The following is a 55,293-nucleotide window of genomic DNA, read 5'->3' as shown; positions in this document are numbered from 1 at the left end:
CGGCCCTCCTGCTGATCCCGGCGGGTATCGCGGGCGGCATGGTCTGCTCTGCCCTTACGAACACCTGCGGCATGGTGGCCGATCTCGACGCCGCGCTCGCCGCTCTGCGTAACCGCTGACCGGTGCGGTCCGGGACCCTGTGGAGACTCCGTGGGTGCCCCGGCGTCAGTTCGCTCTCGCCGGGTCTGCGGCTTGCCGGCGCAAGTCCTCCATGTCGACGGCCCGGATCCTGCCGATGAGCTCCTCCAGCGCCTGCGGCGGCAGCGCGCCCGGTTGCGAGTACAGGACGGTCCGGTCGCGGATGGCCATGAGTGTGGGGATGGACGAGATCTGGAAGGCCCCGGCGAGTTCGGGCTGTGCCTCGGTGTCGACCTTGCCGAAGACCAGGTCGGGGTGGCGCGCGGCCGCCTTCTCGTAGACGGGGCCGAACATCCGGCACGGTCCGCACCAGGCGGCCCAGAAGTCGATCAGCACGATTTCCGAACCGGTGACGGTTTCCTCGAAGTTGTCCTTGGTCAGTTCAACGGTCGGCATGGTGTCCGGCCTCCTCTCGTATACCCGGTGGGGTATTCAGCTCAACCGGTGCCGGTCCGGTTTTGTTCCAGGCAGACGGGCGGCAGCGGGAACCAGCGCATCCGCTCGAAGTCGGCCGGCAGCCCGGTAGCGCCGTCGTCGAGGAGGCTGGAACGAGCGGCGAGCACCTCGCGGGCGCGGTCGAGTTGGCCGGCCAGTGCCTCCTCGCCCAGCCGGCGACGGCGGACCGCCGATGCGGTCAGTCGTCCGTCGGCGGTGAGGCGCACGTCGGCGAGCCGCAGCGGGGGAGCGGCCGGGCCGGTGTGGTGGCGCCACAGGCCGGTGTGCGGGTCGAAGCGGTAGTCGGGCAGGAGCCGGTGGCCGTGCGTGGCGATCAGGTCGACGGCGTCGATGAGGTAGTCGCGGACAGTGTCGCTGATGAAGTAGTTGAAGTTGACGCGCGTCCAGCCGGGTTTGATGCCGTCGCAGCCGTGGACGACCTCGTCGAGCAGGGCGTGGGAGGTGGCCGCGTCGATGGCGAGCAGGCGGTGGCCGTACGGTCCGGCGCACGAGCAGCCGCCGCGGGCCTGGATGCCGAGCAGGTCGTTGAGCAGGGCGACGACGTAGTTGTGGTGCAGGTAGGAGCGTTCGCCGCGGCGGATGCGGAAGGAGACGATGGACAGGCGGCGGGCGTGGTGGTTGCCGAGGACCTCGATGCCGGGGTTGCGGTCCCAGTTCGCAAGAGCCTGCCGCCAGTGGCGCTCCTCGGCGGCCTGGATCGTGTCGGTGCCGACGGCCTGTTTGAGAGCGAAGACCAGCCCGGCGCGGATGGACTCGACGATCGCCGGGGTGCCGCCCTCCTCGCGGGCGACGGGGTCGTCGAGGTAGCGGTGGCCGAGCGGGTCGACGAAGGCGACGGTGCCGCCGCCGGGCGCGGTGGGCACCCGGTTGCGCACGAGTTCACGGCGTACGACGAGCACGCCCGGGGTCTGCGGGCCGCCGGCGAACTTGTGCGGTGACAGGAAGACCGCGTCCTTCCGGTCGCCCGCGCCGGGCCCGCTCTCCGCCACCCGGATCGGGACGTACGGGGCGGCCGCCGCGTAGTCCCAGAAGGAGAGAGCGCCGTGCGCGTGCAGCAGCCGGGATACGCGGTCGGCGTCGGTGAGGATGCCGGTGACGTTGGAGGCGGCCGAGAAGCTGCCGATGCGCAGCGGCCGGTCGGCGTACCGCCGTAGTTCCGCTTCGAGCCGGCCCAGGTCGATGTGGCCGTCCGGATCCTCGTCGATGACCACGACGTCGGCGATCGACTCACGCCAGGGCAGTTCGTTGGAGTGGTGCTCGTACGGGCCGACGAACACGACCGGACGCCGTGCCTCCGGTAGCCGGCCGGGGCGGCGCAGACCAAGGATCCCCACCAGCTTGTTGACCGCGGCGGTGGCACCGGAGCCGCAGAAGATCACCAGATCGTCCTCGGTGCCTCCCACCGCGTCGTGGATGATCCGGCGGGCGTCCTCGCGCAGCCGGGTCGTCTGCAGACCGGTGCTGGAGCTCTCCGTGTGCGTGTTGCCGTAGCGCGGCAGCACCTGCTCGCGGACGAAGTCCTCGATGAAGTCCAGTGAGCGGCCCGAGGCGGTGTAGTCCGCGTAGACGATCCGCTTCGGGCCGTACGGGCCGTCCAGCACCTCGTCGTCCCCGATGAGCCCGCCCCGGATGCGCTCCAGCAGCGCCGACACGGCCGGCGCCCAGGAGGTGCTCATGGCGCCAGCTCGATCTCGATGTCGGGCGGCTGCTGGAGGGTGTTGTGCACCGTGCAGTGCGAGGCCACGGCCAGCAGGGCCGCCCGGCGCTGCTCCGGGAGCCCAGGCGGCGGCACGACCACGATGCGCAGCGAGGCGACGCGGGCGGGGCGGTCGGTGGACATGGTGAACTCCGTACGGACCCGCAGCCCCGCCTGGCTGAGGCCGTGCCGGTGGAGGAACCGGCCCGCGTAGAAGGCGACGCAGGTGGCCAGGGAGGCGGCGAAGAGTTCGGTGGGGGTGGGCGCGGTGTCCGTGCCACCCGCCTCGGTCGGCTGGTCGACCTGGAGGCGGTGGCCGCGGATGTACACGGTGTAGGCGTCGCGATCGACGTGGGTGACCTCGAAACGGTTCACGTCCGTGGACTGCGGCCGGTTCGTGCGGGGGGTCTGCTGCGTGCTGGCGTTCATGGCCGGGCCCTTCTCGCTGGTGCGAACTGCTGCCGGATTCCAGTCGACCGCGGACGTCGTGTCGGATCGAGAGGCCGACGGGGTGCGGCAGGGGCTGTTCGGCACTCGTGCAGCCTGCCGCGGCGATATACCCTGCTGGGTATTTTATCTGTGGGTTTACGCCAGGCAAGCCGACCGTCGGGAGCGGAGTGGCTGGGCGAAGACATACCCCGGTGGGTACTCGGATAGGGACCAGTGGCCCATGCCCTGCCCTCATCTGCCGCACGACAGTGGGGGACATGGGCAAACACATCGTGATTCTCGGCAGCGGAACCGCCGGCACCATGGCGGCCAACCGCCTGCAGCGCATGTACGACGAACGGGATTTCCGGATCACGGTCGTCGACCAGGACGGTGACCACGTCTACCAGCCCGGACTGCTGTTCGTGCCGTTCGGGCTGGCCCAGCCGCACCACCTCGTCCGCTCCCGCCCGCAGCAGCTGAACACCGCCGTCGATTACAAGCAGGCCCGGATCGAGCGAGTCGACCTGAACGAGCGGACGGTGCACCTCGCCGGCGGCATCCGACTGTCCTACGACGTCCTTGTGGTCGCCACCGGAGCCCGGTTGCTGCCCGAGGAGACCGAGGGACTGACCGGTCCCGGCTGGGGCGAGAACGTTTTCACCTTCTACGACCTTCCCGGCGCGGTCAGTCTGCACGATGCGCTGGAGCGATTCGACGGCGGCCGCGTCGTGATCGACGTGGCGGACCTGCCGCTCAAGTGCCCTGTGGCGCCCCTGGAGTTCGCCTTCCTCGCCGACTGGTACTTCCAGCGGCGCGGCATCCGCGACAAGGTCCAACTGGCCTACGCCACCCCGCTCGACGCCGCCTTCACCAAGCCGGTCGCCGCGAAGGCGCTGGGCGGCCTGCTGGAGCAGAAGGGCATCGATCTGGTCACCGAGTTCACACTCGGTGAGGTCGACGGCGCCGGCGGCCGGTTGGTGTCGTACGACGGGCGGGAGGTGCCGTTCGACCTGGCAGTGGTGGTGCCGCTGCACGGCGGAGCGGAGTACGTCGGACGCTCCGAGGGCCTCGGTGACGAGCTGGACTTCGTGCCCGTCGACCCGCACACCCTCCAACACCCCGACCATCCCGAGGTGTTCGCCATCGGTGACGCGGCCGGTCTGCCGGCGTCGAAGGCCGGCTCGGTGGCCCACTTCGAGGGCGAGGTGCTGGTGCACAACATCGGCCGCCACCTCGCCGGGCAGCCGCTGGACGCCTCCTTCGACGGGCACGCCAACTGCTTCGTCGAGACCGGCTTCCACAAGGCCCTGCTGATCGACTTCAACTACGACACCGAGCCGCTGCCCGGACACTTCCCGGGCCCTGTCGGCCTGCCGCTGCTGAAGGAGTCCCACGCGGCCCACCTCGGCAAGCTGGCCTTCGAGTGGCTGTACTGGCACAGCCTGCTGCCCGGCCGGGAGCTGCCCGGCATCGGCTCGTCCATGCCCGAGCACGGCAAGCACCACATCCACGCCTGAACCAGAGGAGCAATCCCATGCCCACCGCCACTTACGGCGACACGACCGTCCCCGTCGACGACGAGGGCTTCTTCACCGACCCCGACCGGTGGAACGAGCCCATGGCCGAACAACTCGCCCGCGAGACCGGCATCGAGACGCTGACCGACCGGCACTGGACGGTCATCCGCTTCATGCGCGAGCAGTACGCCGCCAAGGGAACCGGTCCGACGGTGCGCGTCCTTGGCAAGACCTCCGGCGTCAGCGTCAAGGAGCTGTACCAGCTCTTCCCGAAGGGTCCGGCGAAGACCGCCGCGAAGATCGCCGGTATCCCCAAGCCCCGCGGCTGCATCTGACATCTCCGCCATCGAGGAGCGTTCTGCCATGGCCGACACCGCCACGATCGAGAAGGTCTCGATCATCGTTTCCAAGGGATCCCTGGAAGGGATCTACCCGGCCCTGATCATGGCCAACGGCGCCCGCGCCGAAGGCATCGAGGCCGACCTGTTCTTCACCTTCTTCGGCCTCGACGCCATCACGAAGAAGCACTGGGAGCACATCAAGCTGGCCACCGTGGGCAACCCGGGCCTGCACCTGCCGACCCTGCTGGGCGGCATGCCCGGTGTGCCGGACCTGATCACCCGGTACATGGAACGGAAGATGGAGAAGCTCGACATCCCGCCGATCCCCGAGTTCATCGAGATGATCGCCGACACCGGCGCGGGCATCTACGCCTGCAAGGCGTCGGTCGACCTGTTCGAGCTGGACAAGGACGACCTGGTGGAGCAGGTGCAGGGCATCATCACGGTCGGCGAGTTCTACGAGCACGCGGCCGGCGGCCAGATCATCTACACCTGAGATGACCGGCACGCTACGCGGCCTGCCGGACGGGGTACGACGGGTGTTGGCCGTGGTCGCCCATCCCGACGACGAGTCGTTCGGGCTGGGCGGCCTCCTGGCCCTGCTGTCCGGCGGAGGCGTGCCCGCGGCGGTGCTCTGCTTCACCCACGGCGAGGCGTCCACCCTGCACGGCAGGCCCGGCGACCTGCACACCGTCCGCGCGGACGAACTGGCCTGCGCCGCACGGGAACTGGGCGTCGAGCACGTGGAGCTTGGCGACCACCCGGATGGCGCTCTCGTCGACATCCCGTTGCCCAGGCTCGCCGCGGAGGTGGTTCGCCTGATCGGCGAGCAGCGCCCCAGCCACCTGCTCGTGTTCGACACGGGAGGTGTCACCGGGCATCGGGACCACCAGCAGGCCACAGACGCCGCACTGCTCGCCGCTCGCCGGACCGGTGTCGCAGTCCTGGGCTGGAGCCTGCCGCAGCAGGTGGCGGACCGGCTGAACGCGGAGTTCGGCACGTCCTTCACCGGTCGGGACCAGGCCGAGTGCCGTGTCGTCGAGCCGGTGCCGCGCGAGCGGCAAAGCCGTGCCATCGCCTGTCATGCCAGCCAGTCGTCCGACAACCCGGTGCTCTGGCGCCGTCTGGAACTCCTGGGCGACCGGGAGTATCTGCGGATCCTGCAGTGACCCGGACCGGTGGCGAAGTCAGAAGGAGGAGCCCTTCCGGGATGGGCCGGCGGGCTCGGTTCCGTGCTCGGCGAGGCCCGCTTGCAGAAGAAGAAGGCGGGCCAGGTCGCGTGCCTCGTCGGTGGTGAGCGACGCCCACACTCCCGGCTCGCCCCCCTGGTCCCGGCCCACGTCCAGGGTGACCCGGTTGATGGGCCGATCCGCAGCTGCGAGCCGCAGGCGTCGCACGGCGATCCTGCGCCCGCAGGCGGTCACGACGAAGCCGTCCACGCTCGTAGGGAGTCGGTCAGGTCCTGTCGTCGCCATCGTTCTCACACTCCTCCGCCGGGTCGGTGACGTCCCCGGCGGGCGTCTTCCGGGACTTGAATACCCAGCGGGGTATAAGTGGAAGCGTTGCGCAGGGCCGTATTGTTCCCGTGCTTGTACACGTGCGGCCCTTTCCCGCGATGCGAGTGTCGCGGTCGAACAGCTGGCGCAAGGGGCGAAGGCCGGTGCTCTTCAGCCACCCGGCGGACTCCACGCCGGAGTGCATCACTGAGTTCGTTGCCTTTGGCGAACTCGCCGACGAGTTCGCCGGCCGCAACATCGCCCTGCTCGCCAACTCCGTGGGCTCCGTCCACAGGCACTTCGCCTGGACCGTCGCGATCGAAGAAGAGTCGGGCGGGCGCATCCCGCTCCCGATGATCGCTGGCCTGGACACCCGCGTCTCGCGCGCCCGAACACCTCGGGCACCGCCGCCGTCGCGCCGTCTTCGTCGTCGACCCGGAGCAGACCGTACGGGCGGTGCTGTACTACCCGACGAACGCCGGACGGATGATTCCCGAGATCCTGCCGCTCGTCGACGCCCTGCAGACCTCCGACCGCGACGGCGTCTCCTGCCCCGCCAACTGGCACCCCGGCGAGGAAGTCGTCCTGGGCGCCCCGCGCACCCAGGCGGAACTGGATGCCCGGCTGGCCGACGGCAGCGTCAAGCTCACCGACTGGTATCTGGCGATGAGGCCCGGCACGCCGGCCTGACGGGTCTCGCTTCGCGGGACGGTGTCATCGCCGTACAGCGCGTACGAGGGCGTCGAGGGCCGTGTGGCTGCCGCCGTCGCCGTCGGTCACCGCCCGGGTGACCGTCTCGGCCCGCAGGATGTCGGCGTACGGCTGCCACAGGTCGGCGACCTTTTCGGCGGTGTACAGCACGCGTGGGTCCTGCGGGCCGCCGTGACCGTGTTCGGGATTGTCCGCGTCGTGGCCTACGAGCAGCAGGGTTCCGCCCTCGCGTACAGAAGTGGCGGCCCGGGGCAGTACCTCGGCCATGTCCGGCCACGGCAGGTGTAGATACGTGATGAGTACCAGGTCGTACGTTGCTTCCGGGGGCGCCCAGAGCGTGAGATCGGCGCGGACGGTACGCAGCCGCACACCCCGTTCCGCGGCCAGCCGCTCGGCCTTCTTCAGCGCTACGGCGGAGAAGTCGACGGCGTCCGCTTCCCAGCCTCGTTCCGCGAGCCAGACCGCGTTGCGCCCTTCTCCGGCGGCGAGGTCGATGGCCCGCCCGGTCGGCTTCAGGTTGGCCAACTCCTCCTCGACGAACCGGTTGGGCTCTGCCTTCCACACCAGTTCGCTGCCCCGGTACCGTTCGTCCCAGCCTTCTGCGTCCATCGTGTGCACCTCATCCCTCGGCGTGAGTGGAATCCTCGCCCGTACTGGTGTCGTCGTCACTGTTGCCGTCGTCCGGGTCCTCCGTGTCGTCCCCGGCTAGCAGATATGGGTAGGGGCAGCTGCTGGGGTCCGGGGCGATGCAGGCGTTACAGGGGCGGGATCGGTCGAGAACGCATTTCGGGGTCGGCCTCATGTCTTGCCGCCTCTGTCGCACCGGGTGTCGAAGCGGCCGGACAACTGCCGCGCGGCGCGTTTGAGGGCCAGAACGGGAACGCCTCTGCCGCCGCGCTCGCCAGCGCCTCGGGCGGGACGTCTGGGAATCGGCACATGAGCCGGGTCTGGACGTCCTGGCAAGCGCGCTGTTCTGCCGCTCGTATCGGTGGGCCGGCTGGTCGGGTGTCGGGGCAGCGGCTGCCTGGCTGGACGGCCCGGTCGGTGATGACGGGGAGGGAGGTCACCTTTACACCCCTGGGGTGTGGGATCCGGGGTCAGGCGAGGGTCAGGAACAGCTTTTCCAGCTCGGCCTCGCTCAGCGGCGGGGTGTGCCTTTCTGTCGATCGGTGAGGCACTGGCGAATGCCGCCCGCCACTATCTTGAAGCCGGCCCGGTCCAAGGACCGGGAGACCGCGGTCAGTTGTCCCTGGGCGCCGCAACCGGTTGAGCACCTCGGCCCAGGAGTCCGCTTCTGCGGACACGACGTTCACGACTTCTGTGTCGTCCACCGGACACCTCCAGGGGACAGGGTTCTTGGAGCTTGAGGTTGCGTTGCTACGTGTCGTGCGGTGACGCGGTGGTGCCATTGCTCCGCACGGTCTCAGCGTGGGCGGGGCGCGAGAGAGTCTGCCCCCTTCCGTCGTCCGACGGCGCCGAGGCGTCGCCTGCCCGCTCTTGGGTTCGTCGGTCGGAGCCACGCAACATGTGCCAGCTGAACACGACCCCCGCCGCCGCGGCCACGGACGCCCACGTCCAGGGGCTGGTCAGCAGGGTGTCACGCAGGTCGGAGCTGATCTGCTGGCCGAGGACGAACACGCCCATGACGGCGACGAACCAGCCGAAGGACTTGCGAAGTGTGTCCTGTGGGATGCGTCCGGCGAGGAGGCCGCCGAGCAGGCTGCCGACGACGGCGGTCGCCGTGACGAGGGCGGCGAACCCCCAGTCGATGTGCACGCTGGCGAGGTAACCGGCCAGGCCCGCGAAGGACTTCATGGAGATGACCAGCAGTGAGGTGCCGACGGCCACGGTCATGGGTAGTCCGCCCAGCAGGGCCAGGGCGGGCACGACCAGGAAGCCTCCACCCGCACCGACCAATCCGGTGACCAGGCCCACCACGATGCCCTCCAACAGGACGTGAACGACCGGGAGTTCGTGGTGGACCTTCTTCGGCTGCTGACTGCGTCCCCGGATCATGGCGACGGCGGTGGCGATCATCATGAGGGCGAACGCGAGCAGTAGGACGCCGCCGGGGATGAACTCGGCCAGTCGGCCGCCCGCGTAGGCGCCGGTCATGCCGGCCAGACCGAACAGCAGTCCCGTACGCCAGCGGACGCGTCCGGCACGGGCGTGTGAGACGACCCCGGCGGCGCTGGTGACGCCGACGACGAACAGTGAGGTGGCGATGGCCTCCTTGGTCTCCATTCCGGCCAGGTAGATCAGGATGGGCACGGTCAGGATGGACCCGCCGCCGCCCAGGACGCCGAGGCTGACCCCGATGAGCAGTGACGCGGCGATGATGACGGCGATCACGACGAATCCCGCAGGGCGGCGACGACGGTGTCGATGTCGGTGCGCGGGCCGCGGTTGTAGGGCAGCTTCGACAACAGCATGCCCATGGCGCAGGTGTTGGTGAGCGCGGCGACGGCCAGCCCGGCCCCGACCGCCGTGCCGATCAGGTGCAGCCCGGGCAGGAACAGGCCCGCGATGCCGCTCACCAGGACCAGGGCGCCGGCGACCAGGCGCACCTGGCGCTCCAGGTCCCAGCGTTCCGGGCCGCGGGTGAGCGGGCCTGAGGCGGACTCCCACGCCATGATGCCGCCGTCGAGGACGCGCAGGTTGGGCAGTCCGGCTTCGGCCAGGGTCTGTTCGGCCTGGGCGGCGCGGGCGCCGGAGCGGCAGATGAGTATGACGTCCTCGTCGAGGTGGTGGAGCAGCTCGGCGCGGTGCTCGCGCAGGGTGTCGAGGGGCACGTTGTAGGAGCCGGGGATGTGGGCGGTGCGGAACTCGCCGGGCGTGCGCACGTCCAGCAGGCGCGGGCCCTCCCCGTCGCGGGTCAGGTCGCGCAGAGCGGCGGGATCGAGTCGTGGTTTGTCGGCGTGGGTGGTCATCGGGGTTCCTTGCTGTCTGTGAAGCGTGCTCTTGATGGGGTGGGCGGCGGCCGATGCCTCGGGGCCGCCGCCCGGCGTGTGGTGGATCAGACGTCGGCCGATGCGGGCAGGGCGAGCCAGGCGCCGTAGCCGCCGAGCAGGTCGGAGACGTCGGTGCGGCCCTGGTGGCGCAGCAGGCTGGCGGCGATGGAGGAGCGGTGGCCGCCCGCGCAGTGGACGACCAGGGGCCGGTCAGCTGGGATCTCGTCGATGCGGCGGGCGAGTTCGGCCAGCGGGATGTGCAGGGAGCCCTCGACGAAGCCCTCTTCGCGCTCGGCGGTGTTGCGCACGTCCAGGACCAGCGGGGGTTCGTCGCCGTCGAGCAGGCGGCGCAGTTCGTCGGCCGTCAGGCGGCTCGCCTGTTCCATATCGCCGGCCAGCGCGGGGAAGGCGCCCTCGGGCTCGCGCAGGTAGCCGCCGACCTTGTCGAAGCCGATCCGGGCGAGCCGGGTGACGACCTCCTCCTCGCGGTCCTGCGGCGCGATGACGACGACGTCCTGCTCGGGGGCGACGACCATGCCGGCCTGCTCGGCGAAGCGGCCGTCCGCGGGCACGTTGACCGAGCCGCGCAGGTACCCCGGGGCGAAGTCCTGCGGTGAGCGGGCGTCGACCACGACCGCACCGGCCGTGCGCCGCTCCAGGAACTCCTCGACCGACAGCGGCCGGGGCGCGGCGGCGTCGAACAGGCCGTGTTCCTTGCGGTTGAGGATGGCGTCGTAGACGAAGTAGGCGGGCGCGGACGGCTGGCCCTCGGTCACCAGCTCCACGAACTTCTCCTCGCTCATCGGGCGGCAGGCGTAGTTGGTGGCGCGCTGCTCGCCGATAGTGGACTGGCGCTGGGTGGAGAGGTTCTTGCCACAGGCGGATCCGGCGCCGTGCGCGGGGAAGACGCGGACGGCATCGGGCAGGGCCATCAGCTTGTTCTGGATGGTGTCGTAGAGCATCCGGCCGAGTTCGTCGGCGGTCACGCCGATCGAGGCCAGCAGGTCGGGCCGGCCGACGTCACCGATGAAGAGCGCGTCACCGGTCAGCACGCCGTAGGGGACGATGTCGTCCGCGTGCTCGTGGACCAGGATGCTGATCGACTCCGGGGTGTGGCCGGGGGTTTCGAGGATCTGCAGCGTGACGTCGCCGAGGCTGATGCGTTCGCCGTCGGTCAGCTTGCGGATGGGGTACTCGGCCTCGGCGCGCTGCCCGTACCCGATCCAGGCGCCGGTGCGGGCGGCGAGCTCCAGGTGGCCGGCGAGGAAGTCGGCGTGGAAGTGGGTGTTGATGACGGCCTCGATGGTGAAACCGTGCTCGGCGGCGTCGGCGAGGTATTCGGACACGTCGCGGCGGGGGTCGACGACGACGGCCCTGCCGGTGGTCTCGTCGGCGATCATGTACGACGCCTGGGAGAGGCAGTCGAGGTAGTACTGGGCGAAGAACATTTTGGGGTGACCTCCGTGTCGGGAGAGCGAGATGGTTAATACCCCTGGGGGTATGTAAGAGGGTCTGGTCCGCCCTTGTTCGAGGGCGGGATGGTCGGCCCGAGTCGGGGGATGCCCGGGCCGACCGGTCAGAGGCGGCCGGTGAGCATGCCGTGCCAGTACACCGGTGGCAGCCCGTACCGCTTGAACAGCCACATCGTGCGCCGCTCCTTGAAGGGGTCGAGCAGCGGAAACGTGGGTGTGGGGCGCAAGTCGTAGTCGAACTCGGCGAGCAGCATCCGGTCGCGGGCGGTCACCAGCGGACAGGAGGTGTAGCCGTCGTATCGGCGTGACGGAGACCGGCCCTCCATCACGTCGAGCAGGTTGGCGGCCACGACCGGAGCCTGCTTGCGCACCGCGGCGCCGGTCTTGGAGGTGGGCAGGCTCGCCACGTCACCGAGGGCGAAGACGTTGTCGTAGGACGGGTGTTGGAGGGTGTGCTTGTCGGCGGCGATGAAGCCCTGGGCGCTCGCGGGGTCGGCGAGCGGGCTCGCCTTGACCCAGCCGGGTGCGCTCTGCGGCGGTACGGCGTGCAGGAAGTCGTAGGCGATGGTTTCCTTCGTGCCGTTCGCGTGGTCGGTGATGGTGACCTCGCGGCCGTCGCCGTCGACAGCGGTCATCTCGGAGCGCAGCCGCACCTCGATGCCGTACCGCGCGACCACCTTCTCCAGGACCTGCGACCAGGCGGGCACCTTGAACATCGACGGGTCGGGGATCACGAGGATGACGCGGATGTCGTCCAGGACCTTCCGCCTGCGCCAGTAGTGGGCGGCGAGGTAAGCGATCTTCTGCGGGGCGCCGCCGCATTTCAACGGGGTGGCCGGGTGGGTGAAGACGGCCGTGCCGGAGCGCATCTGCTTGATCAGCTTCCAGGTGCGCGGGGCGTACTCGGGCGCGTAGTTGCTGCTCACCCTGTCGTGTCCGACGGCCACGGCCAGACCCGGCACACCATCCCAGTCGAGTTGGAGACCGGGCGCCATGACCAGGTACTCGTAGGTGAGTTCGTCGCCGCCGGACAGGGTCACCGTGCGGGCCGCGGGGTCGACGGCCAGGGCGCGGCGGCGGATCCAGCGCACCCCGTCCGGTACCACCGAGCCCTCGGGGCGGCGAGAGGCGCGTAGGGGTGCCTGGCCGCCGCCGACCAGGGTCCACAGCGGCTGGTACCAGTGGGTGTCGGAGGGCTCGATCAGAGTGATGTCGGTGACGCCGGCGCGGCGCAGGCGGGCGGCGACGCTGATGCCGGCGCTGCCGCCGCCGATGACGGCGACACGGTGTCGGCCGACGATCGGTGCGTCGGAGGGGGAGGGGGTGGTGGCCAAGGCGGAGCTCCTTCCAGGCTGGCCGATGCGCGGATTGCGGGTGGTCTTGAGCGGTCGGTGACCGGTGGTGGTCGGTGGCCGCAGCGAAGGCGGAAGGCGGAGTGGCTCAGGCCGCGTGCTCGTGGCGTCCGGTTGTGATCGGGTGCCCGGTGCGGGCCCATGCGCCGGTGCCGCCGGTCACGGAGTAGGCGTCGATGCCACGGGAGTTCATCCAGTCGGCGGCGGTCCTGCTGCGGTTGCCGCTGGCGCAGATCACATACACCGGCCGGTTGGTAGGGAGTTCGTCGCATCGGACCGGCACGGAGCGCAGCGGCATCAGACGCGCGCCCGGCACATGCCCGGCCGCGTACTCGTCCGGCTCCCGTACGTCGATCACGAGCTCGCCGTCGGCCCAGGCCGCGGTGAACGCCTCCTGCGTTGTCTCACGAGCCACTTGATTGCCTCCTCAAATACCCCCAGGGGTGTCTTGTGGTCGAGGGTAGGACGGCTGAGGGAGGGGCGTCAAATACCCCTAGGGGTATTTGCCGGTCAGGTAAATCGCGACTCGGCGTCAGGGTCGGGAGTGAGCCGTGATCCCCGTGGCTCGGCCCTGGGCAGCCGGAGGGTCATCCGCGTCCCGCCGCCCGGTTCGGAGGCTGCGAAGACCGTTCCGCCATGGGCGGTGACCAGCTCTTTGACGACGGCGAGGCCGATGCCGCTGCCGCCTCCGGCGCGAGCGCGGGCCCCGCGCCACAGCCGCTCGAAGACGTACGGCAGCTCGTCGGCGGGGATGCCCGGACCGGTGTCGGCGACCTCGACCAGCGCTTCGGCGGGCGTGGCGGACGTGGTGACGGTGACGGTGTCGCCGGGACGGCAGTGGCGGGCGGCGTTGCTCAGCAGGTTGCCGAGGGCCTGGTGCAGCCGGTCCGCGTCCGCGTGGACCGGCAGGGGAGAGGGGCCGGGGGAGCTGCGCACGGTCAGCCCTGCCGTGCGCAGCTCGGCCTCGCGCTCGGCCACGGCGGCGCCGGCCAGGGCGGTCAGATCCACCTCGGCCAGGTGCAGGGACAGCCTGGCCGCCTCGGCTTCCGCCAGTTCTCCGAGGTCGTCGATGATGCGGCCCAGCCGCAGTGCCTGGTCGTGCAGGGAGGCCAGACGCCGAGCCGACGGGTCGGCATAACCGTCCCGCAGCTCCTCCAGGCCCGCCTGCAACGAGGCCAGGGGCGTACGCAGTTCGTGGGCGACGTCCGCGGCGATCCGGTGGCGGGCCTGCTCGGCGTGGCTGACGTCGTCGGCCATGGCGTCGAAGGCGCGGGCCAGTTCGCCGAGTTCGCCGGGTGCGTCGATGTTGGTCCGGGCGGTGCGGTCCCCGGTGGCGAGCGCGCGGGCGGTGGCCGCGACCCGGACCACGGGAGCGGTCAGGCGGCGGGTGACGAACCAGCTCACGGCCAGTGCCAGGGCGACCGCGCCGACGGCGGCCGCGGCCACCCAACCCCAGGCGACGGACAGGCCCGCCGAACCGGAGCCGGCCGAGAAGACCAGGGCCACGGAGCCGACGGTGCTGCCGTCGACCACCACGGGCGCGCTCGTCGAGGGCCCCGAGCCGATTCCCTGCCCGTGGCGCCCGCGACCCGAGCCGGACATGTCGTGGTCGTCCTCGGCCCCGGAGCCACCCGACGTCACCTCGCCGTCCGCGTTCCGCACCGTGAGCACCGCCCCGGCGCTGCCGGCCAGCGCCTGGGCCGCAGAGAGGTCGGCCGCCGACCAGCCGCCCGCGGCCCGGTAGGCGTCGGCGGCGGCCGCGGCCACCCGGGAGGCGGTGCGCTGACGGTCCGCCTGATGGGCGCTGCTGATCCCGCGGTCGGCACCGACGAGCGCCGCGGCCGTCAGCAGGGCCACGGACGCCAGTGCCACCACGGCGAACGCGGCGAAGAGCCGTCGCCCCAACGGGCCGAGCCCGCCGGGCAGTCGAGCGGGTGGGGTCGCCTCGCCATGGTGCGGTGCGGGAGTCTCACGGATCACGGGCCCACCCCAGCCGGTAGCCCACACCCAGCACGGTCACCACGACGTCGGGGCCGACGTCCCCGAGCTTGTGCCGCAGGTTCTTCACATGCGAGTCGATCGTCCGCTCGTATCCGGCGAACTCGTAGCCGCGCACCCGGTTGACCAACTCATAACGCGAGTACACCCGACCGGGCACCGACGCCAGCGCGGTCAGCAGACCCCATTCGGTGGGCGTCAGTTCCACCGCCGTGCCGTCCAGGACCGCCTCGTGCCGGGTCTCGTCGACGCGCAGCCGCCCTCCGCCGTACGACGAGACCTGCGCCGCATCCGTTGCCGAACCCCGGGCCCGCTGCAGGACCGCGCCCACCCGGAGCACCACCTCGGTGGGGCTGAACGGCTTGGTCACATAGTCGTCGGCGCCCAGCCGTAGCCCGTGGATGCGGTCCTCGACGGTGCTGCGGGCGGTGAGCACCACGACCGGCACCGCGCCCCGCTCGCGGGCCTCGCGCAGCACCTCGTCACCGTCGACGTCCGGCAGCCCCAGATCGAGCAGCGTCAGGTCGACCGCCCGCTCGCCCAGCAGCCGTACCGCCTCCGCGCCCGATGCGGTCGTCACCACCGCGTAGCCCGCCCGCTCCAGGTAGCGGCGCAGCAGCTCGCGGATCTCCTTCTCGTCCTCGACGACGAGCACCGTGACGGCCATGTCCCACACCTACGCGCCTCATGCACGTTCCGGCGAGGGCCGAACAGCCCCGACCCGCCCGGCCGATGTCTCCATCCCGTCTCCACACCCACAGCACGCCGACTGCAGGGCCCGGCGCGACGGTGACGGTGTGGGAACGGAGGACGTTCCCGGGGATTCCAGGAGGTTCGCCATGAAGCGCAATGTCAAGATCGCGACGGCTGCCGCCGCAGCCGCTCTCGCCGTCGGCGGCGTGCTGGCGGTGGGCCCGGTGACCGCGGACACCGGCGGTGCCGCACAGGTGGCCGGGCAGACCACGTCCCAGAGCATGCTGACGAACGACCGGCACCAGGCGCGCCACCACGGCGACGACGCTGCCGGCATGCGGCACGGCGGAACCTGCACCGGTGCCGCCCTTGCTCCGCAAGGCACCCTTACGGCCGCTCAGAAGGCCACGCTGGCGAGCATGGCCGAGGAGGAGAAGCTCGCACACGACCTCTACACGGCATTCGCCGAACGCTACGACGTGCGGATCTTCGAGCGCATCGCCGCAGCCGAGACCAACCACCTCTCCGCCGTCCGCACCCTGCTGGACCGCTACGACGTCACCGACCCGACCGCCGGGCAACCGGCCGGTGAGTTCGCCGATCCGGCCGTCCAGGCCATCTACGACCAGCTGCTCGGGCAGGGCGAGGGCAGCCTGGACGCGGCCCTGAAGGCCGGGCGCACGGTCGAGACCGACGACATCGACGCCCTGACCAAGGCGCTGTCCGGACTCACCGCCCCGGACGCGCGCCAGGTCTACGGCAACCTGCTCGCCGCCTCGGAGAGGCATCAGGAGGCGTTCGACCGCTGGATCGCCGATGAGTGAACCCAGACGATCCCGGTCTGTACGTGGCCGGGACCGTCTGGCGTTGGCTGGAGTGGGTCGGGCGCTTGCACGGCCTTCCCTGGGGCGGCGCAGCGCGAACGCGGTGATCGCTGCGCCGACTGTCACGATGCCGGCGCCGGCGGCGATCGGCAGGACCGGAGGCGGTGCTGCCGACGACGTTCTGCGCCTTGAGGTCGAAGGAGGCGTCAACGATGCGGCCGGTACGCCAGTTGTTCTCGATGAACCGGGTGATTCGAGGTCTGCTCGATGGCGATGTGGTCGACCGAGTTGACCTTGCTGTAGGGGGGAGGGGAGATGACCAGCCGACGGCCAAGACCCGCTGCAGTCACCATCACGAAACCTGGCTACCGCTGCCACAGCATCAACGAGGCGCACAAATCCGTCCGCCTCCTCCCGCCTGCGCGGGCCCGGCCCGTCACCTCCAGAGCACCACGACCATGTCTGAGGCCAGGCCTTCGCCCGGGCAATCGGCACGGCGTGCTGCACCCGCGACGGCGCCTTGGCGGGGAGGGCGCCGGTCGGCCCCTATAGCGGCCGTAAGGCCCCATGGCAGCGAGGGCTGGCCGGGGCGAACCTGGAAATGGAGGGCGATGACGTCTGGAAGTGGGAGCCATGGTGATGAGCAGGCTCGTGGTCGTGGGCGTGGACGGGTCGGCATCGAGTCTCGCCGCAGTGGATGCGGCGGCACGGGAGGCTCGGCTGCGCGAGGCGGGGCTGCGGGTGGTGCATGCGTTCGTCTGGCCCGCGACGCATGTGCCCTTGGGCCCGTCGCCTCTGGGCCCGCCCGAGGGCGGGATGCGGAACATGGTCGAACACCTGGTGGCCGAGGCGGTGGAGCGAGCTCGGGCGGCGGCACCGGAGGTCGATGTCAGTCATGTAGTGGTGACCGGTGAGCCACTGACAGTCTTGGAGGCGCAGTCGCGTGCCGCTGAGCTGGTGGTGGTCGGATCCCGGGGGATGGGCGGGTTCGTCGGGCTGCTGGTGGGGTCGACGGCGGTGCATCTGGTGGCGCACGCCCGGTGTCCGGTGCTGGTGGTGCGCGAGCAGCCGAGTGCCGCCGGACCGATCGTGCTGGGTGTGGACGGCTCGCCCGCCGGTGAGCAGGCGGTGGATTTCGCCTTCGTCGAGGCGGCGCTGCGCGAGACCGGTCTGGTGGCGCTGCATGCCTGGACGACGTGGAACGCGCCGCTGCCTCCCCCGCAGGAAGCGTCGACACCGTACGCGAATCCGCCGGGCGCGCTGGCCGAGGAGGAGGACCGTCTGCTGGCCGAGGCACTCGCCGGCCGCCAGGAGCGGTACCCGGACGTGGCAGTGGAACACAAGGCGGTGCACGGCATGACGCGGGAGGCGCTGATCGAAGCGAGCCGGTCCGCTCAGCTGGTGGTGGTCGGTGCGCGGGGGCGTGGCGGGTTCGCGGGGCTGGTGCTGGGGTCGGTCAGTCAGGCCCTGCTGCATCACGCGCACTGCCCGGTCGCGGTGGTGCGGGGAGAGAGTGCGCATCACTGACGGCTGCGCGACGCGTGCGGGGCTGAGGGCGGGTGGGGTGAAGCGGGTCAGGATGAGGCCGCACACAGCGAGGAGTATCACGTAGGTGGTGACCAGGGCCCCGAGGCGTCGGTGCGGGTCCGGGCCCGGGCGCCGCCCAGGGAGCGGCCGGCGAACGGGCTTTCGGGACGCACCTCGACCTGCCCGGCGCTCAGGCCGGGCACCTCGCGAGTCGGATCGGCGAACCGCTCCGCGATGCGCGGGGCGCCGCGGATCTCGGCGAGGGTATCGGCCTCCTGGCTGGTGAGTCGTAGGACCGGCCGCGCCTCGTCGGGGTCGTCACTGGGGTACACCACGACCTCGAAGTCGCCCGAGCGCTGGGCGACGACTCCGATCCGGTCGCCCTCGTGGTTGACGAACTCGTACCGCAGCCCCACGCCACGCGGTAGCACCTCGTTGACGTCCATGTGGATCTCCCCGTCAGCCATGAATCCGGCACCTGTGCGAACCCCGTACTGTCCGCCCGCCGAGCACAGATATTCGGCAGGTGCCGTCGGGTACTTGAGCATTGGCACCGCCGGTGTGCGGCCTGATCGGGATGGGTGATGACAGTGTCCTGACCGCTCGGGAGTAGCGGCAGGGCCGAGCGGTCCCTCAAGCGGCCTGATGGCCCCTGGCCGCACGGAGCGGCCCGAACCGATGCTGGAAGCTGAAAGCGGCCGCTCGCCGGTGGTGTTCCGGGACGGGAGTGAGCTATGAGTGATCCGGTGCTCGTAGGGGTGGACGGATCCGCCTCCAGCCTCGGCGGGGTCGATCTCGCGCCCCGTGAGGCACACCTTCGTGGGGCGCCACCGCGTATCGTGCACGCCTTCGGCCGCCCCTCGGCGCACCTGCTGTCCGGTGTGGCCCCGTGGCATCCGGCCGACCACGGCTTGGACGAAATGGTGCAAGGGGCACAGGCCCGCACCGAGGAACGGGCCCACGCGGTTGCGCCGGGCATCGGGATCACCCGGTCCGTGGTGGCCGGTGAGGCGCTTGAGGTGCTGGAGATCGAGTCACGCTCGGCGGCGCCGGCGGTGCTCGGCAGCCGGGGCCTTTTCGCTTTCGCCGGGCTGCTGTTCGGCTCGGCGGCGGTGCGTCTGGCTGCCCACGGCCAGTGTCCGCTGATGGTGGTGCGTGGCCGCCCCGGTTCGGCTGGTCCGGGGCGGCTGGCCGTGGATGGCTCCGCCCCGAGCGGGGGAGTCGGCGGCGGAGTTCGCGTTCACCGAGGCAGCAGGGCGCAAGGCGCCGCTGGTGGCCGTACACGTGTGGAACACGTGGTGCGAATGGGTCTACGAAGGCCCCTGCGACCCGCCGACCGCCGTGGTGGCCGTTGTCGACGTTCTCTGCGAGGCCGAGCAGCACCTGCTGGACGAAACGGTGGCCTCTTTGCAGGAGGTCTTTCCGCAGGTCGCGGTGGAGCGACGCTTGGTGCGTTCCCGGATCCGCCCGGCCCTGATCGACGCCGGCCGGGGGCCCAGCTGGTGGTGGTCGGTGCTCGGGGGCGGGGTGGTTTCACCGGTCTGCTGCTCGGCTTGGTCAGCCAGACCCTGCTGTACCACGCGCACTGCCCCGTCACCGTCGTCCGCGGCAAGGAGTGACCGTGCCTCAGCAGACCCCCACCACGGCCGGGCCTCACGCCCCGCCCGCGCAGACACCCCCGCAGTTGGTAGCGGATGCCTACGAGCGGGATGCCGCCGAGGTGGCGGACCTGCTCGGCGTGACCCCGGCCACGGGCCTGACCACTGCGGACGCCGAGCAGCGGGCCGGCGAGTGGGGGACCAACGAGCTGGCGGAACCGGCCCGCCGACCGCAGTGGCTGCGGCTGCTGGACCAGTTCCGCAGCTGGCTGATCGGCATCCTGATCGCCGCTGCCGTCGTCGCCGGAATCATCGGCGACATCAAGGACGCCCTCGTCATCGCCGTCGTCCTCCTCATCAACGCCACCATCGGCTACCTGCAAGAACGCCGCGCCGAGCACAGCCTGGAAGCGCTGCGCCAGATGCTGGTCTCCACCGCGCGCGTGCGCCGCGACGGCCAGGTGAAGGTGATCCCAGCCGGCACCCTCGTGCCCGGCGACATCGTCCTTCTGGAAGCCGGCGACCGTGTCCCGGCCGACGGGCGCCTGGTGATCGCCGCCTCGGTCGAGGCCGCAGAGGCCGCGCTGACCGGCGAGTCCCACCCCGTCGCCAAGACGACCACGCCCAGCACGGCCGACGGCGACGAGTCCGTACCCGTCGCCGAGCGCACCGGCATGCTCTTCATGAACACCGCGCTGACCCGCGGGCGCGCGGAGATGATCGTCACCGCCACCGGCATGGGCACCGAGGTCGGCGCGATCGCCGAGGCGCTGCGTACGGGCAGTGAACCGCCCAGTCCGCTGCAGGTCCAGATGGACAGCCTGGGCCGACGCCTGGCCCTGGTCAGCGGCATCGCGGTGGCCGCCTACGCGCTCGTGGCCCTGATCCGCGGCGAAGACCTGGCCGACCTCGTGCTACGCGCCGTGGCCCTGGCAGTCGCTGCCATCCCCGAGGGACTGCCCGCCGTACTCGCGCTCACCCTGGCCCTGGGCGTCTACCGCATGGCCCGGCGCGGTGCCATCGTCAAACGTCTGGCCTCCGTCGAGGCACTCGGCTCGGCGACCGTGGTGTGCAGTGACAAGACCGGCACCTTGACCCTGAACGAGATGACCGCCCGCGCCCTGTGGGCCGCGGGGCTCCGGCACGACGTGACCGGTGAGGGTTACGACATCGCCGGCACCGTGCACTCCGCCGACGGGAGGCACACCACGGAACTGCACGACGCGGCGCGGCCGTTCGCGCTGTGCAACGATGCCCGCCTCACCCCGGGCGGCGTCATCGGCGATCCCACCGAGGCGGCCCTGATCGTGCTCGCCGCCAAGACGGGCCTGGACGTGGAAGCCCTACGCACCCATGCACCACGCGTCGGCGAGGTGCCCTTCGACCCGGCCGCCAAGTACATGGCCACCTTCCACACAGACGCCGACGGCCGCACCCGTATTTACGCCAAAGGAGGCGTCGACGTCCTCCTGGACCGCTGCACCCACGTCCTGACCGAACACGGCCTCGCCCCGCTCACCGCGGAGCGCCGCCGTGAGGTCACCGACGCCGCCCGGCGGATGGCCGAACAGGGCCTGCGCGTCCTCGGAGCCGCCACCGCCGCCACCGACGAGCCGAACCCGCGAGAGGTGACGGGGCTGACCCTGACCGCGATCGCCGGGATCGCCGATCCGCCCCGCCCCCAGGCCCACGACGCCGTCGCCCTCGCCCAGGCCGCCGGCGTCACTGTCAAAATGGTCACCGGGGACCATGCCGACACCGCCGCCGCCATCGCCCGTGAACTCGGCATCACCGGCGACGTCGCCACCGGCACTGAACTGACCCGGATGAGCGAACAGGAGCTCGCGGACCGCATCGAGGACATCGGCGTCTTCGCCCGTGTCGCCCCCGAGCACAAGGTCACCATCGTCCACGCCCTGTCCGAGCGCGGCCACATCGTCGCGATGACCGGAGACGGCGTCAACGACGCCGCCGCCCTGCGCGCCGCCCACATCGGCGTCGCCATGGGCATTACCGGCACCGACGTCGCCAAAGAGGCCGCCGACATGGTGCTCACCGACGACGACTTCTCCACGATCGTCCGCGCGGTGCGCGAGGGCCGCTCCATCTACGACAACATCGTCACCTTCGTCCGCTTCCAGCTGTCCACCAACATCGGCGCCATCCTCACCCTGCTCGCGACCGTGCTGGCGGGACTCCCCGCGCCCATGTCCGCGGTCCAGCTGCTGTGGGTCAACATCATCATGGACGGGCCGCCCGCCATGGCCCTCGCCGTGGATCCCCCACGGGCCAACGTGATGCGCCGCCCGCCCCGCCCGCCCGGTGAGCGCATCCTGAACGTCCGCCGCCTGGCGGCCATCACCCGCTCCGGTGCCGTCATGGCCGTCGGCACTCTGGCCGTCTTCGCCGCCGCACGTCACCTCACTGATGCCGCGACGGCAGCCACCATGGCCTTCACCACCTTTGTCCTCTTCCAGCTCTTCAACGCCCTGACGGCCCGCAGCGAGGACGGTCCCGTCCTGGGCCGCCACCAGCTGCACAACCGCGTCCTGTGGATCTGCCTGGCCGCCGTCCTCACCCTCCAGGTCATCGCCGTGCAAGTGCCGTTCGCCCAGGGCGTCTTCGACACCGTCCCCCTCAGCCTCGCTCAGTGGGCGATCTGCTTGTCAACGGCCTCCACCGTGGTCCTGACCGAACACGCCTGGCGTGCCGCGCGGGCGGGATTCCCTCGCGCAGCCCACCAACGGCGTCCGCGTCGGAGGTGATCGGGGCAGGCCGGATTCCGCCGCCGGGCGAGGCCACGACGGGCGGGGCGACCGTTGCTCGGTGCGGCGAGGCCGAACCGCCGGCCGGTTTCGCCGGCCAGGCGGTCCTGGCCATGGAACTGGCCGACCTGCGCCGGGACGCGGAGCAGGTCGCGCTCTTGTAGGCCCCGAGCGGATCGCCCGCAACCAGCACGAGGCTGGCGTTCACCAACACGGTTGCGATCGCGGTGGCCGGATCCCTGGTGTGGGGCGCGGCCATGGGGATCCAGGAGTCCACCCTGCGCCACGGTCGCGGAGCTGGTGCCCAGTGGTCGGCGGGCGACCGCCTACGGGCTGTTGCCGGCGTTGTCGGCGTGGCGAGCCTGGTCAGCGGCGCACTGACCGGCGGCCTGTACGACTACTCGATCCCCGTGCTGATCACGGTCGTGGTCGCCATCCAGGTCCTCGCTCTGGTGCTGTTGGCCGTCATGCCGGCTAGTCGGCGCTGATCCCAGGAGCGCCTTGAGTTGGGGGCACGTTACCCGTCGGGCGGTGTGCCCCCAACCGCGCCCTTGCCGGTCCGGGCGCGCGGGTGGTCGCCCGGTGGGACCCGCGTCAAAAGGGGCTGCAGGCTGGAGCCGCGGGAGTCCGCCATCGGCGCGGTCCAGCCTGTCCGAGGGGCTCCGAAGGCACTGACGAAGCCGTGAGGGCAGGCACATGTGCCGGGGGATCGGAAGCAGGCGTTGCGGGCCCTGCGTACAGATGAGTGCCGGGGCGAGGCCCTGTAGGGCGATTCCACCTTCGCACCTCCGGGAAAGCATGCGTTCCTGACCAGGTCAGGAACCATCAGCCCAGGCAGGCGGTTCGGACCATAGCGGTCCCGGCGGGATCCATTGCCAGAAGCGAGTGAACAACTCCGCGGATCGGCGGTCAAGGTGGCAAGTTTCCTCAATCGCCGCTCCACGCCACGGCTTTACCCCGGGCGGCTGTCAGCGGCTCAGCCCGTACGGCAGGGAGGCATCGGCCGCGGCGATCTCGATGAGCCGGTTGTACTTGGCGACGCGTTCGCCGCGGGCCGGAGCGCCGGACTTGATCTGTCCGCAGGCGGCGCCGACGACGAGGTCGGCGATGAAGGCGTCCTCGGTTTCGCCGGAGCGGTGGGAGACCATCTGGGCGTAGCCGGCCTCGCGGCTGACCCGGATGGCCTCCAGGGTTTCGGTGACGGTGCCGATCTGGTTGACCTTGATCAGGGAGGCGTTGGCGACCTTCTTCTCGATCGCCTCGGCAATGATGGCCGGGTTGGTGACGAACAGGTCGTCGCCGACCAACTGGATGCGGCTGCCGAGGCGTTCGGTCAGCCGGGTCCAGCCGTCCCAGTCGTCCTCGCCCAGACCGTCCTCGATGGACCAGAGGGAGAAGCGGTCGCACATCTCCTCGTAGCGGTCGATGAGTTGGTCGCTGGTCAGAGCCTCGCCCAAGACGCGGTAGCGGCCGTCGGCGGCATCGCGGAACTCGCTGGCCGCCGGGTCGAGGGCGATGGCGACGCCGCCCCGGCCGGGTGTGTACCCGGCATCCGTGATCGCCTCGACGAGCAGGGCGAGGACGTCCTCGGGATGGGCGATGTCCGGGGCGAAGCCGCCCTCGTCGCCCAGCCCGGTCGGATGGCCCTCGTGGGCGAGGCGGGCCTTGAGCTTCGCGTAGACCTCGGCGCCGGCGCGTATCGCTTCGGGCAGGTCGGGGGCGCCGATGGGGGCGATCATGAACTCCTGGAAGTCCAGGTCGTTGACGGCGTGCGCGCCGCCGTTGACGACGTTGAAGTGCGGTACCGGCAGCAGTGGTTGGACCTCGCCGATGTCCGCCAGATACCGCCAGACCTCCTGCCCGGCCTGGGCGCGGGTGGCGGCCAGCGAGACGCCGATGATCGCGTTGGCGCCGAGCCGGGACTTGGTGTCCGTGCCATCCAGGTCGATCAGGGCCGCGTCGACCTCGGCGAAGGTGGAGAAGGCGCGGCCCGTGAGGGCGTCGGCGATCTCGCCGTTGACATGGGCGACGGCCTGGGTGACACCCTGGCCGCCGTAGCGGCTCTGGTCGCCGTCACGCAGTTCGACGGCCTCCCGGGTGCCGGTGGACGCACCCGAGGGCACGCCGGCGCGGACCCGGTGTCCGTCGGCGGTTTCCAGTGTGACGGCGAGGGTGGGCGGGCGCGGGAGTCGAGGATCTCGGTGGCGTGCAGGCGGGCGATGCGGAGCATGGGAGTTTCTCCTGCCGTTGGATCGAAGGGGGCAGTGCGGGCTGTCCGTGGCGCGTCGGCGGGAGGCGTCGATCTCCGCGTATGCCTGCGCGCGGCCCTCCCAGTGGGAGCCCTCGACGGACTTGCCGGGCTCCAGGTCCTTGTAGACCTCGAAGAAGTGGGTGATCTCCAGCCGGTCGAAGTCTGGGACGTCGCCGATGTCCTGCACGGTCGCCCAGCGCGGGTCGTGGGCGAGCACGCACAGGACCTTCTCGTCCGGGCCCCTCTCGTCCTCATTCACGAACATCCCGACGGCCCGGCACTCGATGGTGCAGCTGGAGAAGGTCGGGTCGCCGGTCAGGACGAGGGCGTTGAGCGGGTCGCCGTCGCGGCCGAGGATGTGGTCGATGTAGCCGTAGTCGGCGGGTACTGGGTGGAGGTGAACAGCATCCGGTCCAGGCGGATGCGGTGCAGTCCGTGGTCCACCTCGTACTTGTTGCGGGAACCCTGGAGGATCTCCACGATCACGTCGAACTCCACGACGGCCTCCTTGCCTCGTCGACGTCCTCGCATCGCGGGCCGACCTGGTCAACCCGGCTTTGCCTGGCCCCTGTTCGCCCCGATGGCGCGGCAGTACGGTCGGACAGCGCGCACGAGGAGGTGGGCGATGCGTCCTGCGGGCGGTGTTGTGGCACCATCGGCCCGCCTATGCCGAGCTCGTGCACCGTGCCCGTCACGAGGGCCTGGCCGGGGCGAGTGTCTTCCACGGCTTCACCGGTTTCGGCGCCGGCCGCAGGATCTACCGGGAGCGCCCTGCCCACTTGGCCGACAAGGGCCCGTGCGCGGTTGTACTCGTTGACGAGGAGGACCGGCTGCGGTGCTTCCTGCTGTGCGTGCGGGACGTGCTGGAGCACACCGAAGCGGTGGCCGTCCTGGACCGGGTCCGCGTTCATCAGCCCGGGGCGCAGGCGGTGGGTTAGCTCCGCTGTCCTCATGGCGCGCTCGTCTCCCCGGCCTGCGTTGCCTTGAGGGTGTCGCGCAGCCGTCGCAGATCGTCCGCCGGCCGCCCCAGGCCGTTCAGTTGAAGCCGGGCGGCCTCGGTACGGGCGTCCGGGTGCACGGCGAAGGCCAGGTTCACCGACTGGTGCACCATCCACTGGTCGTACGCCAGCAGCCGCCCCGCGTGCGCCTGCGCCTGTACGAGGTCGGGATCGGTAAGCGGCAGCTCCCGCAGCCGGGCCCGCAGATGGACGAGGGCCGAGCTTGCGGCGCCGCACTCGCGCGCAGCCCGCCCGGAGACAGGGCCCGGCTCACCGCACGCGGCCACGGCGGCGTCGGCTGGCTCCTGCGCTGTGACCGCCTCGTCCAGCACCATGAGGAGCGCACGTACCTGGGTCGGGCGCGGCGGACGGGCGGGAGCAGGGCGACGACGCAGGCGCGTAAAGAGGCGCATGATTCCCTGGCACGGACCGGTGCCGGGAAGCAGCACAGGCGGGGCGAACGCACGGGATACGAGCATGACTCCTCCTGGTCAGCACGGCTGGACCGGGGACCGCCAGCGGACGCCTCCGCGGTTGCGGTGAGCCCCATCACCGGCACACCACGAACAGAGGTGTGCTCTTCCAGCGTGCGCCTCCTGACATTCCAGGCCAGCCCGCCGACGCCCGCCCTGGGCCGGACGGGGCAGCCTGCTGGGACTATCAGCACCGAGCAGGGGGCGTGGCGGCTGGTCTTCTCCGCGGTGGAACCCAGCAAGCGGCCCCAGACCGAGGAGCGCCTGCTGTGCCCGACCAGGTCAGATCCGCCCGGTGCTGCTCGGCGGCGCGGACGATTCCCTGTGCCGGGTGTCCGGCCCGGGTTTCGCAGTGGGGCGCGGAGTGGCAGCGTGTCGGCACGCGATGGGGCCGGAAGACCGATTGACCGGGTCGACCAACTCGTACCTGAACGCCGTCACCTACCTGCAAGTGCCACCAGTCCTGGTTTCAGGACCGAGAGGCAGGTCCCGACGCGGGAGGAAGACGATCACTGTGGCAACCACCGTGCACACATCCCCGAAGACTGCCGTCCGGTGCCTGCGGGATGGGGAGGTGGCCGGTGGGGTCGGCGTCGTCGTGACGGGCATCTGGACGCCCGTGTCGAGGCCGATGGCGTACTGGACGAGAATGTGTGACGTGACACGGGATGACGGCCCCACCGCGGGACCGGGGACCGTAAACGCGCACCGAACGGGGCATGTGGTTTCGTGGCACGCGCGTGGTCGCGGGCGATGGGGCGTTCGGCCTCGGTGCACGGTCGAGGAATGGGCCACTCGGCCCTGGCACACGGCCGCCGCCGTCCTGTCTACTGGCGCCATCGGACCTGCCGGCGGCCCCGAATGCCGTCTTCTCGCGCGATCGCCGACTCGCGCTCCGGCAGGTCCGAGTGCACATGGCAGGTGCCCATGCCGCACGGCCGCTGTCGCCGGTGCCTGCCCGGTGGCATTCGATGATCACGTCCGGAGTCTCGCCGGTGAGGTGGGAGACCATCTGCGTGTGGTCGGCCTTCGGCAGATCCGCATGGCGTCGAGGGCTTCGGTGAACGGGGTCGTGCCGCAGTGGGCTGAACCCGTGCGCGGTGACGGGCTCAACTGTGGGCAGCTCGGCATCAAAGAACCGTAAAGATTGCCGGAACAGGGCAATGTCATTGTCGGTGCCCGGGTGTGACCATGCGTTCACCGGCAGGAGAACAGCAAGGGGAGGCGGTGAGCGCGGATGGCCTGGTTTCTCGGTCTCGGCATCGCAGGGATCGTGCTCCTTGTCCTCTCACTCGTCTTCGACGGAGTCCTTGAGGGGCTCTTCGACGGGGTCGGTGTGCTGGACGGTCTCTTCGACGGACTGCTTTCGCTTCCGGTCGTCGCCGGATTCGTGTCCATGCTCGGCTTCTCCGGTGCGATCGCCATGGGCACCACCGGACTGGGGGCGGTCGGTGCCACCGCGATCGGAGTGTCGGCCGGAGTAGTCGCCACGGGCTGGCTCGCGTACCGCCTCAGCCGCGCGCTGATGAGCGACCGGTCGGGCACCGCCCCACGCGACGACGACCTCATCGGCGCCTCGGGCTCCGTAGTGACCGCCATCCCGGCCGACGGCTACGGCGAGGTGCTGGTCCACCTGGCTGGGCAACCGGTGAAGCTCTCGGCCAAGAGCCCGGCCCCAGTGGCGCGCGGCGCGGAGATCTGGGTGGAGGAGACGCTGTCGCACACAGCGGTCTCCGTACGCCTGGTCGAACGCTGACCGGCCGCACCACCACTCACATCCGGCACCGAGCCAGCCGATTCCGCCGGTCCAACGGTGCCCTTTTCTTGTCCACATGACCCGTATCGATCTGCCGTCCCCTGGGAGGGCTGAGGGGAACCCAACCATGAGTTCAGTTGTCATCGCCGTGATAGGAGTCGTCGTACTCCTCGTCCTGCTCGCGCTGGTCGTCATCACGCGCTACAAGGTCGCCGGCCCGAGCGAGGCGTTCATCGTCACCGGACGGCGCGGCAAGAAGGCCACCGACCCGGAGACCGGCCGTGTCTTCACCGACAACAGCGGGCAGAAGGTCGTGGTCGGCGGTGGCGTGTTCGTCGTGCCGTTCGTGCAGCAGAAGTTCACCCTCGACCTGTCCTCGCGGCACATCCCTGTGGCGGTACGCGGCGCGGTTACCCTGCGCGGCGTGAAGGCCCATCTCGAAGGCGTCGCCATCGTCAAGGTCGGCGGCAGCGAGGACTCGATCCGCGCCGCCGCCCAGCGGTTCCTGATGCAGCAGGACGGCATCGTCGGCTTCACCCAGGAAGTTCTCTCCGGCGCACTGCGCGCCATCGTCGGCCGCATGTCCGTCGAGGACATCATCCGCGACCGCGCCGCGTTCGCCGGACAGGTCGCAGAGGAGGCCGAGGCCAGCCTGTCCGGGCAGGGCCTGGTCCTGGACGCCTTCCAGATCCAGGACATCACCACCGAGGGTTCCTACCTCGAAGACCTCGGCCGGCCCGAGGCCGCCCGCGCCAAGCAGGAGGCCGACATCGCCGAGGCCGTCGCCCGGCGCGCCGCCGAGCAGGCACGGCTGAAGGCCGAGGAGGAAATCGCCATCGCGCAGCGGACGTTCGCGCTGAAGCAGGCCGAGATCAAGGCCGAGACGGATGAGGCCTCGGCGCGTGCGGCGGCGGCCGGTCCGCTGGCCGAGGCCGCCCGCCGGCAGGAGGTTCTGAGTGAGCAGGAGAAGGTCGCCGAGCGCCAGGCCGCGCTGACCGACCGCGAGTTGGACACCAAGGTCCGCAAGCCCGCCGACGCCGCCCGCTACCAGGCCGAGCAGGAGGCAGAGGCCCGCCGTATCGCCTTGGTCAAGCAGGCCGAGGCGGACGCCCAGCGGTCGAGGCTGACCGGTGAGGGCGAGAAGGCGCACCGCGCCGCGGTCGCCGACGCGGTACGCATCGAGGGCGAGGCCGACGCCGCCGCGATCGGTGCCAAGGGTGCCGCCGAGGCCGAGGCGATGCGGAAGAAGGCCGACGCGTTCGCCCAGTACGGCGACGCGGCGGTACTGCAGATGCTCGTCGAGGTGCTGCCGCAGGTCGTCGCCAAGGCGTCCGAACCGCTCAGCGCCATCGACAAGATGACGGTGATCTCGACGGACGGCGCGAGCCAGCTGTCGCGCACCGTCGCGGACAACGTCGCCCAGGGTGTCGAACTCCTCAGCTCCACCACGGGAGTCGACCTCGCCGAACTGTTGAAGAGCATCACCGCCGGAAAGGGCGGAGCGCCCGTTCCGGCGACCACCGCGCCCGACGGCGCCGCTGCGGCCAACAGCCGGATCGAGATCGCCGGCTAACGCTGTACACACGCAGGTGGGCCCGGTCGGCCGTGTCGCCGACCGGGCCCATCTTGCGGGGGCACCTCCACCCGCAGAGTCGCGGGAAGGCAGATGGAGGGCCCGCCTCAGTGGTCGAGCACCGGACCCGCGGTGTCGAGTGCGGCTCCGACATGGTCGGCGAGGCTCACGGCCACAAGGCGTGCCTGCAATGACGGCGGTGCGGTGAGTTCGGCAGGAGCATGAACCGGCCGAGGTAGTGGGCGCCTGCCGAGGCACGTAGCTCGATCTCGTCCGGTGGCCAGCCGTCCCGGTCGAGGTCCCAACGCGCCCGGCCGACGGTCACCGAACCGTCCTGCTCCAGACGCGGCGGACGGCCGAGCAGTGTCCCGTACTCGAAACGGCATCCGCACAGCCCCAGCACCTCGACGAGCTGTCGGCGTACCTGGTCGACCACCATGTCCGGCGACCCTCCGGTCTGGACGAGGCGCGCCGTGTCGTGGATCCGCGTCAGATGTGCCGCATCCGTGACGGTGACCAGTTTCAACGTGCGTGCGTGAGCTGCCAGTTGGGAGTCGGCCACGCCAACGGCCAACAGCAGGACAGCCGTCGTGATGTCGTCGCTGTCCGAGATGGTGAACCGCTGGTAGAGGCGGGTCAGGAAGCTGTATCAGATTGCGGCTGCGCCGCGGGCGAACCACACCGCCGACGACAGCGAGGCGAGCACCCCTGCAACCCTGCTACCGAGGGCGGAGACCGCCACGATGACCACGACCAGGATCAGGGCCAGGTTCGCGGACGAGAGATGTGTACGGAAGGGTGCAAGAGCGAGCGCGACTACGAGAGGTGCGAGCAGACCTGCGGCCAGCGCGGTCCGGTCACGAAGCGAGCTCCTCATGGTCCACCTCGCTGGAATGCGGTCGGTCATCGGTGTCGGGAGGCTGCGGCGTAGCGGTCGACGGAGCCAGCGTCCCTCTGCGGTCCCCACGTGGCCATACCGGCGGGGCGCCCTTGATGCATTCCTGACACCAAAGGCCCCCAGGCAGTACCGGCGCACATGTTGGCCGACGCTGAGGGGGAGAGGAACTGCTCAGCCGGTCTTGCCTCCCCAAAGCGTGTCGATCTGTTCCCACTCCGTGGCCCACTGCCGCAGACGCCGCCGGTCGAGGCATCCGCGTACGAAGATCCGGCCGCAACCCACTACGGCTCCGCCCGCGCACGCCGCGACGAGCCCGCCCGTCATGCCGGCTTGGAGTAGTGCCTCGGTAGCAGCGGCTTGGTGGTCAGCCCGCCGTGTTCATCCGTCCAGACGGTGATCCGGGTTCCGGCCGGAGTGCCGGTCCGCTCTCTGGTCTGGTCCGTGTGAGTCGAGCCGTCTGGTGCCATCCAGCGGACCGTGGCCCATACCCGGTGGTTGCCCACCGGCCTCGCGGGCACCTCGCTCGCTGCGGCCTCGGCGACTACGGCCGAGACCTCCTGCCGCTCAGCCCGCTGCCGGGCGAGACTCCGTTCGACCGCACCCGCGGTCACCAGGCCCGCCAACAGACCGCCCGGGACACGGCCAGCACCCATGCCGCGAGCACGATCCAGGCTTCGATGACATCGATCCCAGTGTGCTACCCCGGGTCCGCCTGAGGGAGGGGCTGTCTATGAGGTGGCGTTGCCGGAAGATCGGTCCGGGAGTGCGGGGCACTCGATGCCGCCGGGAGGGTGAGGACCATCGTCAGTCCGCCGCCAGGAGTGTCCTCCGCGTTGAGGGTGCCGCCCATGGCCTCGGCGAAGCCGCGGGCGACCGCGAGCCCGAGCCCTACTCCCGCGCCGCGCGGGGCGTCACCATACCGCTGGAAGGGCGCGAAGATGCGGTCCTTGGCCCCGTCCGGGACGCCCGGGCCGCGGTCGACCACGCGCAGTTCCACACGGTCGGCGATGGCGCTGGCCGACACGAACACCGGCTCGTCGGCAGGGCTGTACTTCACCGCGTTCTCGACGATGTTGGCGACCGCCCGTTCCAGCAGGCCCTTGTCGATGGTCACCATGGGCAGGGTTTCGGGGATGTCCAGGGCGACGGTCGACTCGGGGTCCGGGATGCCGACCAGCGCCATGGGGACCACTTCGTCCAGGTCCACCTCGCGGATGAGCGGGCTGACCGTGCCGGTCTGCAGGCGGGACATGTCCAGGAGGTTGCCGACCAGGTGGTCGAGGCGGTCGGCGCCCTCCTCGATGCCCTCCAGCAGCTCCGCCTGGTCCTCCTGCGACCATTCCACATCGTCCGAGCGCAGGGAGGACACGGATGCCTTGATGCCGGCGAGCGGGGTGCGCAGGTCGTGGCTGACGGCGGCCAGCAGGGCGGTGCGGATGCGGTTGCCCTCGGCGAGCGCGCGGGCCTGGTCGGCCTGGGACTGGAGGCGTTGGCGGTCCAGAACGACGACGGCCTGGGCGGCGAACGCGGCCAGCACACGACGGTCCTCCGCGGGCAGGACCCGGCCGGACAGGGCCAGCGCCATGTGGTCGCCGACCGGCATGTCCACGTCCGCGTCCTCCGGGCGCTTCACGCTCGGCCGTGGGCCCACGCTGCCCGCGCAGGCCCACGGGTCGACGTCGCTCTCGCGCTCCAGCAGCGCCACCGACTCCATGGCGAAGGTCTCGCGGACCCGCTCCAGCAGGGCCTCCAGGCTGGTCTCGCCGCGCAGCACGCTGCCCGCCAGGAAGGAGAGGATCTCGGACTCGGCGCGCAGGCGTGCCGCCTGGTGGGTGCGCCGGGCCGCGAGGTCCACCACGGAGGCCACCGAGGCCGCGACGAGTACGAAGATCGTGAGCGCGAGGATGTTCTCCGGGTCGGCGATCGTCCAGGTGTGCACGGGCGGCGTGAAGTACCAGTTCAGCAGCAGGGAGCCGAAGGCCGCCGAGGCCAGCGCCGGGAAGAGTCCGCCCAGCAGGGCGGCGGCCACCGTCAGCGTCAGGAACAGCAGCATGTCGTTCGTGAGACCGAGGTTCGCGTCGACATGGGTCAGCAGCAGCGTGAGCAGCGACGGGCCGCCGATACCGACCAGCCAGCCCCAGATGATCCGGGACCGCCCCAGCCGTGCGCCCCGGGCCACGGGCAGGCCGCGGCCCTTGCCCGCCTCGTCGTGCGTGATCAGGTGGACGTCGAGGTCGGGGCCGGAGTCCCGGGCGACCGTGGCGCCGACGCCTGGGCCGAAGACGTACTGCCATCCCTTGCGGCGGGAGACGCCGAGGACGATCTGGGTGGCGTTGACGCCGCGCGCGAAGTCGAGCAGCGCGGACGGGATGTCGTCACCCACGACGTGATGGAAGGTGCCGCCGAGGTCCTCGACGAGGGTGCGCTGGACGGCGAGTTCCTTGGGCGAGGCGGAGGTCAGGCCGTCGCTGCGGGCGATGTACACCGCCAGCACTTCGCCGCCCGCGCCCTTCTCCGCCAGCCGCGCGGCACGGCGGATCAGGGTGCGCCCCTCCGGACCACCGGTCAGCCCGACCACGATCCGCTCGCGGGAGCCCCAGATCGTCGAGACACGGTGCTCGGTGCGGTACTCCTGCAGGTAGGCGTCGACCCGGTCGGCGACCCACAGCAGCGCCAGCTCGCGCAGCGCGGTGAGGTTGCCGGGCCGGAAGTAGTTCGACAGGGCCGCGTCGACCTTGTCGGACTTGTAGATGTTGCCGTGCGCCATGCGGCGGCGCAGTGCGGGCGGGGACATGTCGACCAGCTCGATCTGGTCCGCCCGCCGCACGACCTCGTCCGGGACGGTCTCCTGCTGCCGTACGCCCGTTATCGACTCGACGACGTCGCCCAGCGACTCCAGGTGCTGGATGTTCACCGTGGAGATCACGTCGATTCCGGCCGCGAGCAGTTCCTCGACGTCCTGCCACCGCTTGGTGTTGCGCGAACCCGGGATGTTCGTGTGCGGCAGCTCGTCGACGAGGGCCACTGCGGGCCGCCGGGCGAGCACGGCGTCCACGTCCATCTCGGTGAAGACGCTGTCCCGGTAGTCCAGTTCCCTGCGCGGTATCTGCTCCAGACCGTGCAGCATCACCTCGGTGCGCGGCCGGCCGTGGTGCTCCACGAAGGCCACCACGCAGTCCGTGCCGCGCTCGACGCGGCGGTGTGCCTCGGACAGCATGGCGTAGGTCTTGCCGACGCCCGGTGCCGCGCCGAGATAGATCCGAAGCTTGCCGCGTGCCATCTTTCTCGCCTCTGCGGTCGTGTGCGGTCAGGAGCATGGAGAGAGCGTCATGCCTCGAAGCGGTAGCCCATCCCCGGCTCGGTGATCAGGTAGCGCGGGTGGGCGGGGTCCGCTTCGAGTTTGCGCCTCAGCTGCGCCATGTAGACCCGAAGATAGTTGGTCTTGGTGCCGTACGAGGGGCCCCATACCTCCTGGAGCAGATGCTTCTGCGTGACCAGGCGCCCCGGGTTGCAGACCAGGATCTCCAGCAGATGCCACTCCGTGGGGGTGAGACGTACGTCGCGCCCGTCACGGGTCGCCTTCTTGGCGAGCAGGTCGACGGTGAAGCCGTCCGTGGTGATCATGGTCGTCTCGGGCGCCAGCGGCGCCGCCTCCGTACGACGCACGGCGGCCCGCAGCCGCGCCATGAGTTCGTCCATGCTGAACGGCTTGGTGATGTAGTCGTCGGCGCCCGCGTCGAGGGCTGCGACCTTCTCCTCGGACGCCCGCCGGGCGGACAGGACCAGGACAGGCACCCGGGTCCAGCCACGCAACGCCTTGATCACCTCGACGCCGTCCATGTCGGGCAGCCCCAGGTCGAGCACCACCACGTCGGGCTGGCGCGCGGCGGCCAGCCGGAGCGCGGTGGCACCGTCCGGCGCCGCGTCTACGCCGTAGCGACGAGCCTGCATATTGATCACGAGGGCTCGTACGAGCTGTGGATCGTCCTCCACCACCAGCACCCGGGTCATCGGTGTGCGGCCTTCCTGTCATCGGTGGGGTCAGGGCCTTCGGGACGGCGGCGGGAGCCGACGGGGCCGGGATTCCCGGCCCGCCCGCTCCCAGCCGTCTCTGCTGCCAAGGCCATCAGTTCTTGGCCAGTTCCTTGAGCGCGATGTTGAGTTCGAGGACGTTGACCGTCGGCTCGCCGAGGAATCCGGCCGTGCGGCCCGCGGTGTGGTCCTTCACCAGCTTCCGGACCTGCGCGACGGTCAGACCGTTGTGCTCGGCCACCCGCTTGACCTGGATGTCCGCGTACTCCTTGGAGATGTCCGGGTCGATCGCCGAGGCGGAGCCGGTGACCGCGTCCTTGGGGACCTCGGACTGCGGTACGCCGTTGAAGTCGGCGACCTGTTTCTTGGCCGCCTTGACGTTCTTGACGAGCGTCGGGTCACTGGCGCCGAGCTGGCTGGAGCCGGTGGACAGCGGATCGTAGCCGCTGTTGGAGGGGCGGCCCTGGAACCACTTCGGGTCCGGCTTGTCGGTGCCCTTGATGTTCCAGCTCTGGCCGATCAGCGTCGAGCCGACCTCCTTGCCGTCGACCTTCACGATCGAGCCATTGGCCTTGTCGTGGAAGGCCAGCTGCCCGATACCGGTGACCGCCAGCGGGTAGAGGACGCCGGTCACGACGGTGAGAACCAGCAGCATGCGCAGGGCGGCCCACACCATCCGCGCGCTGTTCGTAACGGAGTTGTTCATGGCCTTCAGCACGCTTTCAAGAAATTACAGCCCGGGGATGAGGGAGATGAGCAGGTCGATGAGCTTGATGCCGATGAAGGGGGCGATCAGACCGCCGAGGCCGTAGATCCCGAGGTTGCGGCGGAGCATCTTGTCGGCGCTGACCGGCCGGTACTGAACTCCGCGCAGGGCGAGCGGGACCAGCGCGATGATGATCAGCGCGTTGAAGATGACCGCGGACAGGATCGCGGAGTCCGGCGAGGACAGGTCCATGATGTTGAGCTTGTCCAGGCCCGGATAGACCGCCGCGAACAGCGCCGGGATGATCGCGAAGTACTTCGCGACGTCGTTGGCGATGGAGAACGTGGTCAACGCGCCCCGGGTGATCAGCAGTTGCTTGCCGATCTCGACGATCTCGATGAGCTTGGTGGGGTTGGAGTCCAGGTCCACCATGTTCCCGGCCTCCTTGGCGGCCGAGGTACCGGTGTTCATGGCCACGCCCACGTCGGCCTGGGCCAGCGCCGGCGCGTCGTTCGTACCGTCACCGGTCATCGCGACGAGCTTTCCGCCGGCCTGCTCGCGCTTGATCAGCGCCATCTTGTCCTCGGGAGTGGCCTCCGCGAGGAAGTCGTCGACGCCCGCCTCGTCCGCGATCGCCTTGGCCGTCAGCGGGTTGTCGCCCGTGATCATGACGGTCTTGATGCCCATGCGGCGCAGCTCGTCGAACCGCTCGCGCATGCCGTCCTTGACGACGTCCTTGAGGTGGATGACGCCCAACACCCGGGCGCCTTCCGTGTCTTCGACGGCCACCAGCAGCGGCGTGCCGCCGGCCTCGGAGATGCGGTTGGAGAGCGCCTCGGCGTCCTCGGAGACCGTGCCGCCCTGCTCCTTGACCCAGGTGATGACCGAACCGGCCGCGCCCTTGCGGATCTTGCGCCCGTCGACGTCCACCCCGGACATCCGGGTCTGGGCGGTGAAGGCGATCCACTCGGCGTGCGCCAGCTCGCCCTGGTGGCGCTCGCGCAGCCCGTACTTCTCCTTCGCCAGTACGACGATGGAGCGGCCCTCGGGTGTCTCGTCGGCCAGCGACGACAGCTGGGCGGCGTCCGCCACCTCGGCCTCCGTCGTCCCGCTCACCGGCACGAACTCCGAGGCCTGGCGGTTGCCGAGGGTGATGGTGCCGGTCTTGTCCAGCAGGAGCGTCGAGACGTCGCCCGCGGCTTCAACTGCCCTGCCGGACATGGCCAGTACGTTCCTCTGCACCAGCCGGTCCATGCCCGCGATGCCGATCGCGGAGAGCAGGGCGCCGATGGTGGTCGGGATGAGGCAGACCAGGAGCGCCACCAGGACGACCATCGTGAGGTGCGTGCCCGCGTAGTTCGCGAATGGCGGCAGGGTCGCCACCGCGAGGAGGAAGACGATGGTCAGAGACGCGAGCAGGATGTTGAGGGCGATCTCGTTCGGGGTCTTCTGCCGTGCCGCGCCCTCGACGAGGTTGATCATGCGGTCGATGAAGGTCTCGCCGGGCTTCGTCGTGATCTTGATGACGATGCGGTCGGAGAGGACCTTCGTGCCGCCGGTGACGGCGCTCCGGTCGCCGCCGGACTCGCGGATGACCGGAGCCGACTCACCGGTGATCGCCGACTCGTCGACGGAGGCCACCCCCTCGACGACGTCACCGTCGCCGGGGATGATGTCGCCCGCCTCGCAGACCACCAGGTCACCGATGGTCAGTTCGGTGCCGGGGACCCGCTCTTCGGTCTTGCCGTCCTTGGTCAGCCGGCGCGCGACCGTGTCGGTTTTGGCCTTGCGCAGGGTGTCCGCCTGCGCCTTGCCGCGCCCCTCGGCGACGGCCTCCGCCAGGTTGGCGAAGATGACCGTCAGCCACAGCCAGGCGCTGATCGCCCAGCCGAACCAGTCGCCCGGGTCCTTGAAGGAGAACACCGTCGTCAGCACCGAGCCGACAAGCACCACGAACATCACGGGCGACTTGACCATCACCCGCGGGTCGAGCTTGCGGCACGCGTCGGGCAGCGACCTCAGCAGCAGCTTGGGGTCGAACAGACCCGCGCCGACACGCCCCTCGGCGGCCTTGTGTCCGGTGGGTACGTCGCTGTGCGGCGCCCGGGTCGAGGTGGCTGTGGACATCGAGTCCTCTTGCTTCTTGGTGTTGGTGGTCATGACGCCAGCCCCTCGGCGAGGGGGCCCAGCGCGAGCGCGGGGAAGAACGTCAGACCAGTGATGATCATGATTGCGCCCACGAGGAGGCCGGTGAACAGCGGCTTCTCGGTGCGCAGGGTGCCCGCGGTGACCGGCACCGGCTTCTGCTCGGCGAGCGAGCCGGCGAGCGCCAGCACGAACACCATCGGCAGGAAGCGCCCGAAGATCATGGCCAGGCCCAGCGTCGTGTTGAAGAACTCCGTATTCGCGCCGAAGCCCGCGAACGCCGAGCCGTTGTTGTTCGAGGCTGACGTGTAGGCGTACAGCACTTCGGAGAAGCCGTGCGCCCCGATGTTGGTCATGGCGTCCTTGCCGTCCGGCAGGGCCATGGCCACCCCGGTGCCGATCAGCACCAGCGCCGGGGTGACGAGGATGTAGCAGGCCGCGAACTTGATCTCGCGGGTGCCGATCTTCTTGCCCAGGTACTCGGGGGTGCGGCCGACCATCAGACCGGCGAGGAACACCGCGATGACCGCCATGATCAGCATGCCGTAGAGGCCGGAGCCGGTGCCGCCGGGCGCGATCTCGCCGAGCATCATGCCCAGCAGCAGCACACCGCCGGACAGGCCGCTGAACGAGTCGTGGAAGGAGTTGACCGACCCTGTCGACGTCATGGTCGTGGAGACCGCGAACAGCGACGACGGCCCCTCGCCGAACCGCTGCTCCTTGCCCTCCATCGCACCGCCCGCGAGCTGCGAGGCGGTACCCGGGTGGGCGTACTCGATCCACGTCACGGCGACGACACCGGCGAACCAGATGATGCCCATCGCGGCCAGGATCGCGTAGCCCTGCTTGACGTTGCCGACCATCTTGCCGAAGGTGCGTGGCAGCGAGAACGGGATCACCAGGAGCAGGAAGATCTCCAGCAGGTTGGTGAAGCCGTTGGGGTTCTCGAAGGGGTGGGCGCTGTTGGCGTTGAAGAAGCCGCCGCCGTTGGTGCCCAGGTCCTTGATGGCTTCCTGGGAGGCGACCGCGCCGGGGCTGATGGCCTGCTTGTCACCGCTGAGGGTGGTGATGGTGTGGATGTCGCCGAAGTTCTGGATGGCGCCGGCGGCGATCAGCAGGATCGCCGCGACCACCGAGACCGGGATCAGGATGCGGACGATGCAACGCACCAGGTCCGCCCAGAAGTTGCCCAGGTCTCCGGTGCGGATGGGGGTCCCCCCGCTCGAGCGAAGCCGAGAGTGGGGGAGGGCGAAGCCGCGGACGAGCGCGATGGCGACGGCGATGCCGACGGCGGCGGAGACGAAGTTCTGCACGGCCAGACCGGCGGTCTGGGTGACGTGGCTCATGGCCACTTCACCCGAGTACGACTGCCAGTTGGTGTTGGAGACGAAGGATGCGGCCGTGTTGAAGGCCTGGTCCGGGCTGATCGGCTTGAAGCCGAGGGACAGCGGCAGCTTGTCCTGCACGCGCTGCATCACGTACAGGAACAGCACGCTCACGGCGGAGAAGACGAGCACGCCGCGCAGGTACGCGGGCCAGCGCATCTCCGCATCCGGGTCGGCACCCACCGAGCGGTAGATCCACTGCTCCATACGCAGGTGCTTCTTCGACTGGAAGACGGCGGCCATGTAGTCGCCGAGGGGACGGTGCACCAGAGCGAGCGCGCCGATCAGCGCGGTCACCATGAGCACATCAGCAAGCACGGGGCTCATGTCTGGGCTCAGAACCTCTCCGGGAAGACGAGGGCGAGGACGAGGTAGCCCAGCAGGGCGACGGCCACGATCAGGCCCACGATGTTTTCGGCGGTCACAGCTTCGTCACCCCCTTGGCGACGAGGGCCACCAGCGCGAACACCGCGATCGTGGCGACGACGAAGGCCACGTCGGCCATCGTGAGCTCCTGGATGAGGTTGGGAATCAATGGATCGGACCGCTACAGGAAACCTGCCTCCCGGCCACGTTCGGCCGCCCTTAACGGCTCCCTTACGGCGGTCCGTACACCCTTGACGCATCCCATACGCCCAGCCCCGCCGACCCGGTCGCGGCATCGTGTGCGCCGTCCAGGGGACACAGTCCGATCCGGACCCAGGCGCCCTGAGCCACGGGGCGGGCCGTCAGGGACGAATCGCCGGCCCGTTAGCGACGCGTCAAGAAACGCGAAAGGGCGCTCTTAAAGGCCTACCGTCGGCGTTATGGGACGCCGTATCGATGGGCACGGGATCGACGGGATCGATGGAGATTCCGGCGAGCGTGCGCTCCCGTCCGAGGGGCTGGTGCGCGACCGTCAATGGGCCGCGGGGCTGTGCAGCGCGATCGCCTGCGCCGGCTTGTTCCTCGGTCTCCTGCTTCTGACGGACGCGGCGGCCGGGACGTTCTCCGTGGCACGCGTCGGCTTGTGGAGCGGGCTCGCGCTGCTGTTGTTCCTCATCCTGATGCCGCCGCGGGTGACCGCCGGTGAGGGGTGGCTGGCTGTACGGGGTCCTTGGCGCACCCATCGGGTACGGACGGATCGCCTGGTGTCCGTACGTACGACGGGGAGCGCAGGCCAGTGCCTGGTCCTGCGGGACGCGCTGGGCGGCCGGGCCGAGTTCGACCCACGCGTCCTGACCGCGAACCCTCTCCTGTGGCATCGCCTCGACACCGACGCGCGCATCTCGGCAAGCCGGGAGTCCCTGTGCCAGGGGCGGGCCGCGCTGGGCCGGTTGTCGGAACGCGTTGACCGCGAAACGGCGTTGGCGATCTTCAAGGTCTCCGGTCTGGAGGAGTAGCCCGGCGGCTCGTCGGCCCGTCCTCGCGGATACGCTGCCCGGCTCCCTCGTCCCCTTTCCCCACCTGCCTCTTTTGCTCCATTTGTACGCATCTCGCGAAATCCTAACGGCCCCTTAACGCCCAACTGGCGGGTCAGCCCTCCCTTCATGACCCCCCTCGCGGCTTACGCTCGCGCACGTGTTCAACATGACCGGTCTGCTCAAGCGCCTGGTGATCGGGCGGGCCATGCGCAGCGAAGAGCTGCACGAGACGCTGCTGCCCAAGCGGCTCGCCCTGCCGATCTTCGCCTCCGACCCGTTGTCGTCGGTGGCGTACGCGACGCAGGAGATCCTGCTGGTGCTCTCGCTCGGCGGGATGGCCTATCTGCACTTCACGCCGTGGATCGCGGCGACGGTCGTGCTGCTGCTGGCCGTGGTGGTGCTCTCCTACCGGCAGGTGGTCAGCGCGTACCCGAGCGGCGGCGGCTCCTACGAGGTCGCGTCGACGAACCTCGGGTCGTCCGCCGGGCTCGTGGTCGCCGCCTCGCTGCTGGTCGACTACGTCATGACGGTGGCCGTCTCGGTCGCCTCCGGCGTCGACAACATCATCTCGGCCGTGCCCGAACTCGCCGACTACCGCGTGCTGATGGCGGTGGGCTTCGTCGCTCTGCTGACCGCCATGAACCTGCGGGGCGTGCGCGAGTCGGGCCGCGCCTTCGCCACGCCCACGTATCTCTTCGTCGGCGGCGTACTGATCATGATCGCGACGGGACTCTTCCGGTATCTGGTCGGGGACGCGCCGGTCGCCGAGTCCGCCAAGTACGGCATCACGGCGGAGCCGGGCGACTCGCACCTGGCCGGTCTCGCCCTGGTGATGCTCGTGCTGCGCGCCTTCTCCCAGGGCTGTACCGCGCTCACCGGGGTGGAGTCGATCTCCAACGGCGTCCCCGCCTTCCGCAAGCCCAAGCCGAAGAACGCGGCGACCACCATGGCCGTCATGGGCGCCATCTCCATCACCATGTTCATCGGCGTCACCGCACTGGCGCTCATCTCCAAGGTCCGCATCACCGAGGACTCCTGCCGCCTGACCGGACTGGACGGAAGCTGCGAGAGCTACACCCAGCGCACCGTCATCGCCCAGATCGCCGCGTCCGTCTTCGGCGGCGAGCACAGCATCGGCTTCTACTTCATCCAGGCCGCCACCGCCCTCATCCTGATCCTGGCCGCGAACACCGCCTTCAACGGCTTCCCGCTGCTGTCCTCGATCCTCGCCCAACACCGCTATCTGCCCCGCCAGTTGCACAACCGGGGCGACCGGCTCGCCTTCTCCAACGGCATCGTGGCCCTGGCGGTCGTCGCCGGACTGCTGCTGTGGGGCTTCCAGGCCAACGTCACCCAGCTCATCCACCTCTACATCCTGGGCGTCTTCACCTCCTTCACGCTCTCCCAGACGGGCATGGTGCGGCACTGGAACCGTGAACTGCGCACCGAACACGACCCGGCGCTGCGCCGCCGCCACAAGACGGCCCGCGTCATCAACGGCACCGGCGCCGTCTTCACTGGTCTGGTCCTGCTGGTCGTGCTGGCCACCAAGTTCACCCAGGGCGCCTGGCTCGCGGTACTCGCCGCTAGCGTGCTCTACGTGATGATGCGCGGTGTCCGCCGCCACTACGACGCCACGACCGCGGAGCTCGCCGTCACCGATCCGCGCGACGAACTCGTCCCGCCCAGCAGGGTGTTCGCGATCGTTCTGGTCTCCACGATCCACAAGCCGACCCTTCGCGCCCTGTCGTACGCGCGCGCCTTCCGCCCCGACCATCTGGAGGCCCTGACGGTCTCGGTCGACCGCGACGAGGCGGCGGACCTGCGCGGACGCTGGGAGGAGTACGGCATTCAGGTCCCCCTGAAGATCCTCGACTCGCCCTACCGTGAGGTGACCCGCCCGGTCGTGGAGTACGTGCGCTCCATCCGCCGCGAGAGCCCGCGCGACGTCGTCGCCGTCTTCATCCCCGAGTACGTCGTCGGCCACTGGTGGGAGAACCTGCTCCACAACCAGTCCGCTCTGTGGCTCAAGAGCCGCCTGCTCTTCACTCCCGGCGTGATGGTGACCAGTGTCCCCTGGCAGCTGACCTCCTCGGCTCGTGCCGACCACCCGGCCGGCCGCGCCCCCGGTTCCGTCCGCCGCGGCGAGCCCCGGAACTCGGCCGGGCGTCCGGACAGTGGGGCCCGCACGCGGTGATCACGGTTGGCGCTCCGTGTGCCACGATCCGCTCTCGGCACGGGGCCGCCGCGTATGTTTCGTGTCAATGACCTGGCCTGCGCTCCTGATGCGTACGACGCTGAACACAGGAACGTTTCAAGCAGATGAGGAGCCCACCGTGCGCGCTCGTGACCTCGCGGTCGGATACGAAACGGTGAGCGTCGACAGCGACGCCATGGACGCGGCCCGGCTGATGGCCGAGCACAAGCTGCCCGGCCTGCTGGTGCTCGACGAGCGCGGCGAGCCGAAGGCGATCCTGCCCGCCTCTCAGATGATCAAGGTGTTGGTTCCCGCCTATGTGGTCGAGGACCCGACGCTCGCCGCGGTCGTCGACGAGAAGCATGCCGACCGGATCTGCCAGGCGCTGGCCGGCCGCCGCGTCGGGGACTGCCTGTCCAGCAAGGCGGCCCCACCGCCGATCGCCGACCCCGACGACACCGCGCTGGAGGTCGCCGCCCTGATGGCACAGGTGCGCAGCCCGCTGGTGGCAGTGGCGGAGAAGTCGAAGGACGGCACGCACCTGCTCGGCGTGATCACCGCCTCGCACCTCCTGCACGAACTCCTTGGCGCTGCGGGGGCGGTCAGCTCCACGTGACCACGGCCCGAGCCCGTCGGGAGGTACGGGCTATTGCATGCCGGAGGCCTGGAGGATTCCGCGGCATTGCTCGCAGTCGATGCGCCGCCCGACCCGTTCCAGCACCGGCATGCCGCACCTCAGCGTTCCACGCTCGAGGGACCGGCGTGCACCCTGATCCAGTTGGTGCCACAGCAGAGGGTTGGCGGCAAGGACACGCGGGTCCAGCACCAGCCGCCCACCCCACGTATCACTCAGAATCAGACGCTGCGCGACCCGATCGGACATCCGCACGGCCGCCAGCCGGTCGGTGCGCACTCGGTGGTAGGTCATGAGTCCGCGTGCGTCGAGTCCGTCGTTCTCCGCACTCACCCGCGGAGGCGTAAGGATGATCAGGAGCAGCACGGCGAGCCCGGCCCACCATCCGGCGCGCCCGACGGTCAGTCGCACCAGCGCCCAGTCGAGCAGCACCAGCATTCCGAAGAGCAGCACCCCACAGTGCACCGCGCTGCGCAACTCGTGCGCCCAGTAACGGTCATGGACCACTCGGACGGCACCCGCGCGGTGAGTACCGCCTCCAGAGGCGCGCCTTTTGCCGCGCCGTCCCATACGGGCCACGTCAGGCATGGCATCGGCTTTTGTCTGCTGCCGGTCTCCGGAAGGAAGCCAGGGGACAAAACTGCCGATTCCATGCAGTGAGCCGCCAAGCAAGGGACCACGGCTGCAACACGCAGTGCCTGGACAACCAGCCAAGGACAGGAACCTGCCAAGGGTCAGCGGCATCAACAGGCTGGCGGAGAGCGATACTTAACGGTATGGATATACGTTCCATACGGGTCTGGTTCGGGGGAGGCAACGTCCGGTGAGCGGTGTCATCAGGGGACTCGCGAAGGTCGAAGTGAAGCTCCGGTGGGATCCCAGCCCCTGGGGCCAACCACCGCGCCATCTCGACATCATCGCCGCGACCTACTCGGCGGACGATCCCCACGGCCGGCCGGCGTACGTCGTTCACTCCGAGAGCCGGTCGCCGGACGGCACCATCAACATGAGCCGGCACAGCGAGACTGGCCAGGGCTTCGGCTTTGTCGAGGTGATGGTCCTGGAGTTGGAACGGCTGGCGTCCTCCTACGCGCGGGTCGTGGTGGGTGTGGCCATCCATCAAGACCGCGGCCCCCGAACCTTCGGCGACATATCGAACGCCGGGGTGCTGATCGTCGAGGGCTACACGGAGTTGGTGGCGGACGACTTCGCACGGGTCGCCGGATCAACCGCCACGACCGTCGCGGAGTTCACGAGGGACGACACCGGAGGGTGGGAACTTCACGAGATGATCCGCGGGTCCGACAGCGCCCCGGCGGCCTTCGCTGCGGAGATGGGCAGCGTCCGGCAGCCCTGACCCGGCCACGACACAGGCGTTCGCGCCGGCTGGAGGTGGAGGAAGAAGGCGGTGTCGAGATGCGCCTGAGATTGGCGTATGGACCGTCGATCAGAGATCCCCGCACACCTTGGCGCGCAGCCTATGGTTCGGATCGGCTGTCTCCCGTACCGGCGCGGCCGGGCCCCGGTCGTGTGGGCGATGCCGCGTCGACGCTCCGGGCGATACCGCGAACCCGGCCCCATGCCCGTACGGTCACGCGGGCGACGACGTAGGCGAGCGTCAGAGAGACGGCAAGGACGGCCACGGCCAGCACGGCGTAGGGAAGTCCGGAGGCCTCGGAGCGGTGCAGCAGCACTGAGCCGGCAAGGCTGAAGATCCAGGCCAGAGCGATCACGAGTGAGGCCGCCGCGGCCACCGGAAGGTCACCCATGCCCAGCGCGTCGGCATCCACATCGGAGTCGAAGCTGTCACGTTCGGCTCGGCCCAGCAGCACCAGCAGCCAGAAGCCGGTGATCACGATGAGCGCGGAGGTGAACGGGACCGTGGGGAAGCCGACAGCCGCGTCGACGATCTCCCGCACCAGGACACCCCATTCGCCCGCGATCGAGGGGAGGAACCCGGTGCCGGCCATTTCCGTAGCCCGGCACCGGACCGGCCCCCCGTTCCTGCCAAGAGCATCGTGGCAGCGGCGGCCAGGCCGCCGCATTGCCATAACCTGGCAATGTTGATGCGCCGTTAATGCCGGACCGTCTCACGTGCCTCGGGTCTGCCACTCTTGTCCATCGTGCGTCAGGAAGACGTCAGCAGCGCATCAGGGACACGGGAGGGCATCGTGACAGGGCGGGAGATACCCGACGAGTATCTGGAGGGGTATGCCCAGATGCTGGCCGACGTGTGCGCGACCGGTCGCCGCCTCAGCCGCAACGAGCTGGAGTCCCTGCGGGCCCGAGGGGAACGCGCCGCCGAAGCAGGGCATGGGCTGCGGGCCCTCGTCCGCCGGCACCTGTCCGCGACCCGCGAGATCTGGCCCACCCTCTCCTCCACGGGATCCGACCGTGTCCTCGCCGCCGTCGAGCAGGCGGTGGACGCGTTCGCCGAAGGGCACGAGCGGGCGCAGAAGCTCGCCGTGCGTCAGGAGGAGGCAGTGCGCCGGGAGTTCATCGACGACCTGCTCTACGGCCGCAGCGACCTGGGCCGCCTCGCCGAACGCGCCGAACGCTTCGGGCTGCTCCTCTCCCGGGCCCACGCCGTCGCCGTGGCCCAGGGCAGCGAGCCGGTCGACGACACCCACCCCGCCACCCGGCAGGTGGAGAGCGCACTGGTCGCCCGGTTCGGGGAGCGCCGCATCCTGCTCACCACGAAGGACGGGCGGCTGATCTGTATCGCGCCCGGTGACCACGATGACGTCCTGACGTTCTTCGCCAAGCAGGCGTACGCGACCGCCGGCGGCGGCCGGGTCGCGATCGGGCGCGTCCATCCCGGCGCCGGGGGCGTCGTCCACTCGTACGAGGAGGCCCTCAACGCCCTCGACCTGGCCGACCGCCTGGAACTCGACCAGCCCGTGCTGCGCGCCGCCGACCTCCTCGTCTACCCCGTGCTCACCCGCGACCGGCAGGCCATGGCCGACCTCGTACACAACACCCTGGGCCCGCTCCAGGCCGCGCGCGGCGGCCCGCAACCGCTCGTCGACACACTGAACGCGTACTTCGACTCGGGATGCGTCGCGGCCGAAGCGGCCCGCCGCCTCAACCTGAGCGTGCGCGCCCTGACCTACCGCCTGGAACGCATCCACAAGCTCACCGGCGCCAACCCGGCCGACTCCGTTCACCGTTACACCCTGCAGACGGCCGTGATCGGCGCCAGACTGCTGGGCTGGCCGGACAACGAGGTGTGACCATCGGCTTGCTGAGATGTCAGATCAGGCGAGGGCGAAGTAGCGCAGCCACACGTACCCGAGGGCGATGGCCACGGTGGCGGCGGTGACGATCAGCCCGTACTTGGTGAACTGCCAGAAGGAGATCGGCTGTCGGTTGCGTTCGGCGATGCCGAGGACGACGACGTTCGCGGAGGCGCCGATGGCGGTGGCGTTGCCGCCGAGGTCGGCGCCGAGGGCCAGGGCCCACCACATGACGTGGTCGCTGTCGCCGCCCATGTTGTGGACCAGGTCGCTGGTGATAGGCGCCATCGTGGCGACGTACGGGATGTTGTCGACCACGCCGGACAGCACCGCGGAGGCGCCCAACATGGTCATGGAGCCGCCGAGTTCGTTCGTGCCGATCGCGTCGGCCAGGCCCTTGGAGACCTCGTTGATGACGCCGGTGTCGATCAGACCGCCGATCATGATGAACAGGCCTGCGAAGAAGGCGAGGGTGGGCCACTCGACCTCGGACAGGACCTCGCTCGTGTCGGCCGTGGAGACGGCGATGAGCAGCCCGGCGCCGAGCAGGGCCACGATGCTCGGTTCGTAGTGCAGCACCGGGTGCAGGACGAACCCGGCCACCACCAAAGCGAGCACGATCAGGCCCTGGACCAGCAGGCGCGGGTCCTTGATGGCCTCGCGCTCCTCCAGTGCCATGATCTCGGCGGCGCGGTCCTCGTCGTAGACGAACGTCTTGCGGAACATCACCCGGCACAGGGCGACGAGGACGACGACCAGGACCGCGGACAGCGGGGCGAGGTGGACCAGGAAGTCGTTGAAGGTCAGGCCGGCCCGGCTGGCGATGATGATGTTGGGTGGGTCGCCGACCAGGGTCGCGGTGCCGCCGATGTTCGAGGCCAGTACCTCGGCGATCAGGAACGGGGCGGCGGGCAGCGCGAGGCGCTCGCAGACCAACAGGGTCACGGGCGCGATGAGCAGCACCGTGGTGACGTTGTCGAGGAGCGCCGAGGCGACCGCCGTGATGACGATCAGCATAGCCATCACCCGGAACGGTTTGGCCTTCGCCTTCTTCACGGACCAGATCGCCAGGTACTCGAACATGCCGGTCTTCTTCAGCACGCCGACGATCATCATCATCCCCATGAGCAGGAAGATGACGTTCCAGTCGATGCCGGAGTCCTCGGAGTAGAACGCCGAGACGTCGTCCGTGGCCCCGATCGCCAGCATGAGGCCCGCGCCGCCGAGGGCCACGGCGACGCGGTGGATCTTCTCGCTGATGATCAGGGCGTACGCGCCGACGAAGACGACGATCGCTGCCCAGCTGTGCCAGTCGTTCACGATCCTCCGAGGAAGTGTTCCAGCAGGGCGGCCGCGGTGACCGCGCCGATCAGCCTGGCCTTGTCGCCGTTGCGTTCGATCACCGCGACGGCCGGGGTGTCCTTGCGTGCCATGAGCGCCGCGATCTGCATGGGTGAGGCGTCCGGCCCGACTACTGCTGCGGTCGGACGGTGGCCGCGTGGCAGCCACTTGGCCACCGACCGTCCGCTCATCGACTCCCGGGCGTCGTCGTCGAACCGATCGTTGATCACGGCGGCCAGGAGCGGATCGTCCTGCACGTACTCGGGGACGAGGGCCTTGATGATGCGGGCGGCCGGCACGATCGCGTGCGGGTACTGGCCCCGGTCGAAGACCAGCAAGGCCGGCAGCCGCTCGCGCATCACCAGCCGGGCCGCCTCCTGGGCATCGTCGTCGACCAGCACCGTGGGGTACGGCTCCGCCAGGTCACGGGCGCGCATGGGCGCCGATCTCCTCGGACTGGCCGTCGGTGTCCTCGGGCGCGGCCGGGATCCCGGCCAGCTCGTCGACGTCGAAGGCGCGGGCGATCGGCACGTCCGTGGAGCTGTGGGCGATGATCGAGAAGGCGATGCAGACCGCGATCAGCGTGAATGCCTTCTCGGCCTGCGGGATGCCGGATTGCAGCACCAGCAGGCCGTAGACCACCGATGCGAAGCCCTTCGGGCCGAACCATGCCGCCACCAGCTTCTCCTTGCGGGAGATCCCCGTGCCGAGTAGCGAGATCAGCAGCGAGGCCGGGCGGATCAGCACGATCGCCAAGACCACGGCTGCATAACCGCCGAGCGACAGGTCACCGAACAGATGCGGGGTCAGCAGCGCGCCGAAAACGAGAAGCGCCGCGAACTTCGCGAGTTCCGCGAGCGCCTCACCGAGAGGCTCGAAGGACGCCTTCGCCTCTGGCGAGACGTGCGCCAGGGTCGCGCCCGCGGAGAAGGCGGCGAGGTAGGGGTTGGCGTGGGTGAGGTGGCAGGTCGCGTACAGGATGATTCCCGTCGCGAGCGGCAGCAGCGGCTGCAGCTTCGGCTCCGCGCCCAACAGCCGGAAGCGCACCAGCCCGTTCACGATCAGCGGCAGGGCGGTGCCGAACACCAGGCCGAGAAACAGCTCAAGAGCGATCGTGGAGCCGGAGGCTTCCGCGCTGTCCGCGGTCGGGCCGGCGGCGGCGATCAGGACGAGGACGACCGGCAGGGCGAGCCCGTCGTTGATGCCGCTCTCCACATTGAGCAACTGCCGTAGCTTGGCGGGGACTTCGAGCCGCCCGACGATCGCCGAGGCGAACACCGGGTCCGTGGGCGCCAGCACCGCGCCCACCAGGAACGACGTCGTCCAGTCCAGGCCCACCAAGTAGTGGGTGACCAGCGCCATGAACACGAACGCGAGCGGCATGCCCAGCCCCAGGGCGCGCGCCGGGTTCTTCCAGTGGGCGCGCAGCTTGGGCAGCGAGACGTGCATGCCGTCCGTGAACAACACCGCGAACAGCGCCAGATCGGCCGTCACGGACACGATCTCGCTGTCCGGCGTGATGTGAATCAGACCGAGGAATCCGTCGCTGACCAGCGCCCCGCCGACGAGGAAGAGGAAGGAGGTCGAGAGCACCGTCCGCGCCGCCAGGCCCGACAACAGCACCGCCACCAACAGCGCGGCACCGAACACCACCACCAGCACCATGACGGCCACCCCCGATCGGAAGAGAGATTGATCCCCTACTCGCCGACCAGGCTTCCCGGCACACCAGGGGGAACCTTACCCGCCCTTGACGCATCTTTGACAGATCACTGATGCGCACAGCGAGGGCTCGGTCATTGCCGGATTCCGGCAATGCTGAAATGCGGCGGCAGCTCTCTGCCCGAGCCCCGATCAGCCCAGCCACAACCCTTCCGGACGGCGGGCCTGTGCGAGCTGTGCCTACGCTGATGCCCAGGTGCGCCGGGAAGTCTGGTCGGCAATGGCCGCCCCCTGCCCTGGAGCTTCGGATGCCAGACTCATCCCCCGCCCGGAAGTCCCCCGAGCACCGGGGACTGCTCGGGGCAGGAAGCCGCCTGCGCCACCCGTTCCGGCGCCGCGGACACCAACCCGATTCCAACCCCGATCACGCCGTCGTACGGCTCTCCGGAGAGATCACCTCTGCCAATGCCGAACGCCTCGGCAAGAACCTGGAAGAGATCCTGCGCTCACAGCCCGGCGTCCTCGAGATCGACCTCGGCGGCGTGACGTACCTCCATGGCGACGGCGGCACCGTGTTCTTCATGGCGCTGCGCGCGGCGCGGGCCCCCGGCACGTGGGTGATGGCCACGCACGTCGGGCGCCAGCCGCTCGGCGCCCTCAACCAGCTCGGACTCGGGCGGGCACTCGACCTGTACGAAGGGGACGGGCCGATCGACTCACCAGGCGAGGGCGAGTAGCCGCTCCGAGCAAGGACAATCGGCATGGCACGCAAGCCGGTTCCGGCAGCGACAGGGGACTGATGTCTCCGCGGTCTGGACGTACGCCGGGGGAGCGGAGAAGGGTCGGCGACAGCCGTATTGACGACTCGCTGTGAGTGGCGTGACCCTCACGTCGCCTACCGGCAGATGCATGTTCATGCTGTTCGTGGACGCCGACGGGTTGGGTGTGCTCGTGACCGGTGAGACCTGCGGAATCTCGCCACCTGAGTGCGCTGTGGGGGTTCGACAACTGCTGTGTGCAGGGGTTGAGGCGCGGCGTAGGTGGCCCGGGGCGGCCAAGGGATGGCCGGACGCCTGTGGACAGTGCGGCACGGGATACCGGCACCGAGCACGGCGCATGTGTTCTGATCAGGCACAACAGCATCACGCAACATCAGCCGTCATCAGATAGCACGATCACTCGTGGCCTCGGAGTGCGCGGGCCGAAGGCCGGGCGGGAGACGTGCCCGCACGGGTATCAACCGCGTGGGCACCGGCCAACGACCCACGTGCGGCCGCGCCTTCGAGAGGCCGTCCCCCTGGCGCGGTCGCCGTTCCGGTGGGGACGGGGGAGCCCCTCCACGGTGCCGGATTCGACGCTGCGCCTGATTCAAGGATCACGCCGCGGCAACGGGCACCGCAGAGGCTACCGGCCCCACATGGAGGCCAGTGAGGGCCTTGCGCGGCGTGGTGCGCCAGGTCGACTGACGGGGACTTCCCGGGGCAGGTGGGCCCGGTCGGGATCGCCCACGAGCCCTGGGCGTACGTGCGACAGAACGCGGATGCCCACCCGTGTGCACCATGGCTTCGAGGGGTCATTATTCAACCGGAGGTATGCGCGGGCCGTACGGGGGCGGCGCGCTCGGGCAAGCCGATGCCGCTCGTCGGTTGATACTTATGCACGGCCGCCAACTCCCCTTCTGTGACCGCCAGTTAACTGGAGCGTCGGGGTGTCGGGGCATACGTCCTGGCCGGCTGCCTGCGGCTGGGGGTGCCGTTCGCTGCGTACGTCCTGCTGGTGAACCCTGCGCTGTCCTATGCGCTGAACACCCGCTGGGGGAGGCGACCGGCTCGTACAGTCAGGAGTTCCTCGGCAAGCCGCCCCAACTGGGGACGGGCCCGCTGCGGTTCGTGGGAGTGCTGCTGGTCTTCTCGCTGACCTGCGCGGGCGGAGTCGCCGTCCGGACGCCGGGCCCACTGCCGCGCCGGATGCCCGACATCACAGCAGGCCGCCTGCTCCTGTTCGCCGCGGTGGTGGTTCCGGCATCGTTCCTCGTCCGCCTGCCGTATCCGATCGGGGCCGAAAGTGATGTGTCGGGCCTGCAACTGTGGGAGTGGCCCGGCTGCATCACGGCGTTCACACTCGGCGTCATCGGCTACCGGCAGGGGTGGCTCGCCGCGGTTCCCGACCGGCTGTACCGGCAGTGCCGGACTACGACGCTGCTGGCCGTGGTGGCGATGATGGTGTTCATGGCCGGCCTGGGGGCCCTGGCCGGGGTCGAGGACGTGGCGGGCGGCCCGCACTGGTCGGCCCTGGGATTCACCCCTTGAGAGCATTCTTGTGGTAGCCGGTGCAGTGTGGCTGCTTGCCGTGGAGCACTGGTGGCTCGACCGGCCGTTGCGCTGGATCGGCCCGGTCGCCGGCCGCAGTGCGTACGGGGCGTTCATCGATCAGGAGTTGGTCCTGGTCGGGTTCGCCGTGGCCCTGCGGCCAGCCCCGCTGCCGACCGAGTCGAAGGCACTCACCGTAGCGAGCGGCGGGATCGCGGGATCGTTCGAACTCGGCCGGCTCCTCATCGCCCGCGTTCCCGGCGTGGCCCGCATCCTCTAGCCGGATGTCCGGCCGATGTGCGGCCGGCCGCAGTGGTGGGGACGGTCAGCTTGCCCGTGCCGCCCGGCGGGGCCAGCCGACGGTCAGGCGGTCGCCATCGTCGGTGACGTGGGTGCCCAGTTCGGCGCAGGCGCGGGTGAGCCGGTCGGCGATCCGGGCGTACTCCTCGCGGTCGGCGAGGCGGGTGTGGCAGTAGTCCAGGGCGATCGGGATCGCCTCGGTGTGCCGGGGCCGTGCTCGTCCAGGGTGATCAGCCAGAGCAGGCCCAGGTCGTTGCGCGGGGCTGAGTGGCCGGCGTAGTCGTTGATGAGGTCGAACAGGTCGAACAGGTCGAACAGGGCGTGGCGGGTGAAGCCGTGGAAGACGTGCGCGGAGAGGCCGATGACGAGGTCGGCCCCGCTTCGGTGAGGGCGGGTGCGGCGTGGAGTACGTGGGGGACGGGGCGGGCGGTCATGGTGGGGCCCCAGTGCATGCCGACCAGTACGACCTTCGTGTCGTGTGCCAGCGTACATATGGTCACGGTGAGCCAGTCGGGCACGGCCTCGTGCCACAGGTCGGCGTGGGCCACGCCGGGCCGGTCGGGGCCCGCGGCGAACTCGGCGGGGTTGGTCGGTGACGGCCACGATCCCGATACGCAGCCCGCCGGACTGCAGGGTCGGCGGAGTGCGGGTCTCCTCGATCGTGGCCCCGGCACCGACGGAGTGGATACCCGCCCGTGCCAGGTGGGCACGGGTGTCCAGGAGGACGGTGGGGCCGTAGTCGAGGGTGTGGTTGTTGGCCAGGAAGACCGCGTCCCCGCCGAGGTCGGCCAGCACGTCGGCGGCGCGGGGTGAGGCGCGGAGGAAGAAGGTCTTGCCCGGCACGTCGACGGGGGTGCCACGGTCGGAGACGCAGCATTCGAGGTTCAGCAGGAACAGGTCCGCGGACGCGACGAGTTTGTGCACCGCGGGGGTGAACAGGGGGTGCTGCGTCCGGTGGGCCAACACCTCGCCGACGCCGCGGCCCAGCAGGGCATCCCGGCCAGAGCGATGGTGACGGCCATGGTTTCTCGCCTCCGCGTACTCTGCCTGGCTACACAGGCCCTGGGGCAGCAGAATGTCGTGTGCCTGGCCGGCGCCGCGGTCGCCGCCGTCCGCCCTGTCCCCGGGCTGTCTTCGAGGCCGTCTCCCGGGCGTGCGCCTTCGATCCTGCGACGCCGTCAGCGTCGGCTCCGTCCCTCCCCGCTCAGTGTCGCCCCCCACCGGCGAGCGGGAGGGAGGGCCGAAGGGGCCGTGGCTGGGGGCAGTCGGCCCTCGCCGAGCCCGCCCGGGGACATTGCGGCGGGTCGCGCCGTCGGCTGCCGTACGTCCCCGGGCAGGACCGGTGTGGACGGAGCATCGTGTACGAAGCCGAACGGCATCCCGTGCTGGTCGGCCAGCGTCCGTGCCAGTTGCAGCACGTTGACGCCGCCTGCGCCCAGGTTGCCGGTGCGCCGCAGATCGACCAGGACGGCGGTGCCGCCCGGGCGGATGGCGGTGTGCAGCAGACGGCCCAGGTGGGGTTCGGCGGCAGGGCCGATCTCCTCCCTGACCTCGATCAGCAGACACCCGGCGTAGCGGCGGACCGCGACGGGCGAGGAACCCGGGCCGGTATCAGCGGCTCGCACCGTCCGTGATCGCGGCGGCATCGTCCACCGACGACGAGACAGACGAGACAGAAGTGCCGCCGACGGGCGGAGAGGAAGAGGAACGCTCCACGTCATGGTGCCCCCTGAGCACGGCCGGAGAGGTGGAACCGTCGTAGCGCGAACGCCGACAACGAGTCTGCCGCCGTCCATCGGTCTGCGGCAGGGTCCGATGGTCCCGGCTCTGAGCCGGATGTCCCTACCGACACCCGGCGGAACGCGATGCAATAGGGAACAGGAACAACTCGCCGCCGCGGGGTGCGATGGCTGAGTGCCGCCGGACCGCGACAGTGGGTGGGGAGGCGGCTCATGCGTTTCGACGACCGCAGGGCAGCCGGGCGACAGCTGGCACGGCGCCTCGAGTTCCTGCGTGGCCAGGACGTGGTGGTGCTGGGGCTGGCACGGGGCGGAGTACCGGTGGCGTACGAGGCGGCCCGTGAGCTGGGCGTGCCGCTGGACCTGCTCGTGGTGCGCAAGCTGGGTGTGCCGTGGCAGCCGGAGTGGGGCTTCGGCGCGATCGGCGAGGACGGAGTGTGCGTCCTCAACGCCGACGTGATCCGGGAGACCCGGCTGAATCCCGCCGAGCAGGCGGCCGTGGAGCGGATCGAACGGGCCGCACTCGACCGGCGGGTGCGCCGCTACCGCCAGGGCCGGGTTGCTGTCCCTGTCGCCGGGCGTACGGCAGTGGTGGTGGACGATGGGCTGGCCACCGGCGCAACGGCCGAGGCCGCTTGCCGGGTGGTGCGCGGTCGGGGCGCGGCGCAGGTCGTCCTGGCCGTACCGGTCGGACCGGAGCGGACGATCGCGCACCTGCGAAGCGTGGCTGACCGGGTCGTCTGCCTGGAAGCGCTCCGCTACATGGGCTCTGTCGGTGCCCAGTACCGCGACTTCACGCAGACGTCCGACGCCGAGGTGACCACTCTGCTTACGCAGACCTCCGACCCCGCGTCCGCGCCTTCCCTCCCGGCCGCCTCCGACCCGCCGCCCGCGAACCGGGAGATCGAAGTGGACGCCGATCGGGCACGACTGGCCGCCAGGCTCGTCCTGCCCGATGCGGCCCCGGCCGTGGTGGCGTTCGCGCACGGCAGCGGCAGTGGCCGACACAGTCCGCGCAACCGGTACGTCGCCGCCACCCTCAACCGAGCCGGCCTGGGAACCCTGCTGCTCGACCTGCTCACCGAGGACGAGGAACGCGACCGGCACAACGTCTTCGACATCGTCCTGCTCGCCCGGCGCCTGCACGCCGCCCACCTCTGGTTGCGCCGCGAAACCGCCCTGCCCGTAGCCTACTTCGGGGCGAGTACGGGCGCGGCCGCTGCGCTGGAGGCCGCGGCCGCCCCTGACGCCGACATCCGCGCGATCGTCTCCCGCGGCGGCCGCCCCGACCTGGCAACCCCCGCCGCCCTGGCGCACGTGCGGGCCCCGACCCTGCTCATCGTGGGCAGCCTGGACACCCGGGTGCTCGGCCTCAACCGGCTCGCCGACGACTGGATGCGCTGCGAGCACCGCCTTGCCGTCGTCCCCGGCGCCACCCACCTCTTCGAGGAGCCCGGCGCCCTGGCCACGGTCGCCGAACTGGCCCGGGACTGGCTGACCGCGCACCTTGCCCACCCGGCAGCCCCCGCACCGCTGCGCCGAGCGGAGTGACGGGCCGGCGCTGCGACCACCTTGAAGGCCCGGTGGGCGGCACGGCCCTGGAGAGATCAGGTTCCAGCCGCGCCCGACCACGGCGACCTGTGGGGCTACCAAGGGTTTCGTCCTGTCGTTCGGGAGGCACTGGCGGTTGAGTGCCGCCCCGGCGGCATCCGCGCGTCGGCTTTGTGCCGGGTCGCGTTCACACCGGGTTCGCGACAGCCGCGGGCGGTCAGGCATTCGCCCCCCCGGTTACGTTTCTGCCTGTCAGGCTCCTGGTCGAATATGGACACGGCTGGGCTTGCGCCTCGCGCCCGTGGCTGGGCGGCAGGTCCGGATGGGCCGTGAGCGGGACCTGTGGCCTCCCCCGGTGGCCCCTTCCGGCCCTGTCACCGAGCGCTCGTGGCTGTGAGCGTGAAGGTGAGGTGCCGATTCCGTCCGGCGGTGACGGAGCCGGCGCCAGGAGGGTCGCATGACTGGCAGAGCCCAAGCCGATGCCGCCCGGCGCGACCCCGCCGACGGGGAGCAGGAGCACGACGTGTCCAGGCGCGGGGTACTGCGCGGAGCGGGTATGGGCGTGCTCACCGTCGCGGTGGCCGGCACCGGTGCGGCCTCCTACAGGGCGTACGACAACCAGCTCCTCGGCCCGACCGGCGGGAAGGCCTTCGACGCCTGGCGGCAGTGGCGCGGCGAGTCGGGCCCGCGCGGCATGGTGGCGGCAGCCGTGCCGGCCGCGAGCCCGCACAACACCC

At 70.2% G+C, this 55,293-nt stretch carries 53 protein-coding genes, 5 pseudogenes and 1 riboswitch (2 of these 59 running past the window's edge); of the genes and pseudogenes, 26 read left to right on the top strand and 32 right to left on the bottom strand.

Features of this window, described 5'->3' with window-relative positions:
• Positions 1-119: pseudogene (locus AC5DRG_RS01150) on the top strand (rhodanese-like domain-containing protein) (its annotated part extends 241 nt beyond the left edge of the window); the annotation flags it as partial.
• Positions 120-165: 46 nt separating this feature from the next.
• Here the strand turns inward: AC5DRG_RS01150 and trxA are convergent.
• Genes trxA through AC5DRG_RS01135 form a run of 3 tightly spaced genes read right to left on the bottom strand, consistent with a single transcriptional unit; the run spans position 166 to position 2,719 of the window.
• Complete coding sequence (gene trxA, locus AC5DRG_RS01145; protein ID WP_491807419.1) at positions 166-534, bottom strand: thioredoxin; 369 nt, start codon at positions 532-534, stop codon at positions 166-168.
• 41 nt (positions 535-575) lie between these two features.
• Positions 576-2,270, bottom strand: coding sequence for an aminotransferase class V-fold PLP-dependent enzyme (locus AC5DRG_RS01140; protein ID WP_491807418.1), 1,695 nt, complete (start codon positions 2,268-2,270; stop codon positions 576-578).
• Positions 2,267-2,719: an OsmC family protein gene (locus AC5DRG_RS01135; protein ID WP_491807417.1), complete on the bottom strand. Its 453-nt coding sequence runs from the start codon at positions 2,717-2,719 to the stop codon at positions 2,267-2,269. The genes AC5DRG_RS01140 and AC5DRG_RS01135 overlap by 4 nt, the downstream gene beginning before the upstream one ends.
• Positions 2,720-2,997: 278 nt before the next feature.
• Between AC5DRG_RS01135 and sqr the strand changes: the two genes are divergently transcribed.
• The 4 genes from sqr to AC5DRG_RS01115 are packed head-to-tail and all read left to right on the top strand — an operon-like array spanning position 2,998 to position 5,749.
• Positions 2,998-4,239, top strand: a complete 1,242-nt coding sequence (gene sqr, locus AC5DRG_RS01130) for a type III sulfide quinone reductase, selenoprotein subtype (protein WP_491807416.1) — start codon at positions 2,998-3,000, stop codon at positions 4,237-4,239.
• A 17-nt stretch (positions 4,240-4,256) separates the two neighbouring features.
• Positions 4,257-4,574, top strand: coding sequence for a TusE/DsrC/DsvC family sulfur relay protein (locus tag AC5DRG_RS01125; RefSeq protein ID WP_491807415.1), 318 nt, complete (start codon positions 4,257-4,259; stop codon positions 4,572-4,574).
• A gap of 28 nt (positions 4,575-4,602) precedes the next feature.
• Entirely contained in the window at positions 4,603-5,076 is a 474-nt protein-coding gene (locus AC5DRG_RS01120; RefSeq protein ID WP_491807414.1) for a DsrE/DsrF/DrsH-like family protein, read from the top strand.
• 1 nt (position 5,077) lies between these two features.
• Entirely contained in the window at positions 5,078-5,749 is a 672-nt protein-coding gene (locus AC5DRG_RS01115; RefSeq protein ID WP_491807413.1) for a PIG-L deacetylase family protein, read from the top strand.
• A gap of 18 nt (positions 5,750-5,767) precedes the next feature.
• Here the strand turns inward: AC5DRG_RS01115 and AC5DRG_RS01110 are convergent, their stop codons facing one another.
• Complete coding sequence (locus AC5DRG_RS01110) at positions 5,768-6,055, bottom strand: hypothetical protein (protein ID WP_491807411.1); 288 nt, start codon at positions 6,053-6,055, stop codon at positions 5,768-5,770.
• A gap of 140 nt (positions 6,056-6,195) precedes the next feature.
• Between AC5DRG_RS01110 and AC5DRG_RS01105 the strand changes: the two are divergent.
• Positions 6,196-6,453 (top strand): annotated as a pseudogene (locus tag AC5DRG_RS01105) (redoxin domain-containing protein); the annotation flags it as partial.
• A 79-nt stretch (positions 6,454-6,532) separates the two neighbouring features.
• Complete coding sequence (locus AC5DRG_RS01100; protein ID WP_491807410.1) at positions 6,533-6,766, top strand: thioredoxin domain-containing protein; 234 nt, start codon at positions 6,533-6,535, stop codon at positions 6,764-6,766.
• Positions 6,767-6,790: 24 nt separating this feature from the next.
• Here the strand turns inward: AC5DRG_RS01100 and AC5DRG_RS01095 are convergent, their stop codons facing one another.
• The 8 genes from AC5DRG_RS01095 to AC5DRG_RS01060 all read right to left on the bottom strand — a co-directional run bounded on the left by AC5DRG_RS01095 (position 6,791) and on the right by AC5DRG_RS01060 (position 15,227).
• Entirely contained in the window at positions 6,791-7,396 is a 606-nt protein-coding gene (locus AC5DRG_RS01095; RefSeq protein ID WP_491807408.1) for a class I SAM-dependent methyltransferase, read from the bottom strand.
• 768 nt (positions 7,397-8,164) lie between these two features.
• A complete protein-coding gene (locus tag AC5DRG_RS01090) occupies positions 8,165-9,139 on the bottom strand; it encodes a sulfite exporter TauE/SafE family protein (protein WP_491807407.1) in 975 nt (324 codons plus the stop codon).
• On the bottom strand, positions 9,136-9,717 hold the full coding sequence (locus AC5DRG_RS01085) for a rhodanese-like domain-containing protein (RefSeq protein ID WP_491807406.1): 582 nt from the start codon (positions 9,715-9,717) through the stop codon (positions 9,136-9,138). The genes AC5DRG_RS01090 and AC5DRG_RS01085 overlap by 4 nt, the downstream gene beginning before the upstream one ends.
• A gap of 86 nt (positions 9,718-9,803) precedes the next feature.
• Positions 9,804-11,186: an MBL fold metallo-hydrolase gene (locus AC5DRG_RS01080; protein WP_491807405.1), complete on the bottom strand. Its 1,383-nt coding sequence runs from the start codon at positions 11,184-11,186 to the stop codon at positions 9,804-9,806.
• Between the two features lie 128 nt (positions 11,187-11,314).
• Positions 11,315-12,544, bottom strand: a complete 1,230-nt coding sequence (locus AC5DRG_RS01075; protein ID WP_491807404.1) for an NAD(P)/FAD-dependent oxidoreductase — start codon at positions 12,542-12,544, stop codon at positions 11,315-11,317.
• A 106-nt stretch (positions 12,545-12,650) separates the two neighbouring features.
• Entirely contained in the window at positions 12,651-12,977 is a 327-nt protein-coding gene (locus AC5DRG_RS01070; protein ID WP_491807403.1) for a rhodanese-like domain-containing protein, read from the bottom strand.
• A 95-nt stretch (positions 12,978-13,072) separates the two neighbouring features.
• Positions 13,073-14,542, bottom strand: coding sequence for a HAMP domain-containing sensor histidine kinase (locus AC5DRG_RS01065; RefSeq protein ID WP_491807402.1), 1,470 nt, complete (start codon positions 14,540-14,542; stop codon positions 13,073-13,075).
• Complete coding sequence (locus AC5DRG_RS01060; protein ID WP_491807401.1) at positions 14,532-15,227, bottom strand: response regulator transcription factor; 696 nt, start codon at positions 15,225-15,227, stop codon at positions 14,532-14,534. The genes AC5DRG_RS01065 and AC5DRG_RS01060 overlap by 11 nt, the downstream gene beginning before the upstream one ends.
• Positions 15,228-15,399: 172 nt before the next feature.
• Between AC5DRG_RS01060 and AC5DRG_RS01055 the strand changes: the two genes are divergently transcribed.
• Entirely contained in the window at positions 15,400-16,077 is a 678-nt protein-coding gene (locus AC5DRG_RS01055) for a DUF2202 domain-containing protein (protein ID WP_491807400.1), read from the top strand.
• A gap of 639 nt (positions 16,078-16,716) precedes the next feature.
• A complete protein-coding gene (locus tag AC5DRG_RS01050; protein ID WP_491807399.1) occupies positions 16,717-17,604 on the top strand; it encodes a universal stress protein in 888 nt (295 codons plus the stop codon).
• Between the two features lie 77 nt (positions 17,605-17,681).
• Here AC5DRG_RS01050 and AC5DRG_RS01045 read toward each other — a convergent pair whose 3' ends face one another.
• On the bottom strand, positions 17,682-18,071 hold the full coding sequence (locus tag AC5DRG_RS01045; RefSeq protein ID WP_491807398.1) for a cation:proton antiporter regulatory subunit: 390 nt from the start codon (positions 18,069-18,071) through the stop codon (positions 17,682-17,684).
• Positions 18,072-18,338: 267 nt separating this feature from the next.
• Between AC5DRG_RS01045 and AC5DRG_RS01040 the strand changes: the two are divergent.
• The 4 genes and pseudogenes from AC5DRG_RS01040 (at position 18,339) to AC5DRG_RS01025 (ending at position 22,455) form a co-directional block, all read left to right on the top strand.
• Positions 18,339-19,223 (top strand): annotated as a pseudogene (locus tag AC5DRG_RS01040) (universal stress protein).
• A 2-nt stretch (positions 19,224-19,225) separates the two neighbouring features.
• On the top strand, positions 19,226-21,967 hold the full coding sequence (locus AC5DRG_RS01035; RefSeq protein ID WP_491807397.1) for a cation-translocating P-type ATPase: 2,742 nt from the start codon (positions 19,226-19,228) through the stop codon (positions 21,965-21,967).
• On the top strand, positions 21,964-22,131 hold the full coding sequence (locus AC5DRG_RS01030; protein WP_491807396.1) for a hypothetical protein: 168 nt from the start codon (positions 21,964-21,966) through the stop codon (positions 22,129-22,131). Before AC5DRG_RS01035 ends, AC5DRG_RS01030 begins: the two co-directional genes overlap by 4 nt.
• A 63-nt stretch (positions 22,132-22,194) precedes the next feature.
• Complete coding sequence (locus AC5DRG_RS01025) at positions 22,195-22,455, top strand: hypothetical protein (RefSeq protein WP_491807395.1); 261 nt, start codon at positions 22,195-22,197, stop codon at positions 22,453-22,455.
• A gap of 321 nt (positions 22,456-22,776) precedes the next feature.
• A riboswitch (Fluoride riboswitch) is annotated at positions 22,777-22,853 on the bottom strand.
• A gap of 82 nt (positions 22,854-22,935) precedes the next feature.
• Here AC5DRG_RS01025 and eno read toward each other — a convergent pair.
• Together eno and AC5DRG_RS01015 are read right to left on the bottom strand one after the other, a co-directional pair.
• Positions 22,936-24,197 (bottom strand): annotated as a pseudogene (gene eno / locus AC5DRG_RS01020) (phosphopyruvate hydratase).
• 40 nt (positions 24,198-24,237) lie between these two features.
• Positions 24,238-24,716 (bottom strand): annotated as a pseudogene (locus AC5DRG_RS01015) (inorganic diphosphatase); the annotation flags it as partial.
• Between the two features lie 143 nt (positions 24,717-24,859).
• Here AC5DRG_RS01015 and AC5DRG_RS01010 point away from each other — a divergent pair.
• Positions 24,860-25,156: a DUF190 domain-containing protein gene (locus AC5DRG_RS01010; RefSeq protein ID WP_491807394.1), complete on the top strand. Its 297-nt coding sequence runs from the start codon at positions 24,860-24,862 to the stop codon at positions 25,154-25,156.
• A gap of 11 nt (positions 25,157-25,167) precedes the next feature.
• On the opposite strand, the gene AC5DRG_RS01005 is transcribed toward AC5DRG_RS01010, so the two are convergent.
• Positions 25,168-25,695, bottom strand: a complete 528-nt coding sequence (locus AC5DRG_RS01005; RefSeq protein ID WP_491807393.1) for a hypothetical protein — start codon at positions 25,693-25,695, stop codon at positions 25,168-25,170.
• Positions 25,696-26,926: 1,231 nt separating this feature from the next.
• Here AC5DRG_RS01005 and AC5DRG_RS01000 point away from each other — a divergent pair.
• Both AC5DRG_RS01000 and AC5DRG_RS00995 read left to right on the top strand, forming a co-directional pair.
• Positions 26,927-27,445, top strand: a complete 519-nt coding sequence (locus AC5DRG_RS01000; protein WP_491807392.1) for an NfeD C-terminal domain-containing protein — start codon at positions 26,927-26,929, stop codon at positions 27,443-27,445.
• 127 nt (positions 27,446-27,572) lie between these two features.
• Positions 27,573-29,018, top strand: a complete 1,446-nt coding sequence (locus tag AC5DRG_RS00995) for a flotillin family protein (protein WP_491807391.1) — start codon at positions 27,573-27,575, stop codon at positions 29,016-29,018.
• A 166-nt stretch (positions 29,019-29,184) separates the two neighbouring features.
• Here AC5DRG_RS00995 and AC5DRG_RS00990 read toward each other — a convergent pair whose 3' ends face one another.
• The 9 genes from AC5DRG_RS00990 to kdpF form a co-directional block, all read right to left on the bottom strand.
• Positions 29,185-29,544, bottom strand: a complete 360-nt coding sequence (locus tag AC5DRG_RS00990; protein WP_491807390.1) for a hypothetical protein — start codon at positions 29,542-29,544, stop codon at positions 29,185-29,187.
• Positions 29,545-29,667: 123 nt separating this feature from the next.
• Positions 29,668-29,895 carry a hypothetical protein gene (locus AC5DRG_RS00985; RefSeq protein WP_491807389.1) on the bottom strand — a complete coding sequence of 76 codons (228 nt, stop codon included), beginning with the start codon at positions 29,893-29,895 and terminating at the stop codon, positions 29,668-29,670.
• Positions 29,896-30,236: 341 nt separating this feature from the next.
• Positions 30,237-30,569, bottom strand: coding sequence for an Rv1733c family protein (locus tag AC5DRG_RS00980; RefSeq protein ID WP_491807388.1), 333 nt, complete (start codon positions 30,567-30,569; stop codon positions 30,237-30,239).
• A gap of 44 nt (positions 30,570-30,613) precedes the next feature.
• Positions 30,614-33,196, bottom strand: a complete 2,583-nt coding sequence (locus AC5DRG_RS00975) for a DUF4118 domain-containing protein (RefSeq protein WP_491807387.1) — start codon at positions 33,194-33,196, stop codon at positions 30,614-30,616.
• A gap of 47 nt (positions 33,197-33,243) precedes the next feature.
• Complete coding sequence (locus AC5DRG_RS00970; protein ID WP_491807386.1) at positions 33,244-33,927, bottom strand: response regulator; 684 nt, start codon at positions 33,925-33,927, stop codon at positions 33,244-33,246.
• Between the two features lie 115 nt (positions 33,928-34,042).
• The gene (kdpC, locus tag AC5DRG_RS00965) at positions 34,043-34,654 is read right to left on the bottom strand and encodes a potassium-transporting ATPase subunit KdpC (protein ID WP_491807385.1); all 612 of its coding nucleotides are present in this window, start codon (positions 34,652-34,654) and stop codon (positions 34,043-34,045) included.
• Positions 34,655-34,678: 24 nt separating this feature from the next.
• Positions 34,679-36,814: a potassium-transporting ATPase subunit KdpB gene (gene kdpB, locus AC5DRG_RS00960; protein ID WP_491807384.1), complete on the bottom strand. Its 2,136-nt coding sequence runs from the start codon at positions 36,812-36,814 to the stop codon at positions 34,679-34,681.
• Positions 36,811-38,511 (bottom strand): potassium-transporting ATPase subunit KdpA, encoded by a 1,701-nt coding sequence (gene kdpA / locus AC5DRG_RS00955; protein ID WP_491807383.1) that lies wholly within the window; start codon positions 38,509-38,511, stop codon positions 36,811-36,813. Before kdpA ends, kdpB begins: the two co-directional genes overlap by 4 nt.
• Before the next feature lie 8 nt (positions 38,512-38,519).
• On the bottom strand, positions 38,520-38,609 hold the full coding sequence (gene kdpF, locus AC5DRG_RS00950) for a K(+)-transporting ATPase subunit F (RefSeq protein ID WP_055544543.1): 90 nt from the start codon (positions 38,607-38,609) through the stop codon (positions 38,520-38,522).
• Positions 38,610-38,990: 381 nt separating this feature from the next.
• Between kdpF and AC5DRG_RS00945 the strand changes: the two genes are divergently transcribed.
• The 3 genes from AC5DRG_RS00945 to AC5DRG_RS00935 all read left to right on the top strand — a co-directional run bounded on the left by AC5DRG_RS00945 (position 38,991) and on the right by AC5DRG_RS00935 (position 42,400).
• Complete coding sequence (locus AC5DRG_RS00945; RefSeq protein ID WP_491807382.1) at positions 38,991-39,566, top strand: hypothetical protein; 576 nt, start codon at positions 38,991-38,993, stop codon at positions 39,564-39,566.
• A gap of 187 nt (positions 39,567-39,753) precedes the next feature.
• On the top strand, positions 39,754-41,784 hold the full coding sequence (locus AC5DRG_RS00940; RefSeq protein ID WP_491813389.1) for an APC family permease: 2,031 nt from the start codon (positions 39,754-39,756) through the stop codon (positions 41,782-41,784).
• Between the two features lie 139 nt (positions 41,785-41,923).
• Positions 41,924-42,400, top strand: a complete 477-nt coding sequence (locus tag AC5DRG_RS00935) for a CBS domain-containing protein (protein WP_491807381.1) — start codon at positions 41,924-41,926, stop codon at positions 42,398-42,400.
• Positions 42,401-42,430: 30 nt separating this feature from the next.
• On the opposite strand, the gene AC5DRG_RS00930 is transcribed toward AC5DRG_RS00935, so the two are convergent.
• Positions 42,431-42,925 (bottom strand): hypothetical protein, encoded by a 495-nt coding sequence (locus AC5DRG_RS00930; RefSeq protein ID WP_491807380.1) that lies wholly within the window; start codon positions 42,923-42,925, stop codon positions 42,431-42,433.
• Between the two features lie 292 nt (positions 42,926-43,217).
• Here AC5DRG_RS00930 and AC5DRG_RS00925 point away from each other — a divergent pair, with 292 nt between their 5' ends.
• Complete coding sequence (locus tag AC5DRG_RS00925) at positions 43,218-43,775, top strand: TerD family protein (protein ID WP_491813388.1); 558 nt, start codon at positions 43,218-43,220, stop codon at positions 43,773-43,775.
• Between the two features lie 121 nt (positions 43,776-43,896).
• Here AC5DRG_RS00925 and AC5DRG_RS00920 read toward each other — a convergent pair whose 3' ends face one another.
• Positions 43,897-44,388: a hypothetical protein gene (locus AC5DRG_RS00920; RefSeq protein WP_491807379.1), complete on the bottom strand. Its 492-nt coding sequence runs from the start codon at positions 44,386-44,388 to the stop codon at positions 43,897-43,899.
• Between the two features lie 249 nt (positions 44,389-44,637).
• Here AC5DRG_RS00920 and AC5DRG_RS00915 point away from each other — a divergent pair, with 249 nt between their 5' ends.
• On the top strand, positions 44,638-45,651 hold the full coding sequence (locus AC5DRG_RS00915) for a PucR family transcriptional regulator (protein ID WP_491813387.1): 1,014 nt from the start codon (positions 44,638-44,640) through the stop codon (positions 45,649-45,651).
• 24 nt (positions 45,652-45,675) lie between these two features.
• On the opposite strand, the gene AC5DRG_RS00910 is transcribed toward AC5DRG_RS00915, so the two are convergent.
• The 3 genes from AC5DRG_RS00910 to AC5DRG_RS00900 are packed head-to-tail and all read right to left on the bottom strand — an operon-like array spanning position 45,676 to position 48,660.
• The gene (locus AC5DRG_RS00910) at positions 45,676-46,974 is read right to left on the bottom strand and encodes an ArsB/NhaD family transporter (RefSeq protein WP_491807378.1); all 1,299 of its coding nucleotides are present in this window, start codon (positions 46,972-46,974) and stop codon (positions 45,676-45,678) included.
• A complete protein-coding gene (locus tag AC5DRG_RS00905; RefSeq protein WP_491807377.1) occupies positions 46,971-47,432 on the bottom strand; it encodes a CBS domain-containing protein in 462 nt (153 codons plus the stop codon). Before AC5DRG_RS00905 ends, AC5DRG_RS00910 begins: the two co-directional genes overlap by 4 nt.
• A complete protein-coding gene (locus AC5DRG_RS00900; RefSeq protein WP_491807376.1) occupies positions 47,419-48,660 on the bottom strand; it encodes a cation:proton antiporter in 1,242 nt (413 codons plus the stop codon). Before AC5DRG_RS00900 ends, AC5DRG_RS00905 begins: the two co-directional genes overlap by 14 nt.
• A 305-nt stretch (positions 48,661-48,965) precedes the next feature.
• Between AC5DRG_RS00900 and AC5DRG_RS00895 the strand changes: the two genes are divergently transcribed.
• The 3 genes from AC5DRG_RS00895 to AC5DRG_RS00885 all read left to right on the top strand — a co-directional run bounded on the left by AC5DRG_RS00895 (position 48,966) and on the right by AC5DRG_RS00885 (position 51,246).
• Positions 48,966-49,394 carry an STAS domain-containing protein gene (locus AC5DRG_RS00895; protein ID WP_491807375.1) on the top strand — a complete coding sequence of 143 codons (429 nt, stop codon included), beginning with the start codon at positions 48,966-48,968 and terminating at the stop codon, positions 49,392-49,394.
• A gap of 1,152 nt (positions 49,395-50,546) precedes the next feature.
• Positions 50,547-50,966 (top strand): hypothetical protein, encoded by a 420-nt coding sequence (locus tag AC5DRG_RS00890; protein WP_491807374.1) that lies wholly within the window; start codon positions 50,547-50,549, stop codon positions 50,964-50,966.
• A 10-nt stretch (positions 50,967-50,976) separates the two neighbouring features.
• Positions 50,977-51,246, top strand: coding sequence for a hypothetical protein (locus AC5DRG_RS00885; RefSeq protein WP_491807373.1), 270 nt, complete (start codon positions 50,977-50,979; stop codon positions 51,244-51,246).
• Positions 51,247-51,329: 83 nt separating this feature from the next.
• Here AC5DRG_RS00885 and AC5DRG_RS00880 read toward each other — a convergent pair whose 3' ends face one another.
• Positions 51,330-52,229: a CapA family protein gene (locus AC5DRG_RS00880; RefSeq protein WP_491807372.1), complete on the bottom strand. Its 900-nt coding sequence runs from the start codon at positions 52,227-52,229 to the stop codon at positions 51,330-51,332.
• 215 nt (positions 52,230-52,444) lie between these two features.
• The gene (locus tag AC5DRG_RS00875; RefSeq protein WP_491807370.1) at positions 52,445-52,891 is read right to left on the bottom strand and encodes a hypothetical protein; all 447 of its coding nucleotides are present in this window, start codon (positions 52,889-52,891) and stop codon (positions 52,445-52,447) included.
• 327 nt (positions 52,892-53,218) lie between these two features.
• On the opposite strand from AC5DRG_RS00875, the gene AC5DRG_RS00870 reads away from it, so the two are divergent.
• Entirely contained in the window at positions 53,219-54,556 is a 1,338-nt protein-coding gene (locus AC5DRG_RS00870; RefSeq protein ID WP_491807369.1) for a phosphoribosyltransferase family protein, read from the top strand.
• A gap of 457 nt (positions 54,557-55,013) precedes the next feature.
• Positions 55,014-55,293: the beginning of an Acg family FMN-binding oxidoreductase gene (locus AC5DRG_RS00865; protein WP_491807368.1), read on the top strand. It continues 950 nt past the right edge of the window; 280 of the gene's 1,230 nt are visible here — the first part of the coding sequence; its start codon is at positions 55,014-55,016; its stop codon lies beyond the right edge, outside the window.

The organism is Streptomyces sp. JLBG701 (assembly GCF_058544905.1).
The sequence above is the reverse complement of the archived record's forward strand: the minus strand, read 5'-3'. Positions and strand labels throughout refer to the sequence as shown.

Bases quoted from the DNA above. Each gene is read 5' to 3' on its own strand.
- AC5DRG_RS00970 (WP_491807386.1), bottom strand. From the start codon at position 33,927: ATGACCCGGGTGCTGGTGGTGGAGGACGATCCACAGCTCGTACGAGCC.
- AC5DRG_RS01045 (WP_491807398.1), bottom strand. From the start codon at position 18,071: ATGGCTGACGGGGAGATCCACATGGACGTCAACGAGGTGCTACCGCGT.
- kdpB (WP_491807384.1), bottom strand. From the start codon at position 36,814: ATGACCACCAACACCAAGAAGCAAGAGGACTCGATGTCCACAGCCACC.
- AC5DRG_RS01140 (WP_491807418.1), bottom strand. From the start codon at position 2,270: ATGAGCACCTCCTGGGCGCCGGCCGTGTCGGCGCTGCTGGAGCGCATC.
- AC5DRG_RS00900 (WP_491807376.1), bottom strand. From the start codon at position 48,660: ATGGTGCTGGTGGTGGTGTTCGGTGCCGCGCTGTTGGTGGCGGTGCTG.
- sqr (WP_491807416.1), top strand. From the start codon at position 2,998: ATGGGCAAACACATCGTGATTCTCGGCAGCGGAACCGCCGGCACCATG.
- AC5DRG_RS00995 (WP_491807391.1), top strand. From the start codon at position 27,573: ATGAGTTCAGTTGTCATCGCCGTGATAGGAGTCGTCGTACTCCTCGTC.
- AC5DRG_RS01095 (WP_491807408.1), bottom strand. From the start codon at position 7,396: ATGGACGCAGAAGGCTGGGACGAACGGTACCGGGGCAGCGAACTGGTG.
- AC5DRG_RS00905 (WP_491807377.1), bottom strand. From the start codon at position 47,432: ATGCGCGCCCGTGACCTGGCGGAGCCGTACCCCACGGTGCTGGTCGAC.
- AC5DRG_RS00920 (WP_491807379.1), bottom strand. From the start codon at position 44,388: ATGGCCGGCACCGGGTTCCTCCCCTCGATCGCGGGCGAATGGGGTGTC.
- AC5DRG_RS01125 (WP_491807415.1), top strand. From the start codon at position 4,257: ATGCCCACCGCCACTTACGGCGACACGACCGTCCCCGTCGACGACGAG.
- AC5DRG_RS00870 (WP_491807369.1), top strand. From the start codon at position 53,219: ATGCGTTTCGACGACCGCAGGGCAGCCGGGCGACAGCTGGCACGGCGC.
- AC5DRG_RS01050 (WP_491807399.1), top strand. From the start codon at position 16,717: ATGAGCAGGCTCGTGGTCGTGGGCGTGGACGGGTCGGCATCGAGTCTC.
- AC5DRG_RS00945 (WP_491807382.1), top strand. From the start codon at position 38,991: ATGGGACGCCGTATCGATGGGCACGGGATCGACGGGATCGATGGAGAT.
- AC5DRG_RS01005 (WP_491807393.1), bottom strand. From the start codon at position 25,695: ATGCTCGTATCCCGTGCGTTCGCCCCGCCTGTGCTGCTTCCCGGCACC.
- AC5DRG_RS01000 (WP_491807392.1), top strand. From the start codon at position 26,927: ATGGCCTGGTTTCTCGGTCTCGGCATCGCAGGGATCGTGCTCCTTGTC.
- AC5DRG_RS00895 (WP_491807375.1), top strand. From the start codon at position 48,966: ATGCCAGACTCATCCCCCGCCCGGAAGTCCCCCGAGCACCGGGGACTG.
- AC5DRG_RS01055 (WP_491807400.1), top strand. From the start codon at position 15,400: ATGAAGCGCAATGTCAAGATCGCGACGGCTGCCGCCGCAGCCGCTCTC.
- AC5DRG_RS01060 (WP_491807401.1), bottom strand. From the start codon at position 15,227: ATGGCCGTCACGGTGCTCGTCGTCGAGGACGAGAAGGAGATCCGCGAG.
- trxA (WP_491807419.1), bottom strand. From the start codon at position 534: ATGCCGACCGTTGAACTGACCAAGGACAACTTCGAGGAAACCGTCACC.
- AC5DRG_RS01115 (WP_491807413.1), top strand. From the start codon at position 5,078: ATGACCGGCACGCTACGCGGCCTGCCGGACGGGGTACGACGGGTGTTG.
- AC5DRG_RS00940 (WP_491813389.1), top strand. From the start codon at position 39,754: ATGACCGGTCTGCTCAAGCGCCTGGTGATCGGGCGGGCCATGCGCAGC.
- AC5DRG_RS00980 (WP_491807388.1), bottom strand. From the start codon at position 30,569: ATGGGTGCTGGCCGTGTCCCGGGCGGTCTGTTGGCGGGCCTGGTGACC.
- AC5DRG_RS00975 (WP_491807387.1), bottom strand. From the start codon at position 33,196: ATGGCACGCGGCAAGCTTCGGATCTATCTCGGCGCGGCACCGGGCGTC.
- AC5DRG_RS01120 (WP_491807414.1), top strand. From the start codon at position 4,603: ATGGCCGACACCGCCACGATCGAGAAGGTCTCGATCATCGTTTCCAAG.
- AC5DRG_RS01135 (WP_491807417.1), bottom strand. From the start codon at position 2,719: ATGAACGCCAGCACGCAGCAGACCCCCCGCACGAACCGGCCGCAGTCC.
- kdpC (WP_491807385.1), bottom strand. From the start codon at position 34,654: ATGAACAACTCCGTTACGAACAGCGCGCGGATGGTGTGGGCCGCCCTG.
- AC5DRG_RS00915 (WP_491813387.1), top strand. From the start codon at position 44,638: ATGCTGGCCGACGTGTGCGCGACCGGTCGCCGCCTCAGCCGCAACGAG.
- AC5DRG_RS01080 (WP_491807405.1), bottom strand. From the start codon at position 11,186: ATGTTCTTCGCCCAGTACTACCTCGACTGCCTCTCCCAGGCGTCGTAC.
- AC5DRG_RS01085 (WP_491807406.1), bottom strand. From the start codon at position 9,717: ATGACCACCCACGCCGACAAACCACGACTCGATCCCGCCGCTCTGCGC.
- AC5DRG_RS00985 (WP_491807389.1), bottom strand. From the start codon at position 29,895: ATGAGGAGCTCGCTTCGTGACCGGACCGCGCTGGCCGCAGGTCTGCTC.
- kdpA (WP_491807383.1), bottom strand. From the start codon at position 38,511: ATGAGCCCCGTGCTTGCTGATGTGCTCATGGTGACCGCGCTGATCGGC.
- AC5DRG_RS01110 (WP_491807411.1), bottom strand. From the start codon at position 6,055: ATGGCGACGACAGGACCTGACCGACTCCCTACGAGCGTGGACGGCTTC.